The organism is Rhodococcus sp. NPDC060086 (genome assembly GCF_042730275.1).
GTDB lineage: Bacteria > Actinomycetota > Actinomycetes > Mycobacteriales > Mycobacteriaceae > Rhodococcus.
In genome coordinates this window covers 1-56,395 of sequence record NZ_JBHWWZ010000028.1, presented here as the reverse complement: position 1 = coordinate 56,395, position 56,395 = coordinate 1, and the positions used below count along the sequence as shown (strand labels likewise).

Genomic DNA, 56,395 nt, shown 5'->3' with positions numbered 1-56,395 from the left:
CGTCCTCGACCGGGCGCGTCACCTCGCTTCCATGACAGACGCTGTAACACCGGAATCGGCTGTCGTGTCGGTCATCCTCGGCGACCCGCACGTCGCGGCCGGAGCCGCCCGCGAATGCCGCGACCGCGGCGTGCACGTCGGCTGCTTCCGCCCGCCGTCGGTACCCGCCGGAACGTCGCGCCTGCGATTGACCGCGCGCGCGAACCTCACAGCGGGCGACCTCGAGTTGATCGATCGAGTGCTCACCGACGTCCTGACCGGAGCGCGTTCGTGAGCATCGTGTGCGTGACAGGCACCTCGACCGACGTCGGCAAGACCGTTGCAACGGCCGCCCTGGCGGCGCTCGCGCTCTCGTCGGGAAAAACCGTGGCGGTGTGCAAACCGGCCCAGACCGGCGTCGACGACGGCGAGGACGGAGATCTGCAGGAGATCGACCGGCTCACCGGATCGCGTGTCGATCTCCTCGAACTCGCGCGCTATCCGGAACCACTCGCACCCGACACCGCCGCACGGCGAAGCGGCCGCTCGCTCCTCGATCTCGCCGATGTCGTCCGCGCGATCCGGGATCTCGCCGCGACCCATGATCTCACCCTCGTCGAAGGAGCCGGGGGAGTGCTCGTACGACTCGGCGCCCACGGATTCACCCTCGCCGACGTCGCAGCCGCGTTGAACGCGCCCACACTGATCGTGGCGGCCTCCGGCCTCGGCACTCTCAACCACACGGCGCTCACCGTCGCGGCGCTGCAGGCCGCGAAGGTGACTTGTGCAGGTGTGATCGTCGGGTCCTGGCCTGCCGAGCCGGATCTCGCGGAGTGCTGCAACCTCGACGATCTTCCCGATGTCGCGGGTGTACCGGTCCTCGGCCGCATCCCCGAGGGGAGCGGCGCGCTCACGCCTGCCGAGTTCCTCGCAGGGGCGCAGACATGGTTCGTCGGCCGTCTGCTGCCGGTGTCGAGCGCCGGTCTGCGCCGGCGATCGTGACGAATCCGTTCACCTCGGCTTGTGTGCGAGGACCCGGAAACAGGTGCCTCCCAAGCCGGTTCGATCAACTCTGTCGATCACGAAACCTGCGTCCTCGAGGTAGGGAACAGGATTGCGAACGAGATGGTCGGCTTCGAACTTCAGCGTCAACGGCTCGATCGCCTGCATGAACCACGACAGGGCCCGGTTGGTGGAGGGCCCATGCTCCGCGAGCACGAATCGGCCTCCCGGTACGAGCACCCGGAGTGCTTCTGCGCTGGCGCGCGCGGGGTCCGGGATCGTGCAATACGTCAAAGTGGAGACGACGGTGTCGACCGAGCTGTCCGGAAGATCCAGTGCTTGGGCATCCCCGCGTCGGACCTCGCAGTGTGTGAGGTGGTGATCCGTGATGCGTTGCCGGGCGAGTGCAAGCATCCCTTCGGACAGGTCGATCCCGGTCACCGCGCTCACCGCAGGTCCGTAACGCGGAAGATTCAGACCGGTGCCCACCGCGATCTCGAGGACGCGGCCCGACGCGTGTCCGACGACCCAGTCACGCGGGTTGCCGAGCAACCGGCGTTCCGCGAATCCGATCTGTCTGTCGTAGTGCGGTGCCATGGTGTCGAAAACCTGTGCGATGCGGGCGTTGTCGGGTCGAGCCACAGGGATCCTCCACTCGGTGGTGCGAAACCACGCTCGGTGACAGCGGATCTATCGTACTGTGAATGGTGTCACATCGTGTCGGCCGGCGTCGACGTGCCGACCGCTGGGTCCGGAGGTACGGATGTCCACCACCGAAATGCAGGATCTGCAACGCACCATCGGTCATCTGCGGCACTGCGTAGGTTCGCTGCGTTCGCGCTACGGCGACGCTGTCGCCGTACAGCGGCTCTCGAACGACCTCGAACGACTGGAGATCGACGCGCGCGATCTCGCCGAGAGGCCGCCGGTCGAGGTCCATGCGCATTCGGGTGAACGCATTCAGGTGCCCAACGAGCCGTACGACGAATCGTTGTTCCGCGGGTCGGATGTCGACGACGAGGGCCTCGGCGGTCTACACGGAGATCGGTGAGCGCCCCCGCGGGCGCCGGTGTGCGGTCCGCGACCCGCGCACGGATCGCGGCCCGCACCCTGCGCACCGACCGTTGGTGGCAGACACCACTGTTCACCGTCCTCGGACTGCTGGTCTTCATCGTCTACGCCACAGTCCGCTCGTTCGTTCGTTCCGACTACTACGTCGAGGACTACCACTATCTGACGCCGTTCTACTCGCCGTGCGTGAGCGAATCGTGTGTCGAGGGCGCCCGGCACTTCGGCACCTGGGTCGGGGAACTCCCGATGTGGATGCCGCTCGCATTCCTGTCGCTGCCGTTCCTGCTCGGCTTCCGGCTGACCTGCTACTACTACCGCAAGGCCTACTACCGGTCGTTCTGGCTGGCTCCGGCCGCGTGCGCAGTGGCCGAACCGCACGTCCGCTACACCGGCGAGACCCGGCTGCCGCTGATCCTGCAGAACCTGCATCGGTACTTCTTCTACGCGGGAGTCGTCATCTCGCTGATCAACACGTACGACATGATCGTGGCGTTCCGGAGTCCGGGCGGGTTCGGGTTCGGGCTCGGTAACGTGATCCTGCTGATCAACGTGATCCTGCTGTGGGGATACACAGTCTCGTGCCACTCGTGCCGGCACGTCACCGGAGGGCGTCTCAAGCATTTCTCGAAACACCCGATCCGATACAGGATCTGGACATTCGTATCGAAGCTCAACACGAGGCATATGCAGTTCGCGTGGATCACGCTGGGCACACTGATGATCACCGACTTCTACATCATGCTCGTGGCGAGTGGCACCATCTCGGATCTGCGGTTCATCGGCTGACGAACTTTCACGGCACACACAGCGACACAGGGGAGGTCACGGATGGCGGAAGTCGAACGGCACAGGGTCGACGTGGTGGTGATCGGGGCCGGTGGAGCAGGTCTGCGTGCTGTCATCGAGGCCAGGCAACGCGGACTCTCCGTCGCGGTCGTCTGCAAGTCGCTGTTCGGCAAGGCCCACACCGTCATGGCCGAGGGCGGGTGCGCCGCCGCGATGGGCAACGCCAACCCGCGCGATTCGTGGCAGGTGCACTACCAGGACACGATGCGCGGCGGAAAGTTCCTCAACAACTGGCGAATGGCCGAACTGCATGCGCAAGAAGCCCCCGACCGGGTGTGGGAACTGGAAACCTACGGCGCATTGTTCGACCGCACGCCCGACGGGCGCATCAGCCAGCGCAACTTCGGCGGGCACACCTACCCGCGGCTCGCGCACGTCGGTGATCGCACCGGGCTCGAACTGATCCGCACCATGCAGCAGAAGATCGTGTCGCTGCAGCAGGAGGACCACGCCGAACACGGCGACTACGAGGCACGGGTGAGAGTCTTCGCCGAATGCACGATCACCGAACTGCTGAAGGATTCCGACGGGCGGATCGCCGGGGCATTCGGATACTGGCGCGAGACCGGCCGGTTCGTGCTGTTCGAGGCGCCCGCCGTCGTCGTGGCGACCGGCGGTATCGGCAAATCCTGGAAGGTGACGTCGAATTCGTGGGAGTACACAGGCGACGGGCATGCCCTCGCGCTGCGGGCCGGCGCCTCGCTGATCAACATGGAGTTCGTCCAATTCCATCCCACCGGAATGATCTGGCCACCCAGCGTGAAAGGCATCCTCGTCACCGAAGGTGTGCGAGGCGACGGCGGGGTTCTGAAGAACACCGACGGCGACCGGTTCATGTTCTCGTACATCCCACCGGTGTTCAAAGGCCAATACGCCGAAACGGCGGAGGAAGCCGACCGCTGGTACGAGGATCAGGAGAACAATCGCCGCACCCCCGACCTGCTCCCGCGTGACGAGGTGGCCCGCGCCATCAACTCCGAGGTCAAAGAGGGGAGGGGAACCCCACACGGGGGTGTCTTCCTCGATATCGCATCCCGGATGCCCGCGGCCGAGATCATGCGGCGACTACCGTCCATGCACCACCAGTTCAAAGAACTCGCCGACGTCGACATCACCGCCGAGGCCATGGAGGTCGGACCCACCTGCCACTACGTCATGGGTGGGATCGAGGTCGACCCCGATACCGGTGCGGCGTCGGTCCCCGGCCTGTTCGCCGCCGGAGAATGCTCCGGCGGGATGCACGGGTCGAACCGGCTCGGCGGGAACTCGCTGTCGGACCTGCTGGTGTTCGGCCGGCGCGCGGGCCTCGGCGCCGCCGACTACGTGCTGGGTCTGAGTACACGTCCGGCAGTCGCCGAGGACGACGTCGCGGCGGCCGCACGCGTCGCGTTGTCCCCGTTCGCCGCGGCCGATACCGGGCCCGATGATTCCGGTCCCGTCGAGAACCCGTACACCCTGCACACCGAACTGCAACAGTCGATGCACGACCTCGTGGGCATCATCCGCCGCGCCGACGAGATCGAGCGTGCACTGGACGAACTGCAGAGATTGCGCACCCGGATCCGCCGCGTCGCAGTGGAAGGCCACCGCCAGTTCAATCCGGGCTGGCATCTCGCCATCGACCTGCGCAACATGCTGCTGGTGTGCGAATGCGTCGCACAAGCGGCGTTGCAGCGCACCGAGAGTCGCGGTGGCCACACCCGCGATGACCATCCGTCGATGGAGCGGGAGTGGCGTCGCACCCTTCTGGCGTGCCGCACGAATGGCGGCGACCCCGTGATTCCCGATGTGTCGGTGACTGCGCATCTGCAGGAACCGATGCGCCCGGACCTGCTCGAACTCTTCGACATCGACGAGCTCGGCAAGTACTACACCGACGAGGAACTCGCGGACCATCCGGGACGGAAGGGCTGACATGGGCTACCGAGCCGCATTCAGGATATGGCGGGGCGACGTCGACGGCGGAGACCTGCACGACTACACCGTCGAGGTGAACGAAGGTGAGGTCGTGCTCGACATCCTGCACCGGCTCCAAGCAACCCAGACCCCCGACCTCGCGGTGCGATGGAACTGCAAGGCAGGTAAATGCGGTTCGTGTTCGGCCGAGATCAACGGCAGGCCCCGCCTCACGTGCATGACCCGCATGTCGGTGTTCGACCCGGACGAGACCGTGACCGTGACCCCGATGCGGACCTTCCCGATCATCCGCGACCTCGTGACCGACGTGTCGTTCAACTATGCGAAAGCGCGGCAGATCCGCTCGTTCACTCCGCCCGCCGACCTGGAACCGGGGGAGTACCGCATGCAGCAGGTCGATGTGCAGCGATCCCAGGAGTTCCGCAAGTGCATCGAATGCTTCCTGTGCCAGAACGTGTGCCACGTCGTCCGCGACCACGAGGAGAACAAGGACGCCTTCGCCGGACCACGGTTCTTCATCCGGCTCGCGGAACTCGAGATGCATCCACTCGATGTGGCCGATCGCCGGGACGCCGCGCAGGACGAGGACGGGCTCGGCCTGTGCAACATCACCAAGTGCTGCACCGAGGTGTGCCCGGAGAACATCCACATCACCGACAACGCGATCATCCCGATGAAGGAACGCGTCGCAGGACGCCGGTACGACCCGATCGTGTGGCTCGGTAACGCACTGTTCCGGCGCTGAGGTACTGCGGGATCCGCGCACCGACCCGTTGGGTATCGTCCCGGGCGGAGGTGGAGCCCGTGGAGGCAAGCAGGATCGACGATCTCGTCCGCGCGAGGATCGACACGATCGAACAACTGGAGGCGGCAGTCGGCGAGCCGTTCCCGGCGATGAAAGAGAAGACCACGCCGTTCACGACACCGCTGATGCGCGACTTCATCGCGCAGGCACGGTTCTTCGTGCTGGCAACATCCGATGCGGCCGGGCACTGCGACAGCTCACCTCGCGGCGACCTGGTCAGTACAGTGCTCTTCCCGGACGAGAAGACCCTGATCCTGCCGGACCGGCCAGGGAACCGGCGCGCAGATTCGTACCGCAACATCCTCGAGAACCCGCATGTCGGAATTCTGTTCATCGTGCCGGGCAACGAAGAGGTCGTCCGCGTCAACGGCACTGCGTCGCTGTCCACGGATCCGGAACTCCTCGCCGAACTGGCGATGTCCGGCAAACCCGCACAGCTCGCCGTGATCGTGCGCGTGGACGAGGCCTACCTGCACTGTGCACGCGCACTGCTCCGCGCGAAGTTGTGGGAGCCGTCGACGTGGCCTGATCAGCGCTCGGTTCCGGCGATCCGGGACATGATCGCTCAGCAGCACCACCTCGACGTCTCCGAACTCGAACCGGCCCGGCAGGAGTCGTACCGCGAGTTCTTGTACTGACCACCCAGGTTGTTACTACGCCTACCAGGCGTCAGGGGGCGACGCGCTCGGACACCTGCGGCAGCACTGCCTCGAGGGCGAACGGAACCGACAGCGCCGTGTTCACCGACATGGCATTGGCGATGTCGGATCCGCTGTCGAGCAGGAGCATACGTCCGTCACGTACTGCCGGGAGCTGCTGGAACAACGGATTGTCGGTGACCTCGGCGGAGTCGACGTAGATCGGCATCACGATGAGCAGATCGGCGTCGAGCATTGCGAGGTTCTCGTCCGAGATCGGGATGAAGAAGTTCTCGGACGCGGTGGCCTCGACCTCCGGATTGTTCACGAACCCGAGATCCTGCATGAACTGCACGCGGGCGTCGCGGGAGACGTAGGCGCCCCATCCGTCGGCCGTGTAGGCCGCGACCGTCACGGTCTTCCCCTCGAACTCCGGGTGGTCGGCAGCGGCCTGTGCGAACTGCGCGTCGATGTCGCTCACCAGTTCGTCGCCCTTCTCGGGAACGCCGAGTGCGGTCGCGACCATCGTGATCTGGTCGTTGCGCGGTGTCAGGTACGCGGTGGCGCCTTCCGGTGGGCCCACCGTCGGGGCAATCCGGGAGAGCGTGTCGTATCGTGCTTGTTCACCCGAACTTGCCGTATCGAGAATCAGATCCGGTGCGAGAGTGGCGATCTGCTCGAACGACGGCTCCATGGTGCCGATGATCTCCGGTGACTCGGTGTACATCCCTTCGGCCCACGGGCCGACGCCGTCGCCTCCGAATGCGAGCCAGTCGCTCGCCGCCACCGGTTGCACACCGAGCGCGAGTGCGGTTTCCGCGTCGCCCCATCCGAGTGCCGCAACCCGCTCGGGCGCGGACTCGACGGTGACCTCACCGAACATGGTCTCGACGGTAGCGGGGAAGGCGCCGTCGCCGGCCGCGCCGGTGTCGCCGGAGGGCTCGTCGCTGCTGGAACCGCAGCCGGCGACGACCAGAGCCGCGGCGGCGATGAAGGCCGCACTTCGAATGTTCACAGGTGTCCTCGTTCCGTTGACCACGTGAGTGTGGATTAGGCCAGGACATCCTAACTCTGCGACAGGTGTGGTTGCGCACGGTCAGAGAGACTGCGCCCATCGGCCGATGTCGCCGCGCTCGAGCGCCAGGGCCAACAGTTCCGGGAACCTGTCGGGTGTGCAGGCGAACGCCGGGATGCCGAGTCCGGCAAGGGCGGCGGCGTTGTCGCGGTCGAACGACGGCGCACCGTCGTCGGACAGCGCCAGCAGCACCACCACCTGCACGCCCGCGTCCTTCATCGCAGCCATCCGTGTGAGCATCTCCGCGCGGATACCACCTTCGTACAGGTCGGAGATGAGAACGAACATCGATTCGGTGGGACGCGTGATCAATGACCGGCTGTATGCGATCGCCCGGTTGATGTCGGTACCGCCGCCGAGTTGCGTACCGAACAGCACATCGACCGGATCCGCCAGCTTGTCGGTCAGATCCACCACGGCCGTGTCGAATACGACCAGTGACGTGCGCAGCGCCCGCATCGACGCGAGCACAGCGCCGAACACCGATGCGTACACCACACTCGACGCCATCGACCCCGACTGATCGATCGCCAGAACCACGTCGCGCTGCACGGCCTGCGACCGCCGTCCGTATCCGATGAGGCGCTCCGGCACCACCGTCCGATGCTCCGGCAGATAGTGGGCCAGATTCGCGCGGATCGTGCGGTTCCAGTCGATGTCGCGCAGCTTCGGATTGGATGTGCGCGCCGAGCGGTTCAGTGCTCCCGTCACCGCGGCGCGAGTGTGCTGGGCGATTCTCTCCTCGATCGCGCGGACCACCTTCTCGACGACCATCCGGGCGGTGGCCTTCGTGGTCTCGGGCATCACCCGGTTCAGGCTCAGCAGCGTTCCCACGAGATGGACGTCCGGTTCGACGGCGTCGAGCATCTCCGGCTCGAGCAGCAGCTGCATCAAGCCGAGCCGGTCCATTGCGTCGCGCTGCATCACCTGCACCACCGAGGTGGGGAAGTACGTGCGGATATCGCCGAGCCACCGCGCGACACGCGGTGCCGACGAACCGAGACCTGCGCTGCGCGGACCACTTCCGTCGGCAGAGTCGCGACGGTCGTAGAGCGCGGCGAGAGCGCCGTCCATCGCGGAATCGCTCGAGGACCGGAGGGCGCAGGTCGATTCCTCCGCGGCTTCACCGAGGAGTAGACGCCAGCGGCGCATCCGCTCCTGGTCTGCTGGCCCTGTATCTTCCGGTAACGCTGCATCGACCTGATCGATATCGGTCGATGTGAAGGGGTCCGAAGACGTTGTCATGCGCGCACTCCCAGGATCAGTGCCGTTGCGGCCACGGCACGTCGGCCGCGTTCGACATCGACGGGGGCGGCGGTGCGGACCGTCGCACCGCCACGGAGAACAGCGCCGAGCGTTGCCCGTTCGGTCGCGTCGAAGCCGCCGAACGTGCGGCGCAGTACGGGAAGGACGTCGACGAAGTCCTGCCCGTGCAGCCCCGACACCCAGCGGTCGATCAGGGTCAGCAGTGCCCGATCGTGGATGAGCAGCAGCGCACCGTCGCCGACGAACCCGTCGATCCAGCGGGCTTTCGCCGCGGGTTCGCTGCCGATCGACAAAGCCCGGGACACACGCACCGCGGTGTCCCGTTCGTCGATGCGACCCATGTCGCGGAGCAGCCGCACGGCCCGGCCGGTGAGGATGCCGTCGACCTCGTCACGATCGGCGATGACAGCGAGGGTGTCGAGCCACCGCTGCGTGGACGCGGCGGCGTCGCGCAGAGCGAGCGCTGCGTGAACGGCGTCGACCTCGCGGCGCAGCGCGGCGGCCGCGTCGGTGTCGAGACCTGCCGCTGCAGCGGGCAGACCTGCGCAGATACGTACCAGTAGGGCATCAACGACGTGTGTGAGCGACGACAGGTCGGTGCCGCGCACATCGCCGTACCGCAGGGTGCGGATCAACGTGGGCAGCGCCGCCATCAGATGGGCGACGTCGTGATCGAGTGCGGCGGCGGTGTCGATCGATCGGAGCAGCTCGGGGACCGCGTCGCGCAGGTCGGCGAGCAACGCTTCTTCGAGAAGGCCGACCACCTGCGCCAGAGTGGTGTCGCGTTCGCGGGCCCGCTCGAGGACGAGCGCGCGAGCGGCGGATTCGACGGTCGTGCCCCAGCGGGACGCCTCCACGATCGCGACCGACAACTCGGGATCCCACTGCAGAGCCCAGGTCTCGCGGAACGTACCCGTCGATCGCACGTCGCCGGCGCGCGGCGCACCCCAGGGGATGCCGAGTACCCGCAGCCGGTGCAGCAGCCGCGAGCGTCCCAGATCGTTCTGCTTCCGCAGGTCGAGATCGAGAGCCTTGTTCTGCGCAGAGCGTTTGAGCCGCAGCGTCTTCGACGTGGCCTGCAGGTCGGCGTCGAGCGGCACTGTGGGAGTGTCGTCGGGGACACTGCCGAGGGCTTCCCCGACGACGAGAGTGCGGGTGACGAACTCGAGGAGTACGTCGTCGCCGTCGCACAGCACCGCGCGGGTGGCCTCGGTAACCTCGGCGAGCCCGGCGATCGGGCGAGTGCGCAACGCGGCCAGGGTGTCGGCGAGTCGGGTCGCTTCGATCACGTGAGCGCTCGAGACGGGAAGATCGCGTTCCCGCAGCGTTCGTGCGACCCGGGTGAGCCACCGCGTGATCGTGTCCTGCTGCTGGGTGAACAGGTGGTGGTACCAGCCGGGGGAGGTGATTCCCGCGCCGTACCCCGAGGTCGATGCCAACCGCGAATGTGTCCAGGGCACCCACGTCAGCGACGTCTTGACCTTGGGAAGTCCCTTGAGCAGCCGCGCATCCGGCGCCGCTGGACCGAGCTTGCCCGTCAGTGCTGGGGCGTGCATCGCGCCGCACACCACCGCGATCTTCAACGCGCCGGCCTTGATGGTGCTCCGCAGCACCTGACGCATGTGGGCCTCGCGCTGCGCGGTGTGGTCGTCGAGTACGTTGTCTTCGCGGAGCGCGGCCATGGCCGCGGTGATCGCGTCGAAATCGGCCATGTGATCGTGGCCGTCGCCCGGTGTCCCCGACTCGACGACTGTGTCCCACCACTGCTCGAAATCGTCGTACCCACCCGCGGCAGCGAGTGCGACGAGCGGATCCGGTCGATCCTGCTCGGGGGCCTTGTCTGCAGCGAGTATCTGCGCCGCGGGTAGGTCGCAGAACCGCACGTCGGCGTCGTGCAGGATCGCCCAGCGCAGTGCCTGCCATTCCGGCGAGAACGCGGCGAGCGGCCAGAACGCCGCGGTCGCGGGTTCGCCGGTGGCGTACGCGAGCAGCGCCACCGGCGGTTGCAGATCGTCGGAGGCGGCCAGTGCGACGAGCGGGTCGGCGTCGGACGGCCCCTCGATGAGGACGGTATCGGGTTCGAACTCGGTGAGGGCACGCAGTACCGCACGGGCGGAACCCGGGCCGTGATGCCGGATCCCGAGCACCCGTACCTGAGCGGACTCAGTCACCCGGTGACCTCGCGGCAGGACCGGTAGAAGTCGGCCCAGTCGGTGCGCTCACGCACCACGGCCTCGAGGTACTCGATCCACACCTGCCGGTCGGCCGTGGGGTCCTTCACGACCGCACCGAGAATCCCGGCCGCGACATCGGACGCACGCAGCACACCGTCGCCGAAATGCGCCGACAGCGCCAGACCGTTGGTGACCACCGAGATCGCCTCGGCCGTGGACAGCGTGCCCGACGGGGACTTGAGCTTGGTCCGCCCGTCGGTGGTCACGCCCGACCGCAACTCCCGGAATACCGTCACGACACGGCGGATCTCCTCTGCGGCGGCAGGCACCTGTGGAAGCTCGAGGGATCTCCCGAGTTGCTCCACCCGACGCGCGACGATCGCGACCTCGTCCTCCTCGCTGGCGGGCAGCGGTAGCACCACGGTGTTGAAGCGCCTGCGCAACGCGGAGGACAGATCGTTGACCCCGCGATCGCGGTCGTTGGCCGTCGCGATGACGTTGAAACCCTTCGCCGCCTGCACCTCCATGCTCAGCTCCGGCACCGGCAACGTCTTCTCCGACAGCACGGTGATCAGCGCGTCCTGCACATCGGCCGGGATACGGGTGAGCTCCTCGACACGCGCAATCGCGCCGTCGCGCATCGCGGTCATGATCGGTGACGGAACGAGCGCTGCCGGTGACGGGCCCTCGGCGAGCAGACGCGCGTAGTTCCAGCCGTATCGGATCGCTTCCTCCGCGGTGCCTGCGGTGCCCTGCACCAGCCGGGTCGAGGAACCGGAGACCGCAGCCGCGAGATGCTCCGAGACCCAGGTCTTCGCCGTGCCGGGAACACCGAGCAGCAGCAACGCGCGATCGGTCGCGAGGGTTGCCACGGCCACTTCCATGAGGCGGCGTGGCCCGACGTACTTCGGTGAGATCACCGTGCCGTCGGACAGCTCGCCGCCGAGGAGATAGGTCACGACTGCCCACGGGGACAGCTGCCACGACGGTGGGCGCGGACGGTCGTCGAGTCGGGCGAGCACGGCGAGCTCGTCGGCATACTGCTGTTCCGCGTGGGGGCGCAGCAGTGTCTGCTCGTCGATGACGTTGTCGGTCAACTCAACTCCTCGTGAAGGGTACGGCGTTGATTCAGGATGTCTGCGGCGGTGGCGAAGCGGTTCAGCCGGTCGAGATTGTCGGTGCGGGTGGCGGCGTCGGCGAACAGGTCGCCCACCTCGTACGGTGCGCGGTGCGCGAGCAAGGTGGTCAGCGAACGGAACGTGTTCGACTTCGGTGCTGCGGCGGTGTAGAGAGCCGAGAGCACTCTCTCGGCGACGTCGGCAGGCCACGGCGCCGTCAGTGCGTCGAGCAGGATCGTGTCGAGCAACTGTGTGTCCGATGCCCGGCGCAGGTGCTCGACGAGGACGGCACGGGGGAGCGCGCCGGCGACGAGTTCGCCCACTGTCCCGTCGCGGCGGAGTAGTGCGCTCGCCCACTGTTCGTCGTGGTGACAGGCGGTGGCAGTGTCCCATCCCTGTCTCAGCGGGTCGCCGAGATCGTTGGAGACTTCCGATGCGAGGACGTCGTCGGGGGTGCGGTCGGCGTCGCACCACGCGGCGAGCGGTGCAGAGGCGGCGAGCGACCACGCGCGGTGCGCCTCGACCGTGCCCAGCCTGCTCGGGCCCCGAACCTCGAGACCGTCACGCAGGGCGGCGGCGTCGAGCGTGCCGGGTAGCGAGATGGACAGGGTGGATCCGTCGATTCGTGTCCAGTCGTGTACCCGCTGTGCCATGCGGCGGCCGAACGCAGACTCGGGGAGGCGGCGCAGGAGCCTTACGGCGACCTCGCGGATTCTGCCGCTGCGATCGTCGAGGGCTCGCTCGAGCAGTTCTTCGTCGTGGGTGCCGAGCCCGGGGGAGAGTGACTCGAGGAGGGTGAGTCGTGTCGCCGCGTTCTCCGATGCCCACACGGCTGCCAGTCGCGCGGTCGCGGCGGCAGGGTCGGCGGCGCGTAGATCCTCGAACCACGCGCGTCGCCTGGCCGGTGTTCCGTGCAGCCACATGTCGTCGTCGGCCGGATCGGGTTCGAGCAGCGGTGTCCACCGCGGATTCTGCGCCGCGACCCACTGGCCGCGCGGCCCGGCGAGTGCGATCAGTGCCGCGCGGTGCGTGCCTTCGGTGGATGTCGCCCGATCCAGTAGGTTCACGACCAGCTCGGCTGGGGACTTGAATCGTGCTGCGGCACTGAACCATTCGTCCAGGAGATCGGATCCGACGGTGAGGAGGCCGAGGAATCTCTCCGTCGCGGCGGGAGGAAGTTCGGGGCGGGTGTCGTGGGGGGCGACGCCGGGGCGGGGATGAGGAGTGGGGACAGTTCCTCCTGCGAGGAACACCGATTCGAGTGCTGCCGCGGCGAGCAGGCGATGCTCGGCGGTGCCGATCGTGGCGGCGGCGTCGTCGGCGGTGTGCAGAGAATCGAAGGTCGGTGTCGCGCGAGCCGTCCCCAGAAGCGCCGTTGTGGTGAGTGTGTCGATACCGGTACTGCTCACTGCGGCGCCCCTTCTGCGGTGCTGGACAAGTCGGCAGTGTCGGACAAGTCGGCCGCGGCGAACAGTGCGGCGGGAGTGACGGTGCGTCCGTCCCAGTCGCCGCACACCGTCGCAGAACGCCCGCCCGCGACCGCGAGCAGCCGCCACCGGTCGTTGTCGTCACCTCCGAGGGGCAGTGCCCGGCCGTCTTCGTCGACGAGATACCAGCCGTCGTCGGAGCGGACGGGGGTCACTGCGTCGAGGAGCATGGGCCACGACCGCGTCCACGGGTCGGCGGCCAGCGCATCGGCGTAGTCGGTCAGTGCATCGTCGAGGTCCGTTCCCGGCAGCGACGAGATCTGCGCCGGAGGGCCGTGCTGAGTTCCGAGCTGGGCGCGCAGTGGTGCGGCGGCCGGGTAGAAGTGCAGGTCGGCGTCGATGGCGGTGCCGACCATCGGCGCTGCGTCCGGGAACCGCTGCGTGCCGTGAGCGAAGTCGAGCAGGATCGCCCAGCGTCTGCAGGTGCGTCCGCGTAGCCACACTTTTCGGGTGTATATGCGATTGTCCTCGGTGATGCGGGTGGCAAGTACCTGCCAGTGATCGCGGACGGGGGGTTCGCGGCGGACATCGTCGGCCTTCGTCGGGAAGCCGAGGTGGGTGTGCACGGACCGGGCGAGAGGCTCGGGCAGCGAGGTCACGTCGCGGTATGCCCGGATGAGCAGGTAGATCCGGCCGTACTCGGACAGAAGTCTTGCGGGCCAGCCGATTCCGGAGGAGGCGACACCTGGGAGGCTGCGGAGCATCGAGGCGATACCCGGTGCCTGCGCGTCGATCATGCGGGAGGCCGCCGCGTCGTAGGTGCTGTAGTCGTGGGTGATCGACCCGAGTCCGCTGCGGACGCGGTCGGTGAGCCAGCGTTCGAGGTCGTCGAGCCCCGCCGCGACACGTTCGGCGCGTCGTTGTGCCGTCGCGGGGTCGGGTGTCTTCGCTGCGGATTCGGCGTCGGTGGCGGTGCCGCCGATTGTGGTGGCGGCTTGTTCGGCCTTCTCGGATCGGCTGTCGAGCCAGTCGGCTGCGAAGGCCGGTTCGGCGCCCTCCGGGGTGTTTCCCGCCGCCCACAGTGTCAGCAGGCTCAGCGCGTGCTTGCACGGGAACTTCCGGCTCGGGCACGAACAGTGGAATGCGGGACCGGTGAGGTCGACTGTGGTGGCGTAGGGCTCGGACCCGCTACCGCGGCACAGTCCCCAGAGTGACCGCTCGGAGTGTCCGGTGTCGGACCATGCGGACGAGAGCCGGCGGGCAGCCGCCATCGACGCCGGATCCGGGGCTGTCGCGGTGATCTGTTCGAGGGTCCAGGGGGGTGTCACGGTGAAGAAACGTACGGCAGCACTCCGACAGATCCGTAAACGATCAGGACGATGCGTGTTCGGTCAGGCGGCGGCGGATCCCGTCGACGAACAGGGTCAATCCGAAGTCGAATCGGACCGCCGGGTCGCCGTCGAGCAGGTCGTCGTCCGACGTCGCGACGTTCTCGGTCGCGGTATCGGGAGAGATCGGCGACCGGGTGAGCGCCCCGAGTTCGGCGAGTTGGAGGCGGGATTGCTCGTCGACGGTGTGGCCGAGGACATAGTGCAGCAGCGCGTAGCCGGTGAGTTCGGCGTGCGCGCGGGAGAGTCCCGCGCGCTGCGCGGCCGTGACGAGGCTGTCGCGGGCGGGGGAGGTCGTCAGGCGTGAGGCGTAGGTCGCGGCGACCAGTTCGGCGCCGTCGCGGTGGGCGAGCAGTGCGCCGCGAAGGCGATAGGCGAGTTGGGTGAGTGCGGCCTCCCATGTGTCGGCGGACGGTGGTGCGTCGACGCCGTCGAGGATTCGGTCGGCCATCGCGCCGAGCAGGGTCTGCTTGTTGGGGAAGTGCCAGTACAGCGCGCCCGGCTGCACACCGAGCGAGGTCGCGAGTTTACGCATGGTCAGGTCGCCCAGGCCGTACTCGTCGAGTATCGCCATGGCGCCGTCGAGGACGTCGCCGCGTCGCAACTGCACGGTCTTTTCTCCCTCTCTCGTGGTCGGTCCGCGTTGACACTATCGGACCTCGACCCTAACCTGAACGCTGTTCAAGTGAACGGTGTTCAAGTTTCGATCCTCAGGAGTTCGCAGTGACACACGCCCCCGCCCGAGTCGACATCCTCGAGCTCGCACGTGACCAGGTACTCCGACGCGGCGAGGGGCTCGACCGCGCCCAGACCCTCGAGGTCCTTCGCCTGCCCGACGATCGGCTCGAAGACCTGCTCTCGCTCGCCCACGAGGTGCGGATGGCCTGGTGTGGGCCAGAAGTCGAGGTCGAGGGCATCATCAGCCTCAAGACCGGCGGGTGCCCCGAGGACTGCCACTTCTGTTCCCAGTCCGGACTGTTCGCCTCACCCGTCCGCTCGGCCTGGCTCGACATCCCCGCCCTGGTCGAGGCCGCCAAGCAGACCGCGAAGACCGGAGCGACCGAATTCTGCATCGTCGCTGCGGTCCGCGGGCCCGACGCCAGGCTGATGGCGCAGGTCGCGGCCGGCGTCGAGGCCATCCGCGGGGAGGTCGACATCCAGGTCGCGTGTTCGCTCGGCATGCTCACCCAGGATCAGGTGGACCAGCTCGCCGCACTCGGCGTGCACCGCTACAACCACAACCTCGAGACCGCAAAATCCTTCTTCCCCCAGGTTGTCACCACGCACACGTGGGAAGAACGGTGGGAGACGCTACGCATGGTCCGCGAAGCCGGGATGGAGGTCTGCTGCGGCGGCATCCTCGGTATGGGTGAGACCCTCGAACAGCGCGCCGAGTTCGCCGCTGACCTCGCCGCCCTCGAACCCGACGAGGTTCCGCTCAACTTCCTCAATCCGAGGCCCGGAACCCCGTTCGGCGACCTCGACGTGCTGCCCGCGTCGGAGGCGCTCGCGGCCGTCGCGGCCTTCCGTCTCGCGTTGCCGCGCACGATTCTCCGGTTCGCCGGCGGCCGTGAGATCACCCTCGGCGATCTCGGGGCGAAACAGGGCATCCTCGGCGGCATCAACGCCGTGATCGTCGGCAACTACCTGACGACGCTCGGTCGGCGCGCCGAGACGGACCTCGACCTCCTCGACGAACTGAAGATGCCGATCAAGGCTCTCGGCGAGAGCATCTGACGGTGTTCGATGCGTACACCGGCGCCGAGAGCGTCGATGGGATCGACCCGGGCCGATCCTCTGCGGTCGTGAAAGGCCTGGAACCGCCACGGTTCTGCGCCCATTGCGGCCGTCGGATGATCGTGCAGATCGCACCCGACGGATGGTGGGCCCGCTGCTCACGGCACGGAACGATCGATTCCTGGCGAGACGACCAGTGCTGAGAGCGCCGTGGCCGGCCGCACCACGACCGCGCGAGGGGCGCGGGACGAGTCACATCCGGTCTGCAATTCGGGCCCGCAGATGTGCCAGCAGGTCGGATCCGTCCCGGCTTCCGCGCGGGCCGTGTCCTTCCGGCGTCGTCATCCGGCCCGCATCGGAGCGGGTCCATTCCCGGACCGCCCACCGTTCGGTGATCGCCCAGCGTCCGTCCCGTCGCTCCATCAGATCGATGAACCGCGCGCCACTGGTGAAATCGTCGCGGTCGGGATGTCCCCAATGCGTGTTGGTGGAATAGGCCTCGCTGATCGCGACATCGCCGAACAGTTCGACGAGATGGTTGCCGACATGGTGCATCGTGCCGCCGAGCAACTCCAGCCGCGGCTTCACCCACGCGATGTACTCGTCCACGTTGCCGTCGAATCCGGTGTGGTGGTCGATGCCGTCCAAGTGGTAACAGTCCCGCACCAGATCGAAGTCGAGTCGGTCGATGCCGCGGCAGTACCGCAGCACCACCTCTCGGATGTCCTGCTTGTCGAGAAGATCCTGTAGTGCTCGCGACGTGTCGGTCACGCTGTCCCCTCCTTGAGTCCGACCATCCAGTCGAGCAGAGACGGAATATCGTCGGATGTGATGCCGAATGCCACCGGCCGGAACACCACGACGGTCGCGCCTTGCGCGTGCCACTCGCGGGCCCGATCCGCAGTGGCCGACAGATCGACTGAGCCGGAACTGTCGCGGACCGGTGTCACCGACACCTGGATCCTGATGGAGTCGGGGTCGCGACCCTGCTCGGAGAAGCATTGCCGGAGCAGGGCGACAGACTCGGGGAAGGTCGTCATGTCGGTCGGGTTGACCGTCCAGCCGTCGGCCACCCGGGCGATCCGTTCGAAATTGCGCCGGCTCGGGCCGAATCCGAACAGCACCGGCACGCGGGCTTGTACCGGAAGCGGATACGAGTGGAAGTCCTCGAACGAGTAGCCACGTCCGCTGAACGAGGCCGGCGGCGTTCCCCACAGTTCCCGGCATGCCGCGACGGTCTGTTCCATGCGGCCGAATCGAGCGTCGAACGGCATCCCCGTTGCGGTGTACTCGTCCTCCTGCCAGCCGACACCCATTCCGATCGCGACGCGCCCGTCCGAGAGCGCGTCCAGGGTGGCTAGTTGCTTGGCCAGCAGGACGGGGGGACGCAGGGTCGCGATGAGCACCGAGACCCCGAGTCGGGCGCGCCGGGTCACCGCCGCGACCGACGACAGCAGCGAGATCGGCTCGAACCACGGATGTTCCAGTGCGAAGGTGAACCCGTGGGTGGCGACTCGCTCGGCGTGCGCAGCCGCGGTGAAGCCGACGTGATCTCCGGTGGAGATCAGATCGACTCCCACTCGGTCGGCTTCGGCGGCCAGATCCAGCACCGACCGGATCCGGCCGTCGTAGAGTGCCTCCGCGCCGAGGACGTTGAGTCCGACCTCCAACGCGGTCACCGGCCGAGCATCCGCTGCGCGTGACCGCCGGACTGTACCTGTGGATCGGTGGAGATGCTCATGTAGGACCCTTCTCACGTTCTGGGGATTTCTGCGAAGGATCACACGGGGGCCGTGACGCGCGGAAGCTGTTTCCACTGAACGGGACTCGCACGGACATCCCGGGTGGGTGCTGCGTACGGCGCACCGTGCCGTGGTGCCGGGGTGGTCAGAGTCCTGGGACGGTGACGGCGTGGTCCTCGATGTAGTCGACGACGAGTTCCCGCCGCGCGATCTTCCAGCTGCCCTTCACCCGCGTGTACTCGTCGCGGTACCGGATGGCGAACGCGTTGTCGCGTATACCGTCGCGACCGCGATACAGGTGATGCGCCAGGCAGTACACCGTCCCGGTGGCGCTGTCGCCTTCCACATCGAGGACCTGCTGGTGCACGGCATGGTGGGTGGCGTGCAGGTGTGCGGTGCCGTCGAGTACGACCGCGACGATCGCCCCGGCACCTACTGTGACCACATTCTCGGTGCCGCGGGTCACTGCGGGAGGTTGCACGAATTCGGCGTCCTCGGTGAACAGGGAGGCCAGAGCGGCACGGTCTCGCTCATCGACCGCGAGTGCGTAGCGGCCTGCGAGTTCCGACGGGGTGTTCATGGCGACGAGTATGCAGCCTTCGGATCTGTCACCGGCTACTGTGCCCGCTCACTGGAATCTGCCGCTCAGTGAGATCAGGCAAGACCAGATGCGGAGACCTCTTCAGCGTCCGAGTTCCGCGGATGGCGAGGAATGGGAGAACACCGATGAAGTTGAGGGAGTCGCCGGCGCAACCGATTTCCGCGTCGAGTGTGCAGTTGTTGTCGCATTCTTCGAGAGGGAGAGACAACAACTGCGCACTCGATCGAGGGTCAGCGGACGGGGCCGGTCTCGAGTGCCGGCACCGGGGGACGGTTCGTGGATCGACTCGAATGAATCACCGCCGGGACGTCGTAGGGCTATGCCTCGACGGCGTTCGACAACGAAGTGAGACGGTCGGCCTCGAGATCGGTGAGAACCAGCCTCGTCGAGTCGAGCAATGCGGGGAGTTGCTCGATGCGGCTTGCGCTCGCGATCGGCGCGGCGATGCCGGGACGCTGTGACAGCCACGCGAGTGCAACCGTGGGAATCTCGACGGCGTGAGCGGTCGCGATCTCGGCGAGCGCATCGATCACTGCGAGCCCGCTCTCGGAGAAGTATTGCGAGGCCATCCGCCCGCGAATGCCGGCCTCGAGATCCTCCGACGTCCGGTACTTACCGGTGAGGAAACCTGCGGCGAGTCCGTAGTAGGGCAGTACACCCAGATTGTGCTCGGCGACGAGCGGGGCGTACTCCTGTTCGTACTCTGCGCGATGCACGAGGTTGTAGTGCGGCTGCAGCGACACGGGTCGGGCGTAGCCGCCCTCGTCTGCAATCGCGAGCCACTCGGCGATGCGCGCGGGGGAGTAGTTCGACAGGCCGACGTAACGGACCTTCCCGCTCTGGACGAGCGCATCGAACGCCGCCACCGTCTCCGCCAGTGGCGTCTCGGGATCGTCGGAGTGTGCGAAATACAGGTCGATGTGATCGGACTGTAGGCGCTCGAGAGACGCGGCGGCGGCGGCCGCAACATTCTCCGGTGCCAAACCTATGAATTCGGGGTGATGGGCGACCTTGGTTGCCACCATCATCTCGGAGCCGATACCGCGAGCGGCTTTCCAGTTTCCGAGGATGGTCTCGGATTCGCCACCGGAGTTGCCGGGGGCGAAGGCGGAGTACGAGTCGGCGGTATCGACGAAGTTACCGCCTGCGGCCATGAATGCATCGAGGATCTCGAACGACGTGGTCTCGTCGGCTGTCCAGCCGAGCGTGTTGCCGCCCAATGCAAGAGGGTAGATATCGAGCTCGGAATTTCCGATTGTTGCCACTGCACTCCTGTCGTCGGCGTGATGTACCACGCGCACCCTACTCCCGGAGAGGAAAACACCCGGTCGGTCATCCCGGCGGGCGAAGCGCTGCGAATTCGTCGGTGACACGCAGGCGGGAATCGGTGAATCGATACAGCGCCGGAGGTCGGCCGCCGCTCTTGCCGGACGGTGCGGTCGTGCCGGTTCGGGTGAGGACCTTCCGGCGGGCGAGTACCCGTTGGAGATTGGTGGCATCGACCTGGTAACCGATTGCTGCGCAATATATCTCGCGCAGCGTCGACATCGAGAACTCCGCGGGCGCGAGTCCGTACGCGATGTTGGTGTACGACAGTTTCGCGGCAAGGCGAGCGTGTGCGTTGGTGACCATGATCCGGTGATCGAACGACATCTCGGGTAGGTCCGCGACCGGATGCCATGACGTGTCGCCGGGTAATTGTGGGTCGGAGGTGATCGGCACCAGGCCGAGGTAGGTCGACGCAATGGTGCGGGCGCCGGGCACCCGATCGGGATCGGAGAAGACCGAGAGCTGCTCGAGATGGGCCACCTCGCGTACGTCGACCTTCTCGGCGAGTTGGCGTCGTGCGGACGACATGAGGTCCTCGTCGTCGCGGAGCCGGCCGCCGGGAAGTGACCAGGTGCCCGACTGGGGGTCGAGTGCGCGTTGCCATAGCAGAACGCCGAGTTCGGGAGCGGACGGGGGAGTGCCCGAGGCGTCGGAGAAGTGGCGAATCTGGAACACCACGATGAGCACTTCGTGACCGGTGTTACTATATGGCATGTTTTCGACCCTAAGTCGAAAACCCCGAGAACGGAAATCCGAGCACAGTCCGCCCGGATTGCACTCCACGAAGGAGCAACGCCATGACCACGACCGAGTGGGCAGGAACCGCCGCAATCGTCGACGGGCCAGGTGGCTACTCCGGCATCGAGGCGACGCCGGAGTGGGCCGACGAGGTTCGCAGGCTTGCCCGCGAGCAGAACGCGACACTGCTGGCGCACAACTACCAGTTGCCGGCCATCCAGGACATCGCCGATCACGTCGGCGACTCGCTGGCACTCTCGCGGATCGCCGCGGAGGCAGAAGAAGGCACCATCGTGTTCTGCGGTGTGCACTTCATGGCCGAGACCGCCAAGATTCTCAGCCCGAACAAGACCGTGTTGATCCCCGACGAGCGCGCCGGCTGCTCGCTCGCCGACTCCATCGACGCGGATCAGTTGCGTGAGTGGAAGGCGGAGCACCCCGACGCCGTCGTCGTCTCCTACGTCAACACCACGGCCGAAGTGAAGGGCCTGACCGACATCTGCTGCACGTCGTCGAACGCCGTCGACGTCGTGGCGTCCATCGACCCCGATCGCGAAGTGCTGTTCCTTCCCGACCAGTTCCTCGGCGCGCACGTCAAGCGCGTGACCGGCCGGGACAACATCCACATCTGGGCAGGCGAATGCCACGTGCACGCAGGCATCAACGGCGAGGAACTCGCCGCGCAGGCCAGGTCGCACCCCGATGCCGACCTGTTCGTCCACCCCGAGTGCGGCTGCGCCACGTCGGCGCTCTATCTCGCCGGTGAGGGCTTCGTGCCCGACGACAAGGTCAAGATCCTCTCGACCGGCGGCATGATCGAAGCCGCACGCACGACCGGCGCCAAGCAGGTGCTGGTGGCCACCGAGGTCGGCATGCTGCACCAGCTGCGGAAGGCCGCGCCCGGCATCGACTTCCAGGCGGTCAACGACCGCGCCTCGTGCCCCTACATGAAGATGATCACCCCGGCTGCCCTGCTGCGCTGCCTCCGTGAGCGCAAGGACGAGGTCCACGTCGACCCCGCGGTCGCCGAACGTGCTCGACTGTCGGTGCAGCGAATGATCTCCATCGGCAATCCCGGTAGCGGAGAGTGACGTCCACCGTGAGCGTCGGGGTGAGCTGGGAAGCGCACACCGACCTCGTCGTGGTGGGCGGCGGCGTCGCCGGGCTCACCGCAGCGCGTGCCGCCTCACTGCGAGGCCTGCAGGTGCTCACGGTGAGTAAAGGCGGTCCCACCGACACCGCGACGCAGTACGCGCAGGGTGGCATTGCCGTCGTCGCACCGACCGGTGACAGCGTCGGATCCCACGTCGCGGACACACTCGCCGCGGGCGGCGGCCTCTGCAACGAGACCGTCGTCCGCTCGATCGTGGCCGCAGGCCCCGACGCGATCGCTGCCCTGACCGATCTCGGAGCGGTGTTCGATCGCGGGCGCGACGGCGACGTCTCCCGAACCAGAGAAGGAGGGCACAGCACCCGTCGGATCATCCACTCCGGCGGCGACGCCACCGGCGCAGAAGTTCAGCGGGCCCTCGGTGCTGCCGGCCTCCCGACGCTCTTCGGTGCCGCCGTCGCCCGCGTACTCACCGACGCGCGCGGCGTCACCGGAGTGCTGATCCGCGACGAGCGCGGCTTCGGTGTCATCCACGCCCCCGCGGTCCTGCTCGCGACCGGTGGGCTCGGACAGCTGTACGCGTGCAGCACCAACCCCGCAGGCGCGACCGCCGACGGCCTCGCCCTCGCATTGCACGCCGGCGCCCGCGTTGCCGACATCGAGTTCGTGCAGTTCCACCCCACGGTGCTGTTCGCCGCCGAAGGCCTCGGGCGACGCCCGCTCATCAGCGAAGCGGTCCGTGGGGAAGGTGCAACCCTGGTCGATTCCCGCGGCCGGTCCGTCACCGACGGCGTGCACCCGCTCGGCGACCTCGCCCCGCGCGACGTGGTGTCCCGCGCGATCGCCGAACGCGTCGCCGAGCTCGGTGACGACCACGTGTTCCTCGACGCCCGCCACCTCGAGGGCTTCGCGCAGCGCTTCCCGACCATCACCGCGTCCTGCGCGGAGGCCGGACTCGACCCCGCGCAGGACCTGCTGCCGGTCGCGCCGGCGGCGCACTATTCGTGCGGTGGGATCATCACCGACGAGCACGGCCGAACCGAGGTTCCCGGACTGTATGCGGCCGGTGAGGTCGCGCGCACAGGACTGCACGGCGCGAACCGCCTCGCATCCAACAGCCTGCTCGAAGGTCTCGTGACAGGGGAGCGGGCCGGCGCGGCAGCGGCTGCGGAACGCGGCGGCCTTCGTGTCGAAGCGCTCGACGCGACGGTGCCGATGCTTCCCCGTCTCGATCGCACGGAATTGCAGTACGTGATGACCCGCGATGCGCTCGTCGTCCGCGACGAGGCCGGTCTTGCTGCCGCAGAGACGATCTTGGCGGGCGCACGCACACACGCGTGCGATGAGGTCACCGACCTCGAGGACGCCACCCTCACCCTCGCGGCCCGCGCCCTCGTCGGTGCGGCACTGCGCCGAACCGAATCCCGCGGATGTCACACCCGGCGGGACCACCCGACCCCGGATCCCGACCAGGCGTACTCCCTCGACCAGCGTCTGGGCGATGACGGAGAACTCGTCGTGACCACCCCTCAACTCACAGGAGCGAACTGACATGGCCACCGTGCTGCCCGCCGGACTCGACCTCGACGAGACCCGCGCTCTCGTGCGACAGGCTCTCGACGAGGACCTGCGGTACGGACCGGACGTCACCACCGACGCGACGGTTCCCGCCGGCGCGGTCACCGTCGCGACCATGGCGCCGCGACAGGCCGGCGTCGTCGCGGGTCTGGATGTGGCGTTGCTCGTGCTCGACGAGGTCCTCGGTGCCGACCACTACACGGTGCGAAGCCGGGTCGAGGACGGGCATCGCGTGGTCGCAGGCGAACCCGTGCTCACCCTCGAAGCACCCACCCGCGGCCTGCTCACCGCCGAACGAACCATGCTCAACCTCGTGTGCCACCTGTCGGGGATCGCCACCACCACATCGCATTGGGTCGACGCGGTCGCAGGCACCGAGGCGAAGATCCGCGACAGTCGCAAGACACTCCCCGGTCTGCGGGCACTGCAGAAGTACGCCGTACGTGTCGGTGGCGGCGTCAACCACCGCATGGGGCTCGGCGACGAGGCCCTCATCAAGGACAACCACGTTGCCGCTGCAGGGTCGGTGATCGCGGCGCTGCGCGCGGTGCGTGCGCACGCACCGGGCATCGCGTGCGAGGTCGAGGTCGACAGCCTCGAGCAGTTCGACGAGGTCCTGGCAGAGAACGTGGAACTGATCCTGCTCGACAACTTCCCGCTGTGGCAGACGCAGATCGCGGTGCAGCGCCGCAACACCCATGCTCCGGGCACCCGGCTGGAAGCGTCGGGTGGGCTCACCCTCGAGGTGGCCACCGACTATGCGCGCACAGGCGTCGACTACCTCGCGGTCGGTGCGTTGACGCATTCGGTCACGGTGCTCGACTTGGGCTTGGACATGTGACGGCTCGGACATGTGACGGCTCGGACATGTGTGTTTCCGGTGGCGAAGCGGGAGGTCATGGCGTAGAACTACGAGTGACCCTGTGAGAGCGCTCACCGGAGTCATCGGCGGGTCAGGGGGCCCGCAGTGTAGGGGAGTAGAAGGACGACACATGCGGCTGCCGATGTCACCGACCGATTCGATGTTCCTGCTCGGTGAGACCCGCGAACATCCGATGCATGTCGGTGGTCTCGTCATGTTCGGGGCGCCGGAGGGACGCACGGCGAGCGACCTGCGACAGATGTTCGTCGACGCGGTCGCCCGCAGCGAGGTCGAGGATGTCGCACCGCTGTGGCGCAAGAGGGCCGTTCGTTCCCTGACCACCTTCGGTCAGTGGGCCTGGGAGGACGATCCGGCGTTCGATCTCGACTACCACGTGCGATTCAACGCGCTGCCGCGTCCGGGATCCACCACCGAATTACGCGAACTGGTCTCGCGCCTGCATGCGCCGCTGCTCGACCGCAGCCGCCCGCTGTGGGAGATGCACCTGATCGAAGGGCTCGACGACGGCCGGTACGGGCTCTACATGAAAATGCACCATGCCCTCGCCGACGGTGTCGGCGCGATGCGGCTGCTGCGCCGTGCCTTGAGCACGGACCCCCACGAGACGGACATGCTTGCGCCGTGGGCTGCCCCCGACAGCTCGGATCCGAAGCGCTCCGTCGTCGGTGCCGCCATCGAACTGCCGAGCACCGCGGTGCGTGCTGCCCGCGGAGTGATCTCGGAGGCGTTCGGTCTCGTGCCCGCGATCGTCGGGACCGTCGACCGTGCACTGCACGATCGGGGCGGATCGTTGTCGCTCGCGGCACCGCAGACGATCCTCAACGTGCCCATCGCGGGTTCGCGGCGGTTCGCCGCGCGCGCGTGGCCCCTCGAACGCCTCCGGTCGGTGGCCACGGCATCGGATTCGACCATCAACGACGTGGTTCTCGCGATGTGCTCGGGGGCGCTGCGCACGTTCCTGGCCGAACAGGATTCGCTTCCTGACGAATCGCTGGTCGCGATGGTGCCTGTCGCGCTACGGAACGACAAGAACACCGGCAACGACCTCGGTGTCCTGATGTGCTCGCTCGGAACCGACCGGCCGGAGACGGCGGAGCGGCTTTCCGGGGTGCGCGCCTCGATGGCCGCGGGAAAGAAGTCCATGAGCGGGATGTCGACCCTGTCCCGCTTGGCCGCCAGCGCAGTCGGAATGGCTCCGTTGGCGGTGGGTGTATTGACCGGGAACCGTGTGCTGTCGCGTCCGGCGTTCAATGTCATCATCTCGAACGTGCCCGGCCCCGACACTCCGCTCTATTGGAACGGTGCACGCGTCGATGCGGTGTATCCGCTCTCCGTTCCGCTGGACGGGCAGGCGCTGAACATCACGTGCACCAGCACGGACGATCGGATTGCGTTCGGGCTCACCGCGTGCCGACGTACCGTACCGGATCTGGGAAGGCTGCTCGATCACCTCGACGTCGAGCTCGTCGCGCTCGAACACACCGTCGGGATCCCGGTCGCGAGGAACATTACCGACGCGGACACCCGGGCATGATCGTGTCCGTCAGGTGCAACAGTTCGGGTCGAGGACCACGCGGAGTGCGTCGAGGGATTCGGCTCGGGCACGGTAGTAGACGTTCATTCCGCGGCGTTCGGCGACGACCATGCCTGCCTTCTTGAGCTGGCCCAGGTGGTGACTGACGGTCGATTCCGCGAGGTTCACTCCGGTGGCGAGATCGCACGTGCAGACCTCACCGGTGTCGGCGGTGAGCAGGATCGACATGAGTTTGATCCGGGTGGGATCGGCGAGTGCCTTCAGTCGTAGCGCGACCTGAAGGGCTGCTTCGTCGCTCATCGGCGCGGCGGAGACCGGTGTGCAGCAGATGGGTGCGCTGACATCGACGACGGGCAGTGCTTTCGGCATGACGCCCACTCTACGCAGCTTCTTGACTTATATCGAAAAGGCGCGCACCCTGAGCTCCGTCAGTAGTTCGATGTATATAGAAAAGGTGTTCGTCATGTCCCGAGCCCAGCTCGCCCTCAACGTCGACGACCTGCAGCAGGCCGTCATCTTCTACTCGAAACTGTTCAACGTCGAACCCGCGAAAGTGAAGCCGGGGTACGCGAACTTCGCGATCGCCGAACCTCCGCTCAAGCTGGTGCTGCTCGAGAACCCCGGAAAGGGCGGCACGATCAACCACCTCGGCGTCGAGGTGGAGTCCAGCGAGAAGGTCCACGACGAGATTGCGCGGCTCACCGGCGAGGGACTGTTCACCGACGAGGAGATCGGCACCACCTGTTGCTTCGCCACCCAGGACAAGGTGTGGGTCACCGGGCCTGCGGGCGAGAAATGGGAGGTGTACACGGTGTTGGCCGATTCCGACACGTTCGGTTCGACTCCGCAACACCTCGACGGCCCGGCTACGGCAGGCGACGGTACGTGCTGCACCTCCAGCACAACGTAGGTCGCTGCTCGCCCACTCGGTGCTGCCGGCAGACTATGACGGAAACCGGGTCTCGGCGATGATTGCCCGGTAGGTCTCGACCGCATCGGTGGGCCGGCGGGTAAGGCTCGGATCGGTCTGCACATCTACCGTGTACAGCCCGAATCGTGCTGTGTAGTCGCCCCACTCGTAGTTGTCGGTGAGCGACCAGTAGTTGTATCCGAACACCGGGGCACCGTCGGCGATCGCACGTCCCATCGCGTCGACGTGCTCGCGCAGGTGCCGCGACCGGGTCCAGCCGTCGCTGCGTGGGGTGCCGTCGGCCGTGGCCATCCCGTTCTCCACCACGTACAGCGGGACACCCGGGTAGCGCCGGGTGTAATCCATGAGGGCGTCGTACATTCCCTGCGGGTGCGGCACGACCGACGCATAGTCGCCGACGGCAGCGTGGATCGCCGTGGGGTTCTGCACCGTCACGCCGTAGTAATAGTCGACACCGACGAAATCGAGACTGTCGCGGACCCGATCGAGGAACCAGGTGTCGAGATACGGCTGCGCCCCGGGGATGTACGCGGCGTTCGACGTCACCCGCGCGTCCGGGTCGAGCCGGTGGATCGTCTCGTATGCTCCGCGATGCGCTTCGACCAGTCGATCGAACATCACCGGCACTTCGGACGGTGCGAGACCGCCGTTCGCCACCTCCTGCCACACATACTGGCTGGGCTCGTTCAACGTCACCCACAGGGCGTCGGCGTCGGCGTAGCGCGCGGCGACCGTCTCGGCGTTGGCGAGCCAGGAGTGCACCGTGCCGGGGTCGGACCAGCCACCACGGTCGGCGATCCAGCCCGGATACACCCAGTGATCGAGTGTGAGCATCGGCGTCATGCCGTGGGCGCGGATCTCTCGCACGACGTCGTCGTAGTAGGCGAGTTCGGTGTCGTTCCACCCGTACGGAGTGGGCTGGATCCTGGCCCACTCCACAGAGACCCGGAAGACGTCGACTCCGAGCTCCGCGGCACGGGCGATGTCCTCGTGGTAACGGTGGCGGAAGTCGACGGACGATCCGACCGGTTCGTGGCGCGTACCGTTCGAGTACCGCAGCCAATTGCTGTCGGGCGACGAACCCTCGGACTGAAATCCGGAACTCGACACACCCCAGAGGAACTCGTCCGTGTGTGCGTGAGCGGGCGTGGCGCCCGGCCCGCCGAGTGCTGCGATGAGAGCGAGTACCGCGAGGGCCGCTCTCATCGCAACCTCACGAGACCGCAGTGAGCGATCGCGCGAAGGGGGTCCACACCTCGGCCAGGGCCCGACGCCCGATGAACAATCCGATATGGCCTGTGTCGGCGATCGTCGTCACGATCTTCGACGCCGGGGTGGAGACGTGGTCGGCGAGCGCCGTGACCTGAGTGGGTGTCGCGATCATGTCCGATCTGCCGGCGATCAGGTGTAATGGGCAGTCGATCTTCGACAGATCGACGACACGGCCCTCGGCCTCGAGGGTGCCTGCGACGAGCTCGTTGCGGACGAACAGGTGCCGCATGATCCATTCCCGGAACACGGCGGGGATCTCTTGCCGCCAGGTGAACCAGCGTCGTTCGGCTTCCATGCGGGACACCTCGTCCGGGTCGTCGAGTGCGCCGAGCAGGGCCATTGCCCGTTCGATCTCGCCGACCGGATCGGTGGACAACACCCCCGCGGCACGCGCGGCGCCGTAGAGGAGATCGACCACCGATGTCGCCACACTGGTCGGTGCGTGCGCGAGTGCCGCGAGGGCAGGCTGCTCGGCATGGAAGTCGATGGGGGCTCCGGCCACGGTGAGTGTGTGCACGGCTTCCGGGTGCAGCGCAGCGTAGATTGTACCGAGCCAGCCACCCTGACTGTCACCCACGATGTTCACCCGGCCGCCGAGATGATCGACGGCGCCCGCGATCACGCCGAGATGTTCATCGATCGAGGCCGATTCGGTACCGGCGCTCGCGGGAGTCCACTCGAGGCAGTGCAACCGGGTGAGCCCGCCTGCTCGCAGTGCTTCGATCTGGCTGCGGCCGCGCGAGTGATCGACGATGCAGGAGTGGGTGCCTGCCTGCGGTGGGAGCAGCAGGGTCGGCACGGTTTCCCGATCGGCAGCGTCGGGTGCGCTGCAGTCGCGAAGGTTCGCGAGTGGCCATCGGCGGGGGACCGGCCATGTGTGTGCCCAGGTCGGCGGTGCGTTGTCGGTCAGGACATCGTAGTAGCGGCCGATGTCGGATGCGATGGTCCAGGGTGCGGGGCCGCGGCGCGCCAGGCCGAGGAGGTATGAACTCCAACCGGCGATCGCCGCGACTCCGAGTCGAATCGGAGTCGCGGCGATCTGTGTATGCGTCACCGGAGCCATGTACCGCACCGTAGAGCGCTTTTCGAGCGCGTGGGCGGAATCAGGGTTCGCACGTCGTGATCGTGTCCTACTTGAGAAGGTCGCGTGCCGTGGTGGCGACCGTGCTGGTGAGCTCGCGGGCGAAGGAAACCTGCGCCTTGGTGATGTCGGCAACCCACTCGATCGGGGTGGCCTCGGCGAACTTCTCCTGCATGTCCAGGATGCTGCCGACGGCCTTCTCGTAGGTGTCGACACCGAGATTGCCGCTCTGCTTGGCAGCCTCGACGAACCTGGCGTTGAACTCGTTGACACGCTCGGTGGTCTCGTCGACTGCCTTGGTCAGGTCGGCAGCAGCCTTGTCTGCAGCGGCAGTGGCGCTCGCCGTGAGTTTCTCGGCGGTCTTCTGAGCGTTCGCGGTGGCGTCGGTGGCGGCCTTGGTGGCAGCGTCGGTGGCGTTGGCGGCGGCCTCGGAAGCCTTGGTGATGCTTTCGGAGGCCTTGGGTGCGGTGGTCTTGTTGGGGGCAGTCATGGTGTTTCCCTTCGTTGAGCGCGGGGGTGGAGCGCTGTATGAGGTTGGGTACGCCGCGAATGACGTTGTTAGCAGATTAGCAGAATGATTGCTAACACGCAACCGGTCAGCTGGAGACGTACGTCCCGGGGGCATCCTCGAGGACCGGATGCGCCTTACTGCCGAGAGCTGGAGGTGCAACCAGCGCGCCCGCACGCTTCGTCGACCACACAGTCCAGTCCTCCCACCACGACGCCGCCGTGTGGCGAGTCGCCTTCTCGTGCCATGACTTCGGATCCGAGGGAAGCTCGGCCGGTTCGTCGTCGGGGGCGCCGACGGCCTCGAACCAGGCCTTCGGATTCGGTGGGTTGACAGCACCGGCAACGTGTCCGCCACTCGTGAGCACGTACCGCACATCACCGCCCAGCAGGTTCACTGCCTTGTACGACGATGTCCACGGCACGATGTGGTCGTTGATCGCACCCACGATGTAGGTATCGCAGGTGACGTCGGACAGGTCGAGCACCGATCCGTCCAGCAGATACTTCTTCTCGGCAAGTTCGTTGCGCCCGTACAGGGTTCGCAGGTAATGCGAGTGCATGGCAGCCGGCATCCGGGTGCTGTCCTCGTTCCACGCCAGGATGTCGAACGCGGCCGGCTTCTCGCCCTTCATCCACCGCGACACCCAGTAGTTGAAGATCAGATCCTTCGCTCGGATCATGTCGAAGGTGCCGCCCATCTCGGACCCGGACAGGAACCCCTGCCTGCTCATGCGGTACTCGACCTTGTCGAGCGTCGCGGGGTCGGTCAGCAACGCCAGTTCGCCGACCTCGCTGTAGTCGAGGAGGGTATTGAGCATCGTGAACGCGCTGATCCGCTTGTCGCCGGCGGCGCCCAGTTTCGCTGCAGCCATCGCGGCCACTGCGCCGCCGAGGCAGATCGAGAGCACCTCGATCCGGGGGGCGCCGGTGATCTCCTCGACCACGTCCAGGGCGGTGGCGATGCCCTTCCGGTAGTAGTCGTCCATCGTGATGTCCTGCATCGTCTCGTCCGGGTTGCGGTACGAGATCACGAATACCGTCCGATTACGCTGGATCGCCCACTCCACCAGGCTCCGGCCCGGGGCCAGATCGAGGATGTAGTACTTGTTGATCCACGGCGGCGCCGCCAGGATCGGGATCTCATGAACCTTCTCGGTCTGCGGTGCGTACTGGATGACCTCGATCAGATCGTTGCGGAACACGACCTTGCCCGGGGTCGCCGCCATGTTCTCGCCGAGGGTGAACGCGTCGCGATCCACCTTCAGTGGAATCCCCTTGCGGTGCACCAGATCATCGAGGGCGAACTTCGCGCCCCGGAACAGGCTTGCGCCACCCGTGTCGAGGGCGCGCACGAGGACACCCGGATTGATCAGGAAGTTCGACGGTGCGAGCGCATCGAACATCAGATTCGCGAACTGACGGGCCTTGGCATCGGCCATCGCATCACCCTCGCCTGCGTCGACGAGCTCGTCGACGTACTCGCGGGTCGCGAGGTAGCTCTGCAGCAGCGAGAAGTATGCGGGGTTTTCTTTCCAGGCCGCATCGGAGAACCGGCGATCCTTCGGGTCCTGCGGCACGGGGGACTGAGGGTCGCTCGCATTCCACACTCGGGTTGCCGCCGCGGGAATGTGCGCGAGACGGTTGGCATACTCCGTGGTCGCCGCGGCGACGGCACGCGGATTCTTCGCCGCGCGGCCGGCGACGGACGCCACGGCCGGACCCCACCCGATGGGGTCGAGCGACGAGGAAATCTTCTTCTGCAGATTGTTGAGCACCGGGGCAACTCCAGAACTGGGTCGGTTGTTACCTCGAGGCTGACACCTCCGCACGGGGCGCGCACCTTACCGCAAGGTACATGCCGAGTGCACGTTGGGTTGTGCGCGACCTACACCGCCCTGACCTGCCACCCACCGTGAGTAAAACCCCTGACCTGCATAAATGTGAGTCTGCTCACTCGATGTCGGAATGTGGGGGCCCGCCACCACGCCGTCGCTTTGCGACCGTGACCTCCCGGAATGCCTCGTACATCTCCTCCAGGGACCGTCGCTGGGCATTCGTCAGATCCGGATCCTCGCGAAGTGCCTTGGCCACCGCAGACTCCCCGTCGGTCTCCGGAGTCACCTGCGACACCAGTGCATCGGCCGACACGTGCAACTGCTCTGCAATCGCATGGAGCACCCGATCGCTCGGTGCCCGCAGATTCCGCTCGATCTGCGACAGATACGGATTCGAGATACCCGCCATCGACGCCAGCTGGCGCATCGGGAGTTCCGCGAGTTCGCGCTGGCGTCGGATGAGTTCACCCAGGGTCGTCGGGCGCTCGTCGTCCTGCTTCATGTGGCCAGCATAAGGTCGGTGCCGGTCCGCACCGGCCCCGTCGGATGAGTGAGGCATGGCAGCGACACGGCCGGGACGCACCCGCGTGTGGTCAACCATCTCTTATCGCGGATAATGGGAGACGTTCCCTGATCAACGCGAGAGGACAGCTCATGCTTGCCCGCACCGACCTGCGCGGTCGTACTCCCACCACTGCGGAGCTGAGGGGCGCACTGCCCCGCGGCGGAGTGGACGTGGACGCGGTGCTGCATCATGTTCGTCCCGTCGTCGAGGACATCCGCGACCGCGGCGCCGACGCCGCGCTCGACTACTGCGAAAAGTTCGACGGCGTCCGCCCCGACAGTGTTCGCGTACCGGTCGCCGAACTCGAACGGGCCCTCGCCGAGATCGATCCTGCGGTGCGCGCGGCCCTCGAGGTCGCCATCGAACGCACCCGCAAGGTGCACGCCGACCAGCGACGCACCGACACCGTCACCGAGGTGGTGCCCGGCGGCACCGTCACCGAACGCTGGGTGCCGGTCGACCGGGTGGGTCTGTACGTGCCCGGCGGAAACGCGGTCTACCCGTCGTCGGTTGTCATGAACGTCGTCCCGGCGCAGGCCGCGGGCGTCGAGTCGCTCGTGATCGCCTCGCCGCCCCAGAAGGACTTCGGCGGCTTGCCGCACCCGACCATCCTCGCGGCGGCCGCATTGCTCGACGTCGACGAAGTGTGGGCGGTCGGCGGTGGTCAGGGCATCGCGCTGCTGTCCTACGGCGGCACCGACACCGACGGCGCCGAACTCGCCCCCGTCGACATGATCACCGGCCCCGGCAACATCTACGTCACCGCCGCCAAGCGACTGTGCCGCTCGGTGGTCGGTATCGACGCAGAGGCAGGCCCCACCGAGATCGCGATCCTCGCCGACCACACAGCCGACGCCGTGCACGTCGCCGCCGACATGATCAGCCAGGCCGAACACGACGTCATGGCCGCGTCCGTCCTCGTGACCACGAGCCCTGAACTCGCCGACGCCGTCGACACCGCCCTCGCCGCACAGCTCGAACTCACCAAGCACCGCGAACGCGTCGCCACCGCACTGTCCGGAAGCCAGTCCGGCACCGTGCTGGTCGACGACCTCGCGCAGGGCCTGAACGTGGTCAACGCCTACGCGGCCGAACACCTCGAGATCCAGACCGAGAACGCGTCGGACGTCGCCGCACAGGTCCGGGCGGCCGGAGCGATCTTCGTCGGCCCGTGGGCTCCGGTCTCACTCGGCGACTACTGCGCGGGCTCGAATCACGTGCTCCCCACCGCGGGCTGCGCGCGCCACCAGTCCGGGCTGAGCGTGCAGACCTTCCTGCGCGGAATCCACGTCGTCGAGTACAACGAGGCAGCCCTGAAGGACGTGTCCGGCCACGTGATCACCCTCGCGAACGCCGAAGATCTGCCTGCACACGGCGAAGCCGTGCGACTGCGCTTCGAGGCACTGAAGTGAGCGCGGCGATCCCGGGCGGCGCGATCCCGGGCGGCGCGATCACACTCGACGACCTACCGCTGCGCGAGAACCTGCGTGGCAAATCACCCTACGGCGCTCCGCAACTGACGGTGCCGGTCCAGCTCAACACCAACGAGAACCCGCACCCGCCGACGAAAGCACTCGTCGACGACGTCGCAGAATCGGTTCGCGAGGCAGCGACACAACTGCACCGCTATCCCGACCGCGACGCCGTCGCCCTGCGCACCGATCTCGCCGCCTACCTCACTCGGCAGACCGGCGTCACTGTGGCGCTCGAGAACGTCTGGGCGGCAAACGGATCCAACGAGGTGCTGCAGCAGGTCCTGCAGGCGTTCGGCGGACCGGGCCGCAGCGCAATGGGATTCGTGCCGTCGTACTCGATGCACCCGATCATCGCCGACGGAACACAGACCGAGTGGCTGCCCACCTACCGGCGCGACGACTTCACCCTCGACATCGAAGCTTCCGTCGCCGCGATCCGCGACCGGCAGCCCGACGTCGTGTTCGTCACGAGCCCCAACAACCCGACGGGCCACAGCATCCCGCTCGACGAGCTGCGCACGATTCTCGACGCAGCCCCCGGCATCGTGATCGTCGACGAGGCGTACGCCGAGTTCTCGGCAGTGCCGAGCGCGTTGGCACTGATCGACGAATACCCGGCGAAGATCATCGTCTCGCGCACCATGAGCAAGGCCTTCGCCTTCGCAGGAGGCCGGCTCGGCTACCTCGCGGCAGCCCCGGCGATGATCGACGCGCTGCTGCTGGTCCGGTTGCCGTACCACCTGTCGGTGATCACGCAGGCCGCTGCGCGGGCGGCACTGCGGCACGCCGAGGCCACGCTCGGCTCCGTTGCCGAACTGGCCGCGCAACGCGACCGCGTCGCAGCCGCGCTCACCCGGTTCGGCTACGAGGTGATCCCGTCGGATTCCAACTTCATCCTGTTCGGACGCTTCGCCGACGCCGCTGCCACCTGGCAGCGGTACCTCGACCACGGCGTCCTGATCCGGGACGTCGGCATCCCGGGCCATCTGCGCACCACCATCGGACTCGCACACGAGAACGACGAACTTCTGCGGGTCAGTGAGCTACTCGCCGCAACCGAAATCGAGGAAACCCGATGAGCGATCGCATCGCCAAGGTCGAACGCACCACGAGGGAGTCGAGCATCACCGTCGAGGTGAACCTCGACGGCAGCGGACGCACCGACATCACGACGGGCATCCCGTTCTACGACCACATGCTCACCGCACTCGGTCAGCACGGCTCGTTCGACCTGACCGTGCACGCCGAGGGCGATGTCGAGATCGAGGCACACCACACCGTCGAGGACACCGCGATCGTGCTCGGCCAGGCGTTCCACCAGGCCCTCGGCGACAAACGCGGCATCCGTCGATTCGGCGACTGCTTCATTCCGATGGACGAAACGCTCGCGCACGCCTCCGTCGACGTCTCCGGCCGCCCGTACTGCGTGTTCACCGGTGAACCCGACTACATGGCGCACTCGGTGATCGGCGGCTACCCGGGTGTGCCCTATTCGACCGTGATCAACCGGCACGTGTTCGAATCGTTCGCCTTCCACGCGCGCATCGCGCTTCACGTGCGTGTGCTCTCCGGTCGCGATCCGCACCACATCACCGAAGCCGAGTTCAAGGCCGTTGCGCGCGCATTGCGTGAGGCCGTTGAACCGGATCCGCGCGTGAGCGGTGTGCCGTCGACCAAGGGCAGCCTGTAATCGATGGACACACTCCTCACCTACGCCTGTTTCCTCGCAGCGGGGATCACCGCAGGCGGCACCTGGTCGATGTGGAAGTCCCGCAATCTCCTCTTCGCGGGTGTGCTCGCCGCGATCACGGTGCTCGCCGCGATCACGGGTGTGCTCAGGTTGCTCTGACGTGGCCCAGGACAGTCCGCCACTGCTGAGCGTGCGCGGGCTTCCCGCGGCGTGGTCGCTGTCCGCGGCAGCATTCGGCGGCTTCTCCCTGCTGCTACCCGTCGTGCCGTGGGCGATCGCCGAAGAAGGCGGATCCGACGCGCTCGCAGGGTCCGTGACAGCGGTGTTCATGCTCACCACCGTCCTCACCCAGATCGCGATGCCGCGGTTGATCCGCGCCTACGGTCACCGCGCCACGTTGATCGCAGGCTGCCTGTTCCTCGGCCCGCCGTCGTTGCTGTTCCTGCTGTCGATGGCCCCAGCGGCGGTTCTCGGGATCTCGGCGGTGCGCGGCATCGGATTCGGCATGATCACTGTCGCTGCGGCAGCGCTCGTGGGGGAACTGGCTCCTCCGCGTCTGCTCGGTCGCGCCACGGGGGCGCTGGGCGTGAGCATCGCCGCAGCGCAGATGATCGGCCTGCCCGCGGGGCTCGCCATCGCCGAACGCTTCTCGACCACGCCGGTATTCATCCTCGGCGCGATCGTGACCTCGGTCGGCCTCGTCGCCGCCTTCAGGCTCCCGGCGACACACCCGAGAGCGGCCGCGCCGCCCGGTCGCATCCCGATCCGGGTGTTGCTGTTCCCCATGGTGGCGGTCGGAGCAGGGGCCATCGCCTACGGCGGACTGACCTCGCTCCTGAGGATTGCGGTCGTCGACCTCTCGGTCCCGACTGCACTGGCCGTGCTCAGCGCGTCCACCCTCGTCGGGCGTTTCGGCGCAGGTGCTCTCGCCGACCGGTTCGGTGCGGGCAGGATGCTGCCGGTCGGTCTCGGTCTTGCCGCGGTGGCGATGGTGCCGTTCGCACTCATCGCCGACGGCCGGGCAGGCACCGGTGCACTGCTCGGAGCATCGGTCTGCTTCGGCCTCGGCTTCGGCATCGTGCAGAACGAAGCGCTGCTCGTCGCATTCCGACGCGCAGGTTCCGGGCACATCGGGTCTGCGAGTGCGAGCTGGAACATCGGCTTCGACGCAGGCACCGGCGTCGGATCCTTCGCGCTCGGCGCTGTGGCGGCCGCGGCCGGATATCCGGCAGCCTTCGCGGTTGCCGCACTGCTCGTACCCACACTCCCGTTGCTCGCGCGCCTCGCCGGCCCGTCCGAGCGTCCCCGTCCCTCCACATAGAATCGACAACCATGAGCGCAACCACGGTGGCCGTCCTCGACTACGGCTCGGGCAATCTCCACTCCGCGACCCGGGCTCTTGCTCGCACCGGCGCGCACGTCGAGGTCACCTCCGACCCCAAGGTCGCACTCGCCGCGGACGGCCTTGTCGTCCCCGGAGTGGGCGCATTCGACGCGTGCATGCGTGGGCTGCGCAGCGTGGGCGGGGAGAAGATCATCGGCACGCGGCTCGCCGGGGGCCGCCCGGTCCTCGGAATCTGCGTCGGCATGCAGATCCTGTTCGAGAAGGGCGTCGAACACGGCATCGAGACCGAAGGCTGCGGCGAGTGGCCCGGAACCGTCGACCGTCTCGACGCGCCCGTGCTGCCCCACATGGGCTGGAACACCGTCGAGGCGCCGAAGGACTCGGTCCTGTTCGGGGGAATGAACGAGGACGCACGTTTCTACTTCGTCCACACCTACGCGGCGCAGACCTGGGAATTGCCCGAACCCGAACGGATCGCCCCGCCTCGGCTGACCTGGGCCGAACACGGCAGCCGGTTCCTTGCCGCGGTCGAGAACGGACCGCTCTCGGCGACCCAGTTCCACCCCGAGAAGTCCGGTGACGCCGGCGCCGTCCTGTTGCGGAACTGGGTGGACTCCTTGTGAGCAAGCCCGAGGAGAGCGACGAGCCGACCGGGGACCTCTCGATCGGCAAGCTTGCAATGGCGTCGCTCGGCTCGGCTGCGGCGGTGCTGCTCGTCGCCACCCTCGTGATCGTGGTGCTGCGACCGGAACCGGTGATCGGACTGATCGTCGCACTGGCCGGGGTCGTGGGCGCGATCGTCGCGATGGGAATCGTGTCCAAGCGGATGACCCGGAAAGCGTTCGGCTCCGGCTCGACGTGACGGCCGTGGGAAGGGGAACAACTCCTTCCACCTTCAACGTATATCCGACCCCGGGGCTTGCGGCAAGCCCCCGCGCATGCCCCACAATCGTCGTCCTGGCCCGAAGCTGTGCACATCACGGCATCGTTCGGCCGGGAGAGGGCGAGGGATACATGTCGGTCGACGGACCACACACTGATCAGCAGCACGAGGAAGAACTTCGGTTCGAACGCAGCTACGTGGCGAGCCTCTACACCCGGCTCGACGCGGAGCGCAGTGATGCGAAGGCCCGCTACGTGGCGGCAATGCGTGGAAACGGGACCTCCCCGATGGAACGCGACATCGAGGTGCGTTCGCAGGCGCGAGCGGTCGAGCGGCTGGACGTGGCCGATAACGGGTTGTGTTTCGGACGGTTGGACGCGGATTCGGGTGAGTGCTCCTACATCGGGCGGATCGGGATCCTCGACGAGAAGAACGACTACGAGTCGCTGTTACTCGACTGGCGTGCGCCGGCCGCGCGACCGTTCTACGTCGCCACCGCCGCGAACCCCGAAGGTATGCGCCGACGACGCCAGTTCCACACCGGTGGAAGGGATCTCGTCGACTTCACCGATGAATCACTCGGCCGGCCGTCGGACGGCGAGACCGGAGACGCGGCCCTGCTTGCCGCGGTCACCGCGCCGCGCGGCGACGGCATGCGCGACATCGTGGCGACGATCCAGGCCGAACAGGACGAGATCATCCGCCTCGACCATCCGGGAGTGCTGGTGATCGAGGGCGGCCCCGGTACCGGCAAGACCGTGGTGGCGCTGCACCGAGTTGCCTACCTTCTCTACGCACAGCGTGAGCAGATGGAACGCCACGGTGTGCTCGTCGTCGGCCCCAACCCGGCGTTCTTGCAGCACATCGGTCGTGTGCTCCCGTCACTCGGCGAGACCGACGTGGTGTTCACGACCACGGGCGACCTCGTTCCCGGGCTGCAGGTCACGGCAGAGGACGCACCGGACGTGGCGCGGCTCAAAGGAGCATCGAAAATTCTCGATGTGCTCGCGGCAGCGATCGCCGACCGGCAGCGGCAGCCGCTCGGCCCGATCATGATCGAATTGACCGACGTCACGGTGCGGATCGATGCCGAGACCGCCCAATGGGCGATCGAGGAAGCGCGGGCCAGTGGACTCCCACACAACGACGCACGTGCGGTCTTCACTGAGATCGTCACGTGGGTACTCACCGAGCGGGCAATCGCACGGATCGGTCGCGGGTGGCTGGACCGATCGGACACGCAGGCATGGGAGGACATGCGATCGGACCTGAGTGCGGAACTCGCGGAGCACGACCGGTTCACGGCGGCGCTCGACGAACTCTGGCCGCTCCTGACACCGGAGGAGTTGCTGTCCCAGCTCTACACCTCGCGCGAACGGCTCCGCGCGGCCGGCGCCGATCCGGTCCTGTGGCGGGCGGACGGCGACGCATGGACGATTTCCGATGTACCGCTGCTCGACGAACTCGTCGATCTGCTGGGACGTGCCGGGCCCGTCGACGACACCGCGGAACGCGAACTCGCGGCCGAGGTCGCGTACGCCGAGGGCGTGCTGGACGTTCTGGTGAACCGTGAAGACCACATGGACGACGAGGACCACCTCTTTGCCCAGGACATGCTCTTCGGATCCGACCTGGCGGGGCGCTTCGTCGAGCGCGACACCCGGACCCTCGCCGAACGCGCTACCGCCGACCGGGAGTGGACCTATCGGCACGTCGTCGTCGACGAAGCCCAGGAACTGTCCGAGATGGACTGGCGTGTGCTGATGCGGCGTTGCCCGGGACGATCCTTCACGATTGTCGGCGATCTCGCGCAGCGCCGATCCGCTGCGGGCGCGGCATCGTGGGGCGAGATGTTCGACCCGTACGTACCCGGTCGGTGGGTGTACCGCTCGTTGAGCGTGAACTACCGGACGCCCGCCGAGATCATGGCCGTCGCCGCCGGGGTGCTCGCCGAGTTCGCGCCCGGCATCGCACCGCCGGACTCCGTACGCGCGTCAGGGGTGACGCCCTGGTCGAGGTCCGTGAGCGGCGACATGAGCTCGGCGATAGAAGAATTCGTGCGGGACGAGGCCGGCCGGGACGGCACGAGCATCGTGATCGGACCGCCGGACGTCGTCGGAGCGGTGCCCGCATCGGAAACCAAGGGACTCGAGTTCGACGCCGTCCTCGTCGTCGAACCCGACCGCATCCTCGCCGACGGGCCACGTGGGGCGGCGGAACTGTATGTCGCGCTGACTCGCGCCACCCAACGTCTCGGCGTCCTGCACCGCGGGCCGTTACCGGAAGCCCTGTCCGGACTCGCGGACAGGACTCCGCACGCAATGACCGCGACCGAAGCTCGGGTCAGGACGCGAACCGAACCTGTGCCTGGGTCTTCCCGAGAACGGTGCGCCCCTCGTAGCTCACCGTGAGGTCGATCCGCGCGGTGCGCTCGGCGGGATCGAGTCGGGCGACCTTGGCGGAGATCGACAGGGTCGCGCCGTCGACCGCATCGACGACGACGGGTCGCGTGAACCGCGTCTCGTACGAGATCACCGCGGTGGGATCGCCGATCCACTCCACCACGACCTCCAGCGCCAGGGCTGCGGTGAGCATTCCGTGCGCGAGCACCCCGGGGAGGCCGACCTCGGCAGCGGTGACGTCGTTGTAGTGGATCGGATTCAGATCGACCGATGCACCCGCATAGCGCACCAGGTCGTCGCGGGTGATCTTCGGTTCGGCCTTGGCGACGACCGCACCGATCTCGAGGTCGCCGAATTCGCGGCGGGTGGACGGGCTCATGCGTCACCTCGATGCAGGAAGCTGGAGGTCACTGTCGCAACCAGCGCGCCGGTCTCGTCGCAGACCTCACAGACTGTCGAGAGGAACGAATTTCCCGCGCGTTCGGAGACGTCGACGATCGTCAACGTCGTCGACAGATCGTCGCCGGCGACGATGGGCCTGGAGTACTCGATCTTCTCCGAGCCGTGGACGACCCGGTGCAGCTCGATGCCGGTGCCGGGGGATTCCATCAGCTGGGTCACGGCGGGACCCAACACCACGGTGCTGAAGGTCGGTGGTGCGACCACGTCGGTGAACCCGGCTGCGCGGGACGCCTCGACGTCATGATGGAGCGGGTTCGTCGAGCGTACGGCGCGGGCGAATTCACGGATCTTCTCGCGGCCGACGAGATAGTTCGTCGGTGGGAAGACCCGACCTGCGAGATCAGGGTTCAGTGGTGCCATCCGCCGAGCTTATCGGGGTGTGAGGCCGGGTCGGTGCCGGAATCATCCGTTGCCGCCGACAATCGCTGCGCGAACGCGCGGCAGGAGCGTGGAACATCCTCGTTACCTCGGATGTCGAACCCCGCACCACGCCGACCCGCCGCGCGAACGACACCGTTTTCGGGCATCGTCGAGGCAGGCACTACTGTAGGCCCAGTGAGCCTGGTCCTTTTGCCTGCAGTCGACGTTGCCAACGGTGAAGCAGTTCGCCTCGTCCAGGGAGAGGCGGGCAGTGAAACCGGCTATGGTTCCCCGCGCGACGCCGCCTTCGAATGGCAGAGCGCCGGTGCCGAATGGGTACACCTGGTCGATCTCGACGCGGCCTTCGGTCGCGGCGACAACCGTGAGCTCATCGCGCAGGTCGTCGGTGAACTCGACGTCAAGGTCGAACTGTCCGGTGGCATCCGCGACGACGCCACCCTCGCTGCGGCCCTCGCGACCGGTTGCGCGCGGGTGAATCTCGGCACTGCCGCCATCGAGAACCCCGAGTGGTGCGCACGCGTCATCGGCGAGTACGGCGACCGCATCGCCGTCGGCCTCGACGTCAAGCTCATCGACGGTGAATGGCGCCTCCGCGGGCGCGGCTGGGTGTCCGACGGCGGCGATCTGTGGGAGACGCTCGAACGCCTCAACAGCGAAGGATGCTCCCGCTACGTCGTCACGGACGTCACCAAGGACGGCACTCTCAGCGGGCCGAACCTCGATCTCCTCGGCTCGGTGTGCAACGCCACCGACGCCCCTGTCGTTGCCTCCGGCGGCGTCTCCACCGTCGACGATCTGCGCGCGATCGCCACGCTCGTCGACGAAGGGATCGAAGGCGCGATCATCGGCAAGGCGCTCTACGCAGGCCGTTTCACCCTTCCCGAAGCACTCGACGCGGTCTCGCGCTGACGTCCATGACCGCGAACACGGACCGCGAGCACCTCCTCGCTGTGGCGAGCGAGGTGCTCGACGGTGTGTCCGAACGGTTCGTCACCGGCCACGGAGCACCGCGGTCGGTTGACAAGGGGCGCAACGACTTCGCCACCGACCTCGACCTCGAACTCGAACGTCGCATCAGCGGTGAACTCTCCGACCGCACGGGTATCCCCGTGCACGGGGAGGAGTTCGGGGGACCGTCGACAAGCAGTGGCGCCGTGTGGCTGCTCGACCCCATCGACGGCACCGTCAACTATTCGGCCGGACTCCCGACCGCGTGCATCCTGCTCTCGCTCGTCCAGGACGGCGAACCGGTAGTGGGACTGACGTGGATGCCGCTGATCGGTCACAAGTTCTCCGCGGTGGTCGACGGCCCGCTGTTGTTCAACGGCGAGCCCCGCAAGCGGCTCGAGCCCCAACGGCTCGAAGACCACATGGTCGCCGTCGGAAGTTTCGACGTCGACAGTCGCGGCCGCGTTCCCGGACGCACCCGCCTGTCCGTCATCACCGAATTGAGCCGGCGGGTCGCTCGACTGCGCATGCACGGCTCGACGGGCATCGACCTCGCCTACACCGCGTCGGGGGCGCTCGGTGGCGCGGTCGTGTTCGGTCACCATCCCTGGGACAATTGCGCGGGGGTTGCGCTCGTCCGCGCGGCCGGTGGGATCGCCACCGACTTCGAAGGCAAGCCGTGGCGCATCGGGTGCGGATCCGTACTCGCGGCAGCGCCCGGCATTCACGATGAAATATTGGATATTCTGAGATCCGTGAGGACGGAGTCTCGTTCAGAAGGAGAATCCCGATGACGCTCGCCGTGCGAGTGATCCCCTGCCTCGACGTCGACGCCGGACGGGTCGTCAAGGGAGTCAACTTCGAAAACCTCCGCGACGCCGGCGACCCCGTCGAGCTCGCTGCTCTCTACGACGCCCAGGGCGCCGACGAACTGACCTTCCTCGACGTGACTGCCTCGAGCGGTGATCGCGGCACGATGCTCGACGTCGTCACCCGCACCGCCGAGCAGGTCTTCATCCCGCTCACCGTCGGCGGCGGGGTCCGAACTGTCGACGACGTCGACCGGCTGTTGCGCGCGGGCGCCGACAAGGTCTCGGTGAACACCGCCGCGATCGCGCGCCCGGACGTGCTGCGCGAGATGTCGGAGCGGTTCGGTTCCCAGTGCATCGTGTTGTCCGTCGACGCCCGCACGGTTCCGGACGGGCAGGAGCCCACCCCGTCGGGTTGGGAGGTCACCACCCACGGTGGTCGCCGCGGCACAGGTATCGACGCGGTCGAATGGGCGCGGCGCGGCGCGGAACTCGGAGTGGGGGAGATTCTCCTCAATTCGATGGACGCCGACGGCACCAAGGCCGGGTTCGACCTGAAGATGATCGAATCCGTGCGCGCCGCGGTGCACGTTCCCGTGATCGCCTCGGGCGGCGCCGGCGCCGTCGAGCACTTCGGGCCTGCCGTGCATGCAGGTGCGGACGCTGTGCTCGCGGCGAGTGTGTTCCACTTCCGTGAACTCACGATCGGGCAGGTCAAGGACGCGATGCGCGCGGAAGGGATCGTGGTCCGATGAGTGACATCCTGAAGCCGGAGATTGCGGCCCGACTCAAGCGCAACGAGGCCGGGCTGTTCGCCGCGGTCGTGCAGGAGAAGGCCACCGGCGCGGTTCTGATGATGGCGTGGATGGACGACGAGGCGCTCGCGCGCACCCTCGCCACCCGCAAGGCCACCTACTTCTCGCGGTCCCGCAACCAGTACTGGGTCAAGGGCGAGACGTCGGGGCACACCCAGTACGTGCACGAGGTGCGCCTCGACTGCGACGGCGACACCGTATTGCTGGTCGTCGACCAGGTCGGTGCGGCATGCCACACGGGCACGCATACGTGCTTCGACACCGACGTGCTGCTGTAGCGACGTGCCGCTGTAGTCGGAGAAGAAACTTCTCGGAGAATCACGCCCGACCGTCCGCGCCGCGGCGGTCGGGCGCGTTCGTCGTGCGAAGCCCGCTGAGGCGTGGCGCGGCACGCCATTCCCCGTGGTGACAGATCATGACCGTGCGGCACTTGATCTGTGTGATATGACACAGGACGGTCGCGGTTCCGCCGTCGAGGATCTCGATGGTGCCGGGCTTCTTGCCGGGTGGGCCGGGGGCGGAATGTGCCCGGATCATCCCCGCAGGCGACCCTCGGGGAGTTCTCGGCATTCCCGGAGTTGTCTTCGAATTATGTTGTAGTGCAAGTGATATCGCGTGTCGATTCGGCCGGCTCCGTGCGGGCGTGCGGGTGTGCCGGGTTGTCGCGGTGAGGGGTCGGCGGGCCGTGCTGCCTCAGACTCTGAAGCGCCGGTTCGGCAGGCGATGTGATCCGGATCGTAGGCATCGGACTGAAGTGGTATCGGGCACGATCGCTTGAAGACGCCCAACCTGCGGCGTTACCTGGTTGTGACCTCAAGGCCGCTGAATTGTGATCCGTCAGGGATGTACGACCTCCTTCGGTAGACGCGTGTGGCCCCCATATCGGAGGCCGAATCGAACTCGGTCGAATCTTGGAGCACGACCCATGTCTATTTCACATTCGCGTCATATCCGTGTCGCGATCGCCGCCGCAGCCCTGATCAGCGCGGCTACCACCGCTGTCGTCGGTACGTCCGATGCCCACGCCCGTACGGCGGCTCACGCCGATGCCGTGGCTTCGGTGTTCACCCGGTACAAGGAACCCGGCAGTCTGCTCATGGCGTTGGAGTTGCCCGGTCTTCCCTCGGAAGCGTGGACCGACGCGGAGGGGTTTGCACTGTCCGCCTCGGTCGAGTCCCCGGACGCACCCGTCGGCACGCCGGAGCCCGCCCCTGCTGCCGCTCCGGACCCCGAGCCTGCGCCGCCCGCCGTCACCCCCGACGATCTGCGGCACATCGTGCCGGGGATTCCGGCCGAGAAGATCGAGCAGTACATCGCTCCGCTGAATGCCGCGATGACGCACAACGGCATCGACAACCCGGTCCGACAGGCGGCGTTCATCGCGCAACTCGCCGTCGAGTCCGATTCCTTCCGGACCTTCGAGGAGTACGCCTCCGGTCGTGCCTACGAAGGCCGGGCCGACCTGGGCAACACCCATCCCGGAGACGGCGAGCGCTACAAGGGTCGCGGCGCAATCCAGATCACCGGCCGCCACAACTACGAGAAGCTGAGTCAGCACACGGGGGTGGACTTCGTCGCGCACCCCGAGTTGCTCGCCGCGCCGGAGAACGCCTTCACCACCGCTGCCTGGTACTGGACGTCGCGCGACCTCAACAATGTCGCAGACACAGTAGGGATCGTCCGGGTGTCGGAACTCGTCAACGGTGGTCACCACGCCCTGTCGCGGCGCATCGCCGATTTCGAGCGAGGCTTGAACGTGCTGCTCGCACCGTAGCCCACCTGCACATCGCCACGGCGCGTCGTCACAGCTCCCCGCTGTGGATACAGTGCGTCCATGCCTTTGATCCAGATCAGCCAGACTCCCGGCCTCACCGACGAGCAGAAGGCGGCGGTGATCGCCGAGGTCACCCGTGCCTACGCCGACGCGGCAGACAAGAACCCGTCATCGGTGTGGGTGACGATCACCGAGGTTCCGCGCGAGAACTGGGGTGTCGGCGGCACACCTCTCGGGTAGGTCGCCCGTCAGAATGATCGGACCATGGTGAGTTGATGCACCCGGGCACCCCGGTAGCGCAGCCCGGGGACGGGCGGAGTCGCACCATGCGGGGTGAATCCCATCCGCTCGAAGAACCTTGCGGCCCTCGCGTTCTCGACCAATGTTTGTAGATGGCATCCGGGCACCTGCTCGGTGCGAAGGCGATCGAACCAGGCGTCCATCAGTCCGGTGGCGGCACCGGTTCCGCGCGCTTCCGGTGCGACGTTGATGTGCAGGTGTGCCGGCCACCGTGGATCGTGGACGTCGCCTGCCGTCGGCGTCCTGCGGAGCGTGGCTGCGGCGGCGTCGATCATGCTGCGGCCGAAGAACGCAGCCGCCTGTCTGCTCCGAAACGGTCGGTGTCGACGGAGGGACTCGGTGATGCGTGTGTCCTCACTGGGGAACGCCTCGGTGTCGACGCATCCGGTGAGGTAGCCGACGAGCGCCCCGTCGTGCTCTGCGACAAACAGCGACGCGGGTTCGAGGTCCATGTACGGATCGAGGTAGACCGCCGCTTCGGAATCGATGTGCCCCCACAGTGATTCGGTGGGGGAGTCTCGTCCTGCGCGTGCGAACAAGGCGCGCAACTCGGTTCGGTCGTGGTCGTCGAATCCCCGAACTCGCATTCGGTCATGCTATATCAGCACTCAGGCCTTCCCGGTGCCCTCGGCGATGCCCTTGTCGAGTTGGGTGAGCAACGCGGTTCCCACGGTTTCGAGGGTGCTCACCTGGTCGTCGTCGAGACCGTCGAAGACGAGTCGCTGTACCGTCTCGACATGCCCCGGTGAGGTCTCGGCGACCTTGGCGTATCCGTCGTCGGTGAGGACCGCATAGGACCCGCGGCTGTGCGGGATCGCTTCGCGGCAGACCCAGCCGCGCTTGGCGAGTCGGGTGATGACGTGTGAGAGCCGGGACAGAGACGCGTTGGCGTCTGCGGCAAGGGCGGACAGTTGCAGGCGGCGATCCGGGGCCTCGGACAGCACGGCGAGGACGAAGTACTCGAAGTGGGTGAGGTCGGCGTCGCGCTGCATCTGTGTGTCCAGCGCTGCAGGCAACCGCGTGATCACTGCCACGAGCGAACGCCAGGCCTTCTGCTGGTGCTCGTCGAGCCACCGGGGTTCGTCGCTGCTCATGGTCGAACAAGCCTCTCTTCGTGCCGTTGTGACGGTGCCAGCGTGTCAAACCGGAGTGTCGTGTCGGGAGGTGGGGAATGGAATCGGTTCACAGTGGCGTTCCTGTATGGTACTTGAAGCTTCAACATAAGGAGATGTTGTGAACGCGATGCCCGCCCTGTTCGTCAGTCATGGCGCCCCGCCCCTCGTCGACAGCGAGCTGTGGGTGTCCCAGTTGGAGGCGTGGGCGTCGAACCTGCCGCGCCCCACGGCGATCCTCATCGTCTCCGCTCACTGGGAGTCGGCCCCGCTCACCATCGGCGCGACCGCCACCGGAACGCCCCTGGTGTACGACTTCGGTGGGTTCCCGCGTCGCTTCTACGAAGTCACCTACGCGTCGCCGGGTGCGCCCGATCTGGCCCGCAAGGTCGCGGCCCTGATGCCCGACGACGAGCCGGTGGTGCAGCAGCCCCACCGTGGTCTCGATCACGGTGCCTACGTCCCACTCACCGTGATGTACCCCGGCGCCGACATCCCCGTGCTGCAGATCTCGCTGCCGAGCCTCGACCCCGCGCGCCTGCTGGCCCTGGGCGAGCGACTGCGCCCGCTACGCGACGAAGGTGTGTTGATCATCGGGTCGGGATTCACCACCCACGGCCTGCCGTTCCTGCGCGACATGCGCCCGGAGGCACCCGCGCCGAGCTGGTCCGCAGAGTTCGACCACTGGGTTGCCGAGAATCTCGCCGCCGGCGACATCGACACCCTGCTCGACTTCGAGCGCCGTGCACCGGGGATGCCGTACGCCCACCCGTCCACCGAGCACTTCGCGCCACTGTTCGTGACCCTCGGTGCGTCCAGCGACCCCGGACAGCAACCCGACCAGGTCGTCGACGGCTTCTGGCTCGGTTTGGCAAAGCGCTCCTTCCAGGTCGCGTAGGACTGCCGACGCGCCCGGCGACCCGCGGCTGAGCCTGCTGCCGCGGTGCCTGGGATGATGAGCCCATGTCCGGCGAGCCCACCACCATTCCCGCAGCCACCACGACCACGTCCGCCGGGGGGTGGTCGGACTCCACCACCTCCCGGGAACAGTTCCGGCTGCTCGCGGCCGAGCATCGCGTGGTCCCGGTGACCCGCAAGGTGCTGGCCGACGCGGAGACCCCACTGTCGGCGTACCGGAAGCTTGCGGCCGACCGGCCCGGCACGTTCCTGCTGGAATCCGCAGAGAACGGACGGTCGTGGTCGCGCTGGTCGTTCATCGGCGCAGGGAGCCCCGCGGCGTTGACGGTCGTCGACGGTGAGGCCGCATGGTTCGGCCACGTACCCGCGGGGGCTCCTGCCGGCGGAAACCCGATCGACGTGCTCGACGAGACCCTTGCGCTATTGCACACCGACCGAATTCACGGCCTGCCGCCGCTCACCGGAGGCATGGTCGGGTATCTGGGCTACGACATCGTCCGTCATCTGGAGAAGTTGCCCTCGCTCGCGGCCGACGACCTGCAGGTCCCCGAGATGGTCATGTTGCTCGCGACCGATCTCGCCGCTGTGGACCATCACGAGGGCACGATCTGGCTGATCGCGAACGCAGTCAACTGGGACGGCTCCGACGAACGCGTGGACGAGGCCTACGAAGACGCCGTCGCGCGCCTCGACCGCATGACAGCCGACCTGGCCGTTCCTGCGTCGTCGACCGTCGCCACCTTCTCGAAGCCTGAGCCCGACTACCGGCGTCAGCGCACCACCGACTCGTTCTGCACCGACGTGCGTAAGCTCATCGGTGACGTCGAAGCCGGTGAGGCATTCCAGGTGGTGCTCTCGCAGCGATTCGAAATCGATTGTGAGGCAGAACCGTTCGACGTGTACCGGATGCTGCGCGCCTCGAACCCGAGCCCGTACATGTTCCTGCTCCACATCCCGGACGCCGACGGCGGGACGGCGTTCTCGATCGTCGGATCCAGCCCCGAAGCGCTCGTGACGGTCGTCGACGGTGTCGCCACCACACACCCCATCGCAGGCACCCGCTGGCGCGGTAAGGACGAAGAGGAGGACATCCTTCTCGAGAAGGACCTCATCGCCGACGAGAAGGAGAACGCCGAACACCTCATGCTCGTCGATCTCGGCCGCAATGATCTGGGACGTGTCTGTGAGCCCGGCACCGTCAAGGTGCACGACTACCGGCACATCGAGCGCTACAGCCACGTCATGCACCTGGTGTCGAAGGTCACCGGGCGCCTCGCCGACGGCAAGCACGCCCTCGATGCCGTGACCGCGTGCTTCCCCGCGGGAACCCTGTCGGGCGCACCCAAGGTGCGGGCGATGGAACTCATCGAGGAACTCGAACCGACCCGCCGCGGCATCTACGGTGGGATCGTCGGATACCTCGACTTCGCCGGCGACGCCGACACTGCGATCGCGATCCGTTCCGCCCTCGTCAAGAACGGGGTGGCCTACGTGCAGGCCGGTGCGGGCGTGGTCGCCGATTCGGTACCCGAGGCCGAGGACGCCGAGGCGCGGAACAAGGCCATGTCCGCGCTCGCCGCGGTCGCCGCCGCGGCCACCCTGACCCCGTACGGAGGCGACGCCGAGTGACAGACCCGGAACCCACCCAGTCGGAACCCACAGCCGACGACTCGACCCGGCCGGTGCGGCGACGATCGACCGCGCTTGCCGCGGTACTCCTCGTCGTCGCGGCCGCAGCGCTGTGGGCATCGAGCCGTATGACCTGGGTACAGGTGGACTCGGCCGATGGTCTCGGCACCGACCGGATCACCGACCTGGACGGCGGCACCTGGGCTGCCGCGACCACCCCGCTCGCCTTGGCGCTGCTCGCAGCAGTGGCTGCGGCATTCGCGGTGCGTGGCCGTGCGGTGCGGATCGTGGCCGGCGCGGTGGCACTCGTGGCGGTGGCCGCGGCGATTCCGGTGGTGCAGTTGTTCACCTCCGGGGTGGATCCGGGCACCGCGCAACAGGTCGCCGAGCTGCCCGATCGAGCCACAGTGGTGGCCACCGATGTTTTCCCGCTGCCCGCGATCCTCGCCGGTGTCGGCGCGTGTGTGGCACTTGCCGCGGCGGTCGTGTTGTGGCGTGCACCGAGTGCACAGGCCGGCCTGTCGTCGAAGTACGATGCTCCTGCGGCGCGCCGGGAGGCGGCTGTCCGTAACGCCGAAGCCGATGAGCCGGTGACCGAGCGGACCCTGTGGGACAGCATCGATGCGGGGCACGATCCGACGGTCGACCACGAGGACGACGATGCCGAAGACGACCCCGACACGAAGTCGGGCGAATCGGGGACCCGCCGCTGAGTGGTGTGGCGAGGCGGACTAGGCTGGACACTACTTCCGATGAAGTTGATCACATCGGGATTGACATGGGGCGAAAGGACTCGAGCCACGATGACAGTTCTCGACTCGATTCTCGAAGGAGTGCGCGCAGACGTCGCCGCTCGGGAGGCGGTTGTCGACTTCGCTTCCGTCAAGGCCGCCGCGGCCGCCGCTCCCTCTCCGATCGACGCCAAGGCAGCGTTGCTCGAGCCGGGTATCGCGGTGATCGCCGAGGTGAAGCGCGCAAGCCCGTCGAAGGGTGCGCTTGCCGAGATCGGAGACCCGGCGGAGCTCGCCAAGGCATACGAGGCCGGCGGTGCTCGCGCGATCAGCGTGCTGACGGAGGAACGCCGATTCCACGGCAGCCTCGCCGATCTCGACGCTGTGCGTCGCGCTGTGCGTATCCCCGTGCTGCGCAAGGACTTCGTCGTCGGCCCGTACCAGATCCACGAGGCACGCGCGCACGGCGCCGACATCGTGCTGCTGATCGTCGCTGCCCTCGAGCAGACCGTGCTGCACTCGCTCATCGAACGCGTCGAGTCCCTCGGGATGACCGCGCTCGTCGAGGCGCACACCGAGGAGGAGGCCGACCGGGCGCTCGAAGCCGGTGCCAGCGTCATCGGGATCAACGCGCGCAACCTCAAGACCCTCGAAGTCGACAAGAACACCTTCGGCCGAATCGCGCCGGGACTACCCTCCGACGTCCTCAAGATTGCCGAGTCGGGCGTTCGTGGGCCGGCCGACCTGCTCGCCTACGCGGGGGCAGGGGCCGACGCAGTGCTTGTGGGTGAAGGCCTGGTCACCAGCGGTGATCCGCGCCAGGCCGTCGCGGAACTGGTCACGGTCGGCACGCATCCGTCGTGCCCGAAACCGGCGCGCTGAGCACCGACATCGTGTCCGTCCCGCTCCGGGGACGGACCCGCGCAACCCGGCGGTGAACTGACGCCGCCGGTGGGGCAGACTGGACCTGTGACTGCAGACGATCCCGCACTGTCCGCCAAAGGTCGCGGACTTCCCCTCATGAGCGAAGCCGTCTCGACTTCGACCGCACATGAACCCGATGCCCGAGGTCATTTCGGAGCGTTCGGCGGACGCTACGTTCCCGAAGCGCTCATGGCGGTCATCGAAGAGGTCACCGCGGCGTTCGAGAAGGAGCGCACCGATCCCGGGTTCCTCACCGAACTCGACAGGCTCCAGCGCGATTACACCGGGCGCCCGTCGCCCGTCTACGAAGCCACCCGCCTGAGTGAACACGCCGGGGGGGCTCGCATCCTGCTCAAGCGCGAAGACCTCAACCACACCGGCTCGCACAAGATCAACAATGTGCTGGGTCAGGCGTTGCTCGCCAAGCGCATGGGGAAGACCCGCGTGATCGCCGAGACCGGTGCCGGGCAGCACGGCGTCGCCACCGCCACCGCATGCGCCCTGTTCGGGCTCGAATGCCGCGTGTACATGGGTGAGGTCGACACCGAACGTCAGGCGCTCAACGTCGCCCGCATGCGCCTGCTCGGCGCCGAAGTCATTGCGGCGAAGACCGGCTCGCGCACCCTCAAGGATGCGATCAACGAGGCGATGCGCGACTGGGTCACCAACGCGGACAACACCTACTACTGCTTCGGCACCGCTGCCGGACCACACCCGTTCCCCGCGATGGTCCGCGACTTCCAGCGCATCATCGGTCTCGAGGCGCGCGCGCAGGTCCGCGAACTGACGGGCCGTCTCCCCGACGCGGTCGTCGCATGCGTCGGCGGCGGCTCCAACGCGATCGGAATCTTCCACCCCTTCATCGACGACGCGTCGGTCAAGCTCGTCGGCTTCGAAGCAGGCGGCGACGGGGTCGAGACCGGCCGTCATGCCGCGACCATCGGAGGTGGCACCTACGGGGCTCTGCACGGCGCATATTCGTATCTGCTGCAGGACGAGGACGGCCAGACCATCGAATCGCACTCGATCTCGGCGGGCCTCGACTATCCCGGAGTCGGCCCCGAACATTCGTGGCTCAACGACACCGGTCGCGCCGAGTACCGTGCGATCACCGACACCGAAGCGATGAACGCGTTCGGACTGCTGTGCCGCACCGAGGGGATCATTCCCGCGATCGAGTCGGCGCACGCCGTCGCAGGTGCACTGAAGCTCGGCCCCGAACTCGGTGCGGGTGCGATCGTTCTCGTGAACCTGTCCGGTCGCGGCGACAAGGACGTCGACACCGCGGCCAAGTGGTTCGGGTATCTCCCCGCAGACAACGACACCAGCACCGAAGGAGCAGCGCAGTGAGTGCCCCGCACGAACGCCTCACCGAGATCTTCGCGACCTGCCGCGCCGAGAAGCGTGCTGCGCTCGTCGGATATCTGCCCGTCGGATACCCCACGGTCGACAAGTCCCTCGAGGCCATGACGACCCTCGTCGAGGGTGGCTGCGACCTCATCGAGGTCGGGATTCCCTACAGTGACCCTGTCATGGACGGCACCACGATCCAGGACGCGGCGTTCGAGGCCATCGCGAACGGCGTGCGGGTACGCGACGTGTTCACCGCCGTCGAGGCGATCACCGCCGCCGGTGGTGCCGCCGTGGTCATGACCTACTGGAACCTCGTGATGAAGTACGGCGTCGAGAACTTCGCCCGCGACCTCGCGGCCGCCGGCGGACTCGGCATCATCACCCCGGACCTGATCCCCGACGAGGCCGCAGACTGGATTGCCGCCTCCGACAAGTACGGACTCGGACGCACCTTCCTCGTCTCGCCGTCGTCGACCAACGAGCGTCTCGTGAACACCCTCGAGCAGTGCCGCGGATTCGTCTACGCCACCTCCACGATGGGCGTGACCGGTGCACGCGACGTCGTCGACAACCGCGCACCCGAACTTGTGGCCCGGGCGCGCCTGCACTCCGACATCCCTGTCGGTGTCGGTCTCGGTGTCCGCAACGGCGCCCAGGCAGCGGAGATCGCAGGCTACGCCGACGGGGTCATCGTCGGTTCGGCGCTGGTCACCGCAGTCGCTCAGGGCCGTGACGCCCTGCTCGCGCTGACGCAGGAACTCGCGAAGGGCGCACGCTCCGCTACCGTGGCGTCGTGACTTCGACCGCAGCAGTCCTGGCCTACCTACCCAGCCCACCGCAAGGTGTCTGGTACGTGGGACCGTTTGCCCTCCGCGCCTACGCACTCTGCATCATCGTCGGCATCATCGTCGCAATCTGGTGGGGCGATCGCCGCTGGGTCGCCCGCGGCGGGCAAGCAGGAACGGTCCTCGACATCGCCGTGTGGGCAGTGCCGTTCGGCCTCATCGGTGGCCGGCTCTATCACGTCGCAACCGACTGGCAGAAGTACTTCGGTGACGGCGCCGACCCGATGGATGCTCTGAAGATCTGGGAGGGCGGCCTCGGGATCTGGGGCGCCGTGGCCTTCGGCGCACTCGGCGCGTGGATAGGCTGCCGTCGACGGGGTATCCCGTTGCCGGCATTCGGTGACGCCCTCGCGCCGGCGATTCTGCTCGCCCAGGCCATCGGCCGGCTCGGAAACTGGTTCAACCAGGAACTGTACGGTCGCGAGACCACCGTGCCCTGGGGTCTCGAGATCTACGAGCGCGCCGACGATGCGGGCCGGAGTGCGCCGGGGCTGATCGACGGAGTGTCGACCGGTGTGGTCGCGTTCGTCGTCCACCCGACATTCCTGTACGAGCTGCTGTGGAACGTGGCAGTGGTCATTCTGCTGGTACTCGTCGATCGCAAGTTCACGATCGGTCACGGCCGTCTCTTCGCGCTGTACGTGGCCGGCTACTGTGCAGGCCGATTCTGGATCGAGCTCATGCGCGCCGACACCGCCACCGAGATCGCGGGTATCCGCATCAACAGCTTCACCTCGGGCATCGTGTTCGTGCTCGCCGTGGCCTACGTGATCTTCGCCCGTAAGGGCAGGGAAGCACCCGAGACACTCGACCCGGGTGCAGCGGAAGCCGAGGTTGCTACAGCAGAAGGTGCGGCAACCGCAGAGGCGAATACCGACGCGAAAGATGCCGACGGCGGGCAGAAGGAGCCGAAGGAGCGCGACCAGGCGGCGGATCCGGACGAGTCCGACTCCGCCGGTAAGGTCGGAAACGGTACGTCCGGCACGAGCAAGGGGGAGAAGAAGTGACCACACCCGATCCCGGTAACTCGGACAAGCGGGGCGCCCCGGAGGGGCGCGATCCCGTCGACAAGCCGGATCTGCGAAAGCAGACCGATCCCACACCGCCGTCATCGTCCGCGGAGAACACGTCCGAGACCACCCACGAATTCGGCCGGACCTTCGACTACGACGCGACCGCACAGGCGTCGCTGTCCGAGCAGTCGCCGACCCCGGAGTCGTTGGGTGGCTCCGTCGGCACCCCGGGGCCGGGATGGGACACCTACTCGGGTGTGGGCAACGGGCCGGGGTGGGGCACCACCCCGAGCTACCCGCCGCCGTCGGAGAACCTGCAGTCCGACTACCCGGCACCCGGCAGCGCCGAGTTCGGAGCCGGCGCGCCGCACTCGTATCCGAGTGCCCCGCAGCAGGGCTACACACCGCCGCAATACGGCGCGCAGGGGCCGGTCTACGGCACCCCCGACCCGCAGTACCCGACCGGTGGTACGCAGTACCCGACCGGTGGTGCCCCTGGGTACCCACTACCGAACGAGTTCGGCGTGTCGCCCGATCCCTACGGCGGACAGCCGTACGGTGCCTATGGCCCGCCGCCCGGCTATGGCCCCCCGGCCGGATACGTCGACCCGTCTGCGCCGTACGGCCGCGACCCCTATACGGGCGAGCCGTATTCCGACAAGTCCAAGGTCACGGCGGGCATCCTCGAGATCCTGCTGGGCGCCTTCGGCGCCGGACGCTTCTACCTCGATCAGCCCGGCATCGCCATCGCTCAGATTGCCGTCACATGGCTGACGTGCGGTATCGGTGGAATCTGGCCGTTGATCGACGGCATCCTGATGCTCACCGGCAAGGTTCGCGACAATCACGGGCGTCCGCTGCAACCGTGACGCCGCCGAGTCCTGTGCGCGTCGACCGGCCGGTGCCGGAATGGTGGCGCGGCAGCGAGGGGACTAGGCTCGTTCCGTGACCCGACGTACCAAGATCGTTTGCACCATGGGCCCCGGAACTGCCGATCCCGACGTTCTACGAGAACTCGTCGACGCAGGCATGAACGTGGCCCGACTCAACTTCAGCCACGGAGAACACTCCGACCACGAGGGACATTACAACCGGGTACGCGCGGCCGCCGAGGCCACCGGTAACGCGGTGGGAATCCTCGCCGACCTGCAAGGTCCCAAGATCCGGCTCGGCCGTTTCGCCGAGGGTCGCACCGTGTGGGAAAACGGTGACGTCGTGCGGATCACCGTCGACGATGTCGAGGGAACGCACGATCGGGTGTCGACCACCTACAAGCAGCTTGCGGAGGACGCCGTCGCGGGCGACCGACTTCTCGTCGACGACGGCAAGGTCGGTCTCGTCGTCGAATCCGTCGACGGTAATGACGTGGTGTGCCGCGTCACCGAGGGCGGGCCGGTCAGCAACAACAAGGGTGTGTCTCTGCCCGGCATGAACGTGTCCGTCCCCGCCTTGTCGGCGAAGGACATCGCCGACCTCGAGTTCGCCTTGAAGCTCGGCGTGGACTTCATCGCACTGTCGTTCGTGCGCTCGCCTGCCGATATCGAACTCGTCCACGAGATCATGGACCGGGTCGGACGTCGTCTCCCGGTCATCGCGAAGCTCGAGAAGCCGGAGGCGATCGACAACCTCGAGGCCGTCGTCCTGGCCTTCGACGCGGTGATGGTGGCGCGCGGCGACCTCGGTGTGGAGCTTCCGCTCGAGGAGGTGCCGCTGGTGCAGAAGCGCGCAATCCAGATCGCCAGGGAGAACGCCAAGCCTGTCATCGTCGCGACACAGATGCTCGAGTCGATGATCGAGAATTCCCGGCCCACCCGCGCCGAGGCATCGGATGTGGCCAACGCGGTGCTCGACGGAGCCGACGCGGTGATGCTGTCCGGCGAGACCTCGGTAGGTAAGTTCCCGATCGAGACGGTCAAGACCATGGCGCGGATCGTCGGCGCTGTCGAGTCGGACTCGACCGACGTGCCGGCTCTGACTCACGTGCCACGGACCAAGCGCGGTGTGATCTCCTACGCGGCGCGTGACATCGGTGAGCGGCTCGACGCGAAGGCGCTGGTGGCGTTCACCCAGTCCGGCGATACGGTCCGTCGACTCGCTCGATTGCACACCCACCTGCCGCTGCTCGCGTTCACCCCGGTTCCGCATATCCGCAACCAGCTCACCCTGACCTGGGGTACCGAGACGTTCTCCGTCGAACCGGTGGACACCACCGACCAGATGGTCGAACAGGTCGACCTGGCGTTGCTGTCGCTCGGCCGGTATCAGCGCGGCGACCTCGTCGTCATCGTCGCCGGTGCCCCTCCGGGACGCTCCGGTTCGACGAACCTCATCCACGTGCACCGCTTGGGGGAGAAGGACAGTCGGTGACCGACTCCGAGTCACGAGGTCGCTCAGGTGATCTCGACGTGCTCCTCGGTCTGCTCGATCTCGAGC

General features: G+C 67.2%; 60 protein-coding genes and 1 pseudogene (1 of these 61 cut by a window edge). 37 read left to right on the top strand and 24 right to left on the bottom strand.

Going from position 1 to position 56,395, the window contains the following annotated elements; genetic code table 11:
• Both ACFWB0_RS16335 and bioD read left to right on the top strand, forming a co-directional pair.
• Nucleotides 1-274 carry the final stretch of an 8-amino-7-oxononanoate synthase gene (locus ACFWB0_RS16335; protein WP_378491507.1) on the top strand. 866 nt of this gene lie to the left of the window's left edge, so 274 of the gene's 1,140 nt are visible here — the last part of the coding sequence; the start codon falls outside the window, past its left edge; it ends in the stop codon at nt 272-274.
• Nucleotides 271-981, top strand: coding sequence for a dethiobiotin synthase (gene bioD, locus ACFWB0_RS16330; RefSeq protein WP_378491506.1), 711 nt, complete (start codon nt 271-273; stop codon nt 979-981). Before ACFWB0_RS16335 ends, bioD begins: the two co-directional genes overlap by 4 nt.
• A gap of 9 nt (nt 982-990) precedes the next feature.
• Here bioD and ACFWB0_RS16325 read toward each other — a convergent pair whose 3' ends face one another.
• Nucleotides 991-1,623, bottom strand: a complete 633-nt coding sequence (locus tag ACFWB0_RS16325) for a class I SAM-dependent methyltransferase (RefSeq protein WP_378491505.1) — start codon at nt 1,621-1,623, stop codon at nt 991-993.
• 121 nt (nt 1,624-1,744) lie between these two features.
• On the opposite strand from ACFWB0_RS16325, the gene ACFWB0_RS16320 reads away from it, so the two are divergent.
• Genes ACFWB0_RS16320 through ACFWB0_RS16300 form a run of 5 tightly spaced genes read left to right on the top strand, consistent with a single transcriptional unit; the run spans nt 1,745 to nt 6,258 of the window.
• Complete coding sequence (locus ACFWB0_RS16320; RefSeq protein WP_378491504.1) at nt 1,745-2,032, top strand: hypothetical protein; 288 nt, start codon at nt 1,745-1,747, stop codon at nt 2,030-2,032.
• Nucleotides 2,029-2,838 carry a hypothetical protein gene (locus tag ACFWB0_RS16315; protein ID WP_378491503.1) on the top strand — a complete coding sequence of 270 codons (810 nt, stop codon included), beginning with the start codon at nt 2,029-2,031 and terminating at the stop codon, nt 2,836-2,838. The genes ACFWB0_RS16320 and ACFWB0_RS16315 overlap by 4 nt, the downstream gene beginning before the upstream one ends.
• Nucleotides 2,839-2,880: 42 nt before the next feature.
• Nucleotides 2,881-4,812, top strand: coding sequence for a fumarate reductase/succinate dehydrogenase flavoprotein subunit (locus tag ACFWB0_RS16310; RefSeq protein ID WP_378491502.1), 1,932 nt, complete (start codon nt 2,881-2,883; stop codon nt 4,810-4,812).
• A 1-nt stretch (nt 4,813) separates the two neighbouring features.
• Nucleotides 4,814-5,560: a succinate dehydrogenase/fumarate reductase iron-sulfur subunit gene (locus tag ACFWB0_RS16305; RefSeq protein WP_378491501.1), complete on the top strand. Its 747-nt coding sequence runs from the start codon at nt 4,814-4,816 to the stop codon at nt 5,558-5,560.
• A 59-nt stretch (nt 5,561-5,619) separates the two neighbouring features.
• Nucleotides 5,620-6,258, top strand: a complete 639-nt coding sequence (locus ACFWB0_RS16300) for an MSMEG_1061 family FMN-dependent PPOX-type flavoprotein (RefSeq protein WP_378491500.1) — start codon at nt 5,620-5,622, stop codon at nt 6,256-6,258.
• Between the two features lie 31 nt (nt 6,259-6,289).
• Here the strand turns inward: ACFWB0_RS16300 and ACFWB0_RS16295 are convergent, their stop codons facing one another.
• From ACFWB0_RS16295 to ACFWB0_RS16265, 7 genes are all read right to left on the bottom strand, one after another.
• The gene (locus tag ACFWB0_RS16295) at nt 6,290-7,273 is read right to left on the bottom strand and encodes an iron-siderophore ABC transporter substrate-binding protein (RefSeq protein WP_378491499.1); all 984 of its coding nucleotides are present in this window, start codon (nt 7,271-7,273) and stop codon (nt 6,290-6,292) included.
• Between the two features lie 81 nt (nt 7,274-7,354).
• On the bottom strand, nt 7,355-8,485 hold the full coding sequence (locus ACFWB0_RS16290; RefSeq protein WP_378491518.1) for a VWA domain-containing protein: 1,131 nt from the start codon (nt 8,483-8,485) through the stop codon (nt 7,355-7,357).
• An 89-nt stretch (nt 8,486-8,574) separates the two neighbouring features.
• On the bottom strand, nt 8,575-10,788 hold the full coding sequence (locus ACFWB0_RS16285) for a DUF5682 family protein (protein WP_378491517.1): 2,214 nt from the start codon (nt 10,786-10,788) through the stop codon (nt 8,575-8,577).
• Nucleotides 10,767-11,870: an AAA family ATPase gene (locus tag ACFWB0_RS16280; RefSeq protein ID WP_378491498.1), complete on the bottom strand. Its 1,104-nt coding sequence runs from the start codon at nt 11,868-11,870 to the stop codon at nt 10,767-10,769. Before ACFWB0_RS16280 ends, ACFWB0_RS16285 begins: the two co-directional genes overlap by 22 nt.
• Entirely contained in the window at nt 11,867-13,300 is a 1,434-nt protein-coding gene (locus ACFWB0_RS16275; RefSeq protein ID WP_378491497.1) for a DUF5691 domain-containing protein, read from the bottom strand. Before ACFWB0_RS16275 ends, ACFWB0_RS16280 begins: the two co-directional genes overlap by 4 nt.
• Nucleotides 13,297-14,646 carry an SWIM zinc finger family protein gene (locus ACFWB0_RS16270; protein WP_378491496.1) on the bottom strand — a complete coding sequence of 450 codons (1,350 nt, stop codon included), beginning with the start codon at nt 14,644-14,646 and terminating at the stop codon, nt 13,297-13,299. The genes ACFWB0_RS16275 and ACFWB0_RS16270 overlap by 4 nt, the downstream gene beginning before the upstream one ends.
• Before the next feature lie 43 nt (nt 14,647-14,689).
• Nucleotides 14,690-15,316, bottom strand: coding sequence for a TetR/AcrR family transcriptional regulator C-terminal domain-containing protein (locus tag ACFWB0_RS16265; RefSeq protein WP_378491495.1), 627 nt, complete (start codon nt 15,314-15,316; stop codon nt 14,690-14,692).
• A gap of 113 nt (nt 15,317-15,429) precedes the next feature.
• Between ACFWB0_RS16265 and bioB the strand changes: the two genes are divergently transcribed.
• On the top strand, nt 15,430-16,443 hold the full coding sequence (gene bioB, locus ACFWB0_RS16260) for a biotin synthase BioB (RefSeq protein ID WP_378491494.1): 1,014 nt from the start codon (nt 15,430-15,432) through the stop codon (nt 16,441-16,443).
• Nucleotides 16,444-16,445: 2 nt separating this feature from the next.
• Nucleotides 16,446-16,646: a hypothetical protein gene (locus ACFWB0_RS16255; RefSeq protein WP_378491493.1), complete on the top strand. Its 201-nt coding sequence runs from the start codon at nt 16,446-16,448 to the stop codon at nt 16,644-16,646.
• Between the two features lie 49 nt (nt 16,647-16,695).
• Here ACFWB0_RS16255 and ACFWB0_RS16250 read toward each other — a convergent pair whose 3' ends face one another.
• From ACFWB0_RS16250 to ACFWB0_RS16230, 5 genes are all read right to left on the bottom strand, one after another.
• Nucleotides 16,696-17,214, bottom strand: coding sequence for a nuclear transport factor 2 family protein (locus ACFWB0_RS16250; RefSeq protein WP_378491492.1), 519 nt, complete (start codon nt 17,212-17,214; stop codon nt 16,696-16,698).
• On the bottom strand, nt 17,211-18,122 hold the full coding sequence (locus ACFWB0_RS16245; protein ID WP_378491491.1) for a TIGR03619 family F420-dependent LLM class oxidoreductase: 912 nt from the start codon (nt 18,120-18,122) through the stop codon (nt 17,211-17,213). The genes ACFWB0_RS16250 and ACFWB0_RS16245 overlap by 4 nt, the downstream gene beginning before the upstream one ends.
• Before the next feature lie 208 nt (nt 18,123-18,330).
• Nucleotides 18,331-18,765, bottom strand: coding sequence for a nuclear transport factor 2 family protein (locus tag ACFWB0_RS16240; protein ID WP_378491490.1), 435 nt, complete (start codon nt 18,763-18,765; stop codon nt 18,331-18,333).
• A 338-nt stretch (nt 18,766-19,103) separates the two neighbouring features.
• Entirely contained in the window at nt 19,104-20,051 is a 948-nt protein-coding gene (locus tag ACFWB0_RS16235) for an aldo/keto reductase (protein WP_378491489.1), read from the bottom strand.
• A 67-nt stretch (nt 20,052-20,118) separates the two neighbouring features.
• Nucleotides 20,119-20,829: an NUDIX domain-containing protein gene (locus ACFWB0_RS16230; protein ID WP_378491488.1), complete on the bottom strand. Its 711-nt coding sequence runs from the start codon at nt 20,827-20,829 to the stop codon at nt 20,119-20,121.
• 83 nt (nt 20,830-20,912) lie between these two features.
• On the opposite strand from ACFWB0_RS16230, the gene nadA reads away from it, so the two are divergent.
• From nadA to ACFWB0_RS16210, 4 genes are all read left to right on the top strand, one after another.
• Nucleotides 20,913-21,944, top strand: coding sequence for a quinolinate synthase NadA (nadA, locus tag ACFWB0_RS16225; protein ID WP_378491487.1), 1,032 nt, complete (start codon nt 20,913-20,915; stop codon nt 21,942-21,944).
• Nucleotides 21,941-23,515, top strand: coding sequence for an L-aspartate oxidase (locus ACFWB0_RS16220; RefSeq protein WP_378491486.1), 1,575 nt, complete (start codon nt 21,941-21,943; stop codon nt 23,513-23,515). Before nadA ends, ACFWB0_RS16220 begins: the two co-directional genes overlap by 4 nt.
• 1 nt (nt 23,516) lies before the next feature.
• A complete protein-coding gene (gene nadC, locus ACFWB0_RS16215) occupies nt 23,517-24,383 on the top strand; it encodes a carboxylating nicotinate-nucleotide diphosphorylase (protein ID WP_378491485.1) in 867 nt (288 codons plus the stop codon).
• A gap of 151 nt (nt 24,384-24,534) precedes the next feature.
• A complete protein-coding gene (locus ACFWB0_RS16210; RefSeq protein WP_378491484.1) occupies nt 24,535-25,959 on the top strand; it encodes a wax ester/triacylglycerol synthase family O-acyltransferase in 1,425 nt (474 codons plus the stop codon).
• 9 nt (nt 25,960-25,968) lie between these two features.
• On the opposite strand, the gene ACFWB0_RS16205 is transcribed toward ACFWB0_RS16210, so the two are convergent.
• A complete protein-coding gene (locus ACFWB0_RS16205) occupies nt 25,969-26,328 on the bottom strand; it encodes an Rv2640c family ArsR-like transcriptional regulator (RefSeq protein WP_378491483.1) in 360 nt (119 codons plus the stop codon).
• 94 nt (nt 26,329-26,422) lie between these two features.
• On the opposite strand from ACFWB0_RS16205, the gene ACFWB0_RS16200 reads away from it, so the two are divergent.
• Nucleotides 26,423-26,869 (top strand): ArsI/CadI family heavy metal resistance metalloenzyme, encoded by a 447-nt coding sequence (locus ACFWB0_RS16200; protein WP_378491482.1) that lies wholly within the window; start codon nt 26,423-26,425, stop codon nt 26,867-26,869.
• A gap of 33 nt (nt 26,870-26,902) precedes the next feature.
• Here ACFWB0_RS16200 and ACFWB0_RS16195 read toward each other — a convergent pair whose 3' ends face one another.
• From ACFWB0_RS16195 to ACFWB0_RS16175, 5 genes are all read right to left on the bottom strand, one after another.
• Nucleotides 26,903-28,096, bottom strand: coding sequence for a glycoside hydrolase family 1 protein (locus ACFWB0_RS16195; RefSeq protein ID WP_378491481.1), 1,194 nt, complete (start codon nt 28,094-28,096; stop codon nt 26,903-26,905).
• A 7-nt stretch (nt 28,097-28,103) separates the two neighbouring features.
• Nucleotides 28,104-29,225, bottom strand: coding sequence for an alpha/beta fold hydrolase (locus ACFWB0_RS16190; RefSeq protein WP_378491480.1), 1,122 nt, complete (start codon nt 29,223-29,225; stop codon nt 28,104-28,106).
• Between the two features lie 67 nt (nt 29,226-29,292).
• On the bottom strand, nt 29,293-29,733 hold the full coding sequence (locus ACFWB0_RS16185; protein ID WP_378491479.1) for a hypothetical protein: 441 nt from the start codon (nt 29,731-29,733) through the stop codon (nt 29,293-29,295).
• Nucleotides 29,734-29,839: 106 nt separating this feature from the next.
• Entirely contained in the window at nt 29,840-31,528 is a 1,689-nt protein-coding gene (locus tag ACFWB0_RS16180) for a PHA/PHB synthase family protein (protein ID WP_378491478.1), read from the bottom strand.
• Nucleotides 31,529-31,703: 175 nt separating this feature from the next.
• The gene (locus tag ACFWB0_RS16175) at nt 31,704-32,090 is read right to left on the bottom strand and encodes a helix-turn-helix domain-containing protein (RefSeq protein ID WP_378491477.1); all 387 of its coding nucleotides are present in this window, start codon (nt 32,088-32,090) and stop codon (nt 31,704-31,706) included.
• Nucleotides 32,091-32,242: 152 nt separating this feature from the next.
• Between ACFWB0_RS16175 and hisD the strand changes: the two genes are divergently transcribed.
• From hisD to helR, 8 genes are all read left to right on the top strand, one after another.
• On the top strand, nt 32,243-33,565 hold the full coding sequence (hisD, locus tag ACFWB0_RS16170; RefSeq protein ID WP_378491476.1) for a histidinol dehydrogenase: 1,323 nt from the start codon (nt 32,243-32,245) through the stop codon (nt 33,563-33,565).
• Complete coding sequence (locus ACFWB0_RS16165) at nt 33,562-34,707, top strand: histidinol-phosphate transaminase (protein ID WP_378491475.1); 1,146 nt, start codon at nt 33,562-33,564, stop codon at nt 34,705-34,707. The genes hisD and ACFWB0_RS16165 overlap by 4 nt, the downstream gene beginning before the upstream one ends.
• Nucleotides 34,704-35,318 (top strand): imidazoleglycerol-phosphate dehydratase HisB, encoded by a 615-nt coding sequence (hisB, locus tag ACFWB0_RS16160; RefSeq protein WP_378491474.1) that lies wholly within the window; start codon nt 34,704-34,706, stop codon nt 35,316-35,318. Before ACFWB0_RS16165 ends, hisB begins: the two co-directional genes overlap by 4 nt.
• A gap of 3 nt (nt 35,319-35,321) precedes the next feature.
• Nucleotides 35,322-35,477 carry a hypothetical protein gene (locus ACFWB0_RS16155; RefSeq protein ID WP_378491473.1) on the top strand — a complete coding sequence of 52 codons (156 nt, stop codon included), beginning with the start codon at nt 35,322-35,324 and terminating at the stop codon, nt 35,475-35,477.
• A gap of 31 nt (nt 35,478-35,508) precedes the next feature.
• Complete coding sequence (locus ACFWB0_RS16150) at nt 35,509-36,639, top strand: MFS transporter (protein WP_378491516.1); 1,131 nt, start codon at nt 35,509-35,511, stop codon at nt 36,637-36,639.
• Nucleotides 36,640-36,650: 11 nt separating this feature from the next.
• The gene (gene hisH / locus ACFWB0_RS16145) at nt 36,651-37,286 is read left to right on the top strand and encodes an imidazole glycerol phosphate synthase subunit HisH (protein ID WP_378491472.1); all 636 of its coding nucleotides are present in this window, start codon (nt 36,651-36,653) and stop codon (nt 37,284-37,286) included.
• A gap of 56 nt (nt 37,287-37,342) precedes the next feature.
• On the top strand, nt 37,343-37,525 hold the full coding sequence (locus ACFWB0_RS16140; protein WP_378491515.1) for a hypothetical protein: 183 nt from the start codon (nt 37,343-37,345) through the stop codon (nt 37,523-37,525).
• Nucleotides 37,526-37,677: 152 nt separating this feature from the next.
• Nucleotides 37,678-39,957, top strand: coding sequence for an RNA polymerase recycling motor ATPase HelR (gene helR, locus ACFWB0_RS16135; protein ID WP_378491471.1), 2,280 nt, complete (start codon nt 37,678-37,680; stop codon nt 39,955-39,957).
• Here helR and ACFWB0_RS16130 read toward each other — a convergent pair.
• Nucleotides 39,890-40,327 carry a MaoC/PaaZ C-terminal domain-containing protein gene (locus ACFWB0_RS16130; protein ID WP_378491470.1) on the bottom strand — a complete coding sequence of 146 codons (438 nt, stop codon included), beginning with the start codon at nt 40,325-40,327 and terminating at the stop codon, nt 39,890-39,892. The two genes, helR and ACFWB0_RS16130, sit on opposite strands and share 68 nt — an antisense overlap.
• Nucleotides 40,324-40,770, bottom strand: a complete 447-nt coding sequence (locus ACFWB0_RS16125) for a MaoC family dehydratase N-terminal domain-containing protein (RefSeq protein ID WP_378491469.1) — start codon at nt 40,768-40,770, stop codon at nt 40,324-40,326. The genes ACFWB0_RS16130 and ACFWB0_RS16125 overlap by 4 nt, the downstream gene beginning before the upstream one ends.
• Before the next feature lie 195 nt (nt 40,771-40,965).
• Here ACFWB0_RS16125 and priA point away from each other — a divergent pair, with 195 nt between their 5' ends.
• From priA to hisI, 4 genes are read left to right on the top strand one after another with little or no spacing between them, the layout of a single operon-like run.
• On the top strand, nt 40,966-41,700 hold the full coding sequence (gene priA, locus ACFWB0_RS16120) for a bifunctional 1-(5-phosphoribosyl)-5-((5-phosphoribosylamino)methylideneamino)imidazole-4-carboxamide isomerase/phosphoribosylanthranilate isomerase PriA (protein WP_378491468.1): 735 nt from the start codon (nt 40,966-40,968) through the stop codon (nt 41,698-41,700).
• Between the two features lie 5 nt (nt 41,701-41,705).
• Nucleotides 41,706-42,533, top strand: a complete 828-nt coding sequence (locus ACFWB0_RS16115; RefSeq protein ID WP_378491467.1) for an inositol monophosphatase family protein — start codon at nt 41,706-41,708, stop codon at nt 42,531-42,533.
• Nucleotides 42,530-43,303 carry an imidazole glycerol phosphate synthase subunit HisF gene (gene hisF, locus ACFWB0_RS16110; RefSeq protein WP_378491466.1) on the top strand — a complete coding sequence of 258 codons (774 nt, stop codon included), beginning with the start codon at nt 42,530-42,532 and terminating at the stop codon, nt 43,301-43,303. Before ACFWB0_RS16115 ends, hisF begins: the two co-directional genes overlap by 4 nt.
• Nucleotides 43,300-43,641 carry a phosphoribosyl-AMP cyclohydrolase gene (gene hisI, locus ACFWB0_RS16105; RefSeq protein WP_378491465.1) on the top strand — a complete coding sequence of 114 codons (342 nt, stop codon included), beginning with the start codon at nt 43,300-43,302 and terminating at the stop codon, nt 43,639-43,641. Before hisF ends, hisI begins: the two co-directional genes overlap by 4 nt.
• A gap of 40 nt (nt 43,642-43,681) precedes the next feature.
• Here the strand turns inward: hisI and ACFWB0_RS16100 are convergent, their stop codons facing one another.
• Nucleotides 43,682-43,900 (bottom strand): hypothetical protein, encoded by a 219-nt coding sequence (locus ACFWB0_RS16100; protein WP_378491464.1) that lies wholly within the window; start codon nt 43,898-43,900, stop codon nt 43,682-43,684.
• Nucleotides 43,901-44,288: 388 nt separating this feature from the next.
• On the opposite strand from ACFWB0_RS16100, the gene ACFWB0_RS16095 reads away from it, so the two are divergent.
• Nucleotides 44,289-45,137, top strand: a complete 849-nt coding sequence (locus tag ACFWB0_RS16095) for a glycoside hydrolase family 19 protein (RefSeq protein WP_378491463.1) — start codon at nt 44,289-44,291, stop codon at nt 45,135-45,137.
• A 48-nt stretch (nt 45,138-45,185) separates the two neighbouring features.
• Nucleotides 45,186-45,377, top strand: a pseudogene (locus ACFWB0_RS16090) (4-oxalocrotonate tautomerase family protein); the annotation flags it as partial.
• Between the two features lie 8 nt (nt 45,378-45,385).
• Here ACFWB0_RS16090 and ACFWB0_RS16085 read toward each other — a convergent pair.
• Together ACFWB0_RS16085 and ACFWB0_RS16080 are read right to left on the bottom strand one after the other, a co-directional pair.
• On the bottom strand, nt 45,386-46,024 hold the full coding sequence (locus ACFWB0_RS16085) for a GNAT family N-acetyltransferase (RefSeq protein ID WP_378491462.1): 639 nt from the start codon (nt 46,022-46,024) through the stop codon (nt 45,386-45,388).
• A 21-nt stretch (nt 46,025-46,045) separates the two neighbouring features.
• Nucleotides 46,046-46,531 carry a MarR family winged helix-turn-helix transcriptional regulator gene (locus ACFWB0_RS16080; RefSeq protein WP_378491461.1) on the bottom strand — a complete coding sequence of 162 codons (486 nt, stop codon included), beginning with the start codon at nt 46,529-46,531 and terminating at the stop codon, nt 46,046-46,048.
• Between the two features lie 148 nt (nt 46,532-46,679).
• Between ACFWB0_RS16080 and ACFWB0_RS16075 the strand changes: the two genes are divergently transcribed.
• The 9 genes from ACFWB0_RS16075 (at nt 46,680) to pyk (ending at nt 56,329) form a co-directional block, all read left to right on the top strand.
• On the top strand, nt 46,680-47,447 hold the full coding sequence (locus tag ACFWB0_RS16075; RefSeq protein WP_378491514.1) for a dioxygenase: 768 nt from the start codon (nt 46,680-46,682) through the stop codon (nt 47,445-47,447).
• A gap of 65 nt (nt 47,448-47,512) precedes the next feature.
• Nucleotides 47,513-49,096, top strand: coding sequence for an anthranilate synthase component I (locus ACFWB0_RS16070; protein ID WP_378491460.1), 1,584 nt, complete (start codon nt 47,513-47,515; stop codon nt 49,094-49,096).
• Nucleotides 49,093-49,809: a TIGR02234 family membrane protein gene (locus ACFWB0_RS16065; RefSeq protein WP_378491459.1), complete on the top strand. Its 717-nt coding sequence runs from the start codon at nt 49,093-49,095 to the stop codon at nt 49,807-49,809. Before ACFWB0_RS16070 ends, ACFWB0_RS16065 begins: the two co-directional genes overlap by 4 nt.
• Before the next feature lie 90 nt (nt 49,810-49,899).
• Nucleotides 49,900-50,709, top strand: a complete 810-nt coding sequence (gene trpC / locus ACFWB0_RS16060) for an indole-3-glycerol phosphate synthase TrpC (RefSeq protein ID WP_378491458.1) — start codon at nt 49,900-49,902, stop codon at nt 50,707-50,709.
• Between the two features lie 138 nt (nt 50,710-50,847).
• Entirely contained in the window at nt 50,848-52,101 is a 1,254-nt protein-coding gene (gene trpB / locus ACFWB0_RS16055; protein ID WP_378491513.1) for a tryptophan synthase subunit beta, read from the top strand.
• Nucleotides 52,098-52,901, top strand: a complete 804-nt coding sequence (gene trpA, locus ACFWB0_RS16050; protein WP_378491457.1) for a tryptophan synthase subunit alpha — start codon at nt 52,098-52,100, stop codon at nt 52,899-52,901. Before trpB ends, trpA begins: the two co-directional genes overlap by 4 nt.
• Nucleotides 52,898-53,956, top strand: coding sequence for a prolipoprotein diacylglyceryl transferase (gene lgt, locus ACFWB0_RS16045; RefSeq protein WP_378491456.1), 1,059 nt, complete (start codon nt 52,898-52,900; stop codon nt 53,954-53,956). Before trpA ends, lgt begins: the two co-directional genes overlap by 4 nt.
• The gene (locus ACFWB0_RS16040) at nt 53,953-54,831 is read left to right on the top strand and encodes an NINE protein (protein WP_378491455.1); all 879 of its coding nucleotides are present in this window, start codon (nt 53,953-53,955) and stop codon (nt 54,829-54,831) included. The genes lgt and ACFWB0_RS16040 overlap by 4 nt, the downstream gene beginning before the upstream one ends.
• A 76-nt stretch (nt 54,832-54,907) precedes the next feature.
• Complete coding sequence (gene pyk / locus ACFWB0_RS16035) at nt 54,908-56,329, top strand: pyruvate kinase (RefSeq protein ID WP_378491454.1); 1,422 nt, start codon at nt 54,908-54,910, stop codon at nt 56,327-56,329.
• The last annotated feature ends 66 nt before the right edge of the window (nt 56,330-56,395 follow it).

Bases quoted from the DNA above. Each gene is read 5' to 3' on its own strand.
- ACFWB0_RS16320 (WP_378491504.1), top strand. From the start codon at position 1,745: ATGTCCACCACCGAAATGCAGGATCTGCAACGCACCATCGGTCATCTG.
- ACFWB0_RS16310 (WP_378491502.1), top strand. From the start codon at position 2,881: ATGGCGGAAGTCGAACGGCACAGGGTCGACGTGGTGGTGATCGGGGCC.
- ACFWB0_RS16305 (WP_378491501.1), top strand. From the start codon at position 4,814: ATGGGCTACCGAGCCGCATTCAGGATATGGCGGGGCGACGTCGACGGC.
- ACFWB0_RS16290 (WP_378491518.1), bottom strand. From the start codon at position 8,485: ATGCGCCGCTGGCGTCTACTCCTCGGTGAAGCCGCGGAGGAATCGACC.
- ACFWB0_RS16240 (WP_378491490.1), bottom strand. From the start codon at position 18,765: ATGAACACCCCGTCGGAACTCGCAGGCCGCTACGCACTCGCGGTCGAT.
- ACFWB0_RS16230 (WP_378491488.1), bottom strand. From the start codon at position 20,829: ATGCCATATAGTAACACCGGTCACGAAGTGCTCATCGTGGTGTTCCAG.
- nadA (WP_378491487.1), top strand. From the start codon at position 20,913: ATGACCACGACCGAGTGGGCAGGAACCGCCGCAATCGTCGACGGGCCA.
- nadC (WP_378491485.1), top strand. From the start codon at position 23,517: ATGGCCACCGTGCTGCCCGCCGGACTCGACCTCGACGAGACCCGCGCT.
- ACFWB0_RS16210 (WP_378491484.1), top strand. From the start codon at position 24,535: ATGCGGCTGCCGATGTCACCGACCGATTCGATGTTCCTGCTCGGTGAG.
- ACFWB0_RS16205 (WP_378491483.1), bottom strand. From the start codon at position 26,328: ATGCCGAAAGCACTGCCCGTCGTCGATGTCAGCGCACCCATCTGCTGC.
- ACFWB0_RS16200 (WP_378491482.1), top strand. From the start codon at position 26,423: ATGTCCCGAGCCCAGCTCGCCCTCAACGTCGACGACCTGCAGCAGGCC.
- ACFWB0_RS16195 (WP_378491481.1), bottom strand. From the start codon at position 28,096: ATGAGAGCGGCCCTCGCGGTACTCGCTCTCATCGCAGCACTCGGCGGG.
- ACFWB0_RS16190 (WP_378491480.1), bottom strand. From the start codon at position 29,225: ATGGCTCCGGTGACGCATACACAGATCGCCGCGACTCCGATTCGACTC.
- ACFWB0_RS16185 (WP_378491479.1), bottom strand. From the start codon at position 29,733: ATGACTGCCCCCAACAAGACCACCGCACCCAAGGCCTCCGAAAGCATC.
- ACFWB0_RS16175 (WP_378491477.1), bottom strand. From the start codon at position 32,090: ATGAAGCAGGACGACGAGCGCCCGACGACCCTGGGTGAACTCATCCGA.
- hisD (WP_378491476.1), top strand. From the start codon at position 32,243: ATGCTTGCCCGCACCGACCTGCGCGGTCGTACTCCCACCACTGCGGAG.
- hisB (WP_378491474.1), top strand. From the start codon at position 34,704: ATGAGCGATCGCATCGCCAAGGTCGAACGCACCACGAGGGAGTCGAGC.
- ACFWB0_RS16155 (WP_378491473.1), top strand. From the start codon at position 35,322: ATGGACACACTCCTCACCTACGCCTGTTTCCTCGCAGCGGGGATCACC.
- hisH (WP_378491472.1), top strand. From the start codon at position 36,651: ATGAGCGCAACCACGGTGGCCGTCCTCGACTACGGCTCGGGCAATCTC.
- ACFWB0_RS16140 (WP_378491515.1), top strand. From the start codon at position 37,343: ATGGCGTCGCTCGGCTCGGCTGCGGCGGTGCTGCTCGTCGCCACCCTC.
- helR (WP_378491471.1), top strand. From the start codon at position 37,678: ATGTCGGTCGACGGACCACACACTGATCAGCAGCACGAGGAAGAACTT.
- ACFWB0_RS16130 (WP_378491470.1), bottom strand. From the start codon at position 40,327: ATGAGCCCGTCCACCCGCCGCGAATTCGGCGACCTCGAGATCGGTGCG.
- ACFWB0_RS16125 (WP_378491469.1), bottom strand. From the start codon at position 40,770: ATGGCACCACTGAACCCTGATCTCGCAGGTCGGGTCTTCCCACCGACG.
- ACFWB0_RS16115 (WP_378491467.1), top strand. From the start codon at position 41,706: ATGACCGCGAACACGGACCGCGAGCACCTCCTCGCTGTGGCGAGCGAG.
- hisF (WP_378491466.1), top strand. From the start codon at position 42,530: ATGACGCTCGCCGTGCGAGTGATCCCCTGCCTCGACGTCGACGCCGGA.
- hisI (WP_378491465.1), top strand. From the start codon at position 43,300: ATGAGTGACATCCTGAAGCCGGAGATTGCGGCCCGACTCAAGCGCAAC.
- ACFWB0_RS16100 (WP_378491464.1), bottom strand. From the start codon at position 43,900: ATGATCCGGGCACATTCCGCCCCCGGCCCACCCGGCAAGAAGCCCGGC.
- ACFWB0_RS16095 (WP_378491463.1), top strand. From the start codon at position 44,289: ATGTCTATTTCACATTCGCGTCATATCCGTGTCGCGATCGCCGCCGCA.
- ACFWB0_RS16085 (WP_378491462.1), bottom strand. From the start codon at position 46,024: ATGCGAGTTCGGGGATTCGACGACCACGACCGAACCGAGTTGCGCGCC.
- ACFWB0_RS16080 (WP_378491461.1), bottom strand. From the start codon at position 46,531: ATGAGCAGCGACGAACCCCGGTGGCTCGACGAGCACCAGCAGAAGGCC.
- ACFWB0_RS16075 (WP_378491514.1), top strand. From the start codon at position 46,680: ATGCCCGCCCTGTTCGTCAGTCATGGCGCCCCGCCCCTCGTCGACAGC.
- ACFWB0_RS16070 (WP_378491460.1), top strand. From the start codon at position 47,513: ATGTCCGGCGAGCCCACCACCATTCCCGCAGCCACCACGACCACGTCC.
- trpC (WP_378491458.1), top strand. From the start codon at position 49,900: ATGACAGTTCTCGACTCGATTCTCGAAGGAGTGCGCGCAGACGTCGCC.
- trpB (WP_378491513.1), top strand. From the start codon at position 50,848: ATGAGCGAAGCCGTCTCGACTTCGACCGCACATGAACCCGATGCCCGA.